Here is a 55,288-nt window from a genome sequence, read left to right as displayed (position 1 = left end):
GGCGACAGCGAAACCTACCCGCGCTGGAACATCGTCGCGCGCCGCTCGGGGCGGCATCCGGGCGACTGCGTGCATTTCAACTCGCACACCGACGTGGTCGAGGTCGGGCGCGGCTGGACCACCGATCCCTTCGGCGGCGAGTTGCGCGACGGGCGCATTTACGGACGCGGCGCCTGCGACATGAAGGGCGGGCTCGCCGCCTCGATCATCGCCGCCGAAGCCTTTGTCGCCACCCACCCCGATTTTGCCGGCCATATCGAGATCTCGTGCACCGCGGACGAGGAATCGGGCGGCTACGGCGGCGTCGCCTACCTCGCCGAAAAAGGCTGGTTCGACCCCGCGCGCGTGCAGCACGTCATCATCCCCGAACCGCTCGACAAGGACCGCATCTGCCTTGGCCACCGCGGCGGCTGGTGGGCCGAGATCGAGACCCGGGGCGAGATTGCGCACGGTTCGATGCCGTTCCTGGGCGACTGTGCCGTGCGCCACATGGGCGCGGTGCTGCGCGAATTCGAGGACAAGCTCTATCCCGCGATGGCCGCGCGCCGCACCGAGATGCCGGTCGTTCCCGAGGGCGCGCGCTCCTCGACGATGAACATCAACTCGATCCACGGCGGCCAGCCCGAGAACGCGCCGGATTTCACCGGCCTGCCCGCCCATTGCGTGCCCGACAGTTGCCGCATCGTCATCGATCGGCGCTTCCTCGTCGAGGAAAGCCTCGAGGAGGTCCGCGCCGAGGTCACAGCCCTGCTCGAAGGTCTGAAAGCCACCCGCCCTGATTTCGACTACGAACTGACCGAGATCAACTCCGTGCTGCCCTCGATGACCGAACGCGACGCGCCGGTGGTGCGCACGGTGGCCCGCGCAATCGAGGATGTGATCGGAAAACCCCCCGAATACGTTGCATCCCCCGGCACTTACGATCAGAAACACATCGACCGCATCGGGCGGCTGAAGAACTGCATCGCCTACGGCCCGGGCATCCTCGAACTGGCGCACAAACCGGATGAATATGTCGGCGTTGATGATATGCTCGACAGCGCCAAGGTCATGGGGGCCGCCTTGCAGACGCTGCTTCTGCCTGCCGCGGACTGAGAAAAACGGAGTTCACGTCATGAAGTACAAGCTAACCCGCCTCGTCGCCGCAAGCGCGCTCGCCTTCGCGGCAACGCTCGGCGCGGCCGCGGCCAAGACCGACATCGTGGTGGCGATGCAGCTCGAACCGCCGCATCTCGATCCCACGTCCGCCGCCGCCGGCGCCATCGATTCCGTGCTCTATTCCAACGTCTTCGAAGGCCTGACCCGCTTCACCTCGGACGGCTCAGTGGTTCCGGGGCTCGCCGAAAGCTGGGAAATCTCAGACGACGGGCTGACCTACACCTTCCGCCTGCGCAGCGGCGTGCTGTTCCATGACGGCACCACCTTCGACGCCGAGGACGTCAAGTTCACCTTCGACCGTATCCTCGCAGAGGACAGCGCCAACGCCCAGAAGGCGCTTTACGAAGGCATCGAAAGCGTCGAGGTGATCGACGGCGCCACCGTCGCCATGACGCTGAAAGAGCCCAACGGCAGCCTGCTCTTCAACCTCGCCTGGGGCGACGCGGTGATCGTGGCGCCCGAGAGCATCGAGAACATCAAGCAGCTGCCCATCGGCACCGGCGCCTTCAAGTTCACCTCCTGGACCCAGGGCGACAACATCAAGATCGAGAAGAACCTCGCCTACTGGGGCACCCCCGCCGCTCTCGACGTGGCGACGTTCAAGTTCATCTCCGATCCGACCGCCGCCTTCGCCGCGATGATGGCCGAGGATGTCGACGTCTTCACCGGCTTCCCCGCCCCCGAGAACCTGCCGCAGTTCGAGGGCGACCCGCGCTTCCAGGTGCTGGTCGGCTCGACCGAGGGCGAGACGATCCTCGCGATGAACAACAAGCGCGAACCCTTCGACGACCCCGCGGTCCGCGCCGCCGTCGCCCATGCCATCGACCGGCAGGCGATCATCGACGGCGCCATGTTCGGCTACGGCACGCCGATCGGCACCCATTTCGCGCCGCACAACCCGGCCTATGTCGACCTCACCGAGCTCAGCGCCTACGATCCCGAGCAGTCGAAAAAGCTGCTGGCCGAGGCCGGGCACGGCGACGGCTTCACCACCACGCTGCACCTGCCGCCGCCCTCCTACGCGCGCCGCGGCGGCGAGATCATCGCCGCCCAGCTCGCCGAGGTCGGCATCACCGCCGAGATCGTCAACGTCGAATGGGCGCAGTGGCTCGAAAGCGTGTTCAAGGGCAAGGACTTCGGCCTGACCATCGTCAGCCATACCGAGCCGATGGACATCGGCATCTATGCCAAGCCGGACTACTACTTCCAGTACGACAACCCGGACTTCCGCACCCTGATGGCGACGCTCGACGGCACCACCGATCCGGACAAGCGCACTGAACTGATGCAGGACGCCGAGCGCATGATCGCCGAGGACCACGTCAACGGCTATCTCTTCCAGCTTGCCAACCTCGTCGTCGCCAAGGCCGGCGTCGAAGGGCTCTGGGCCAACGCCCCGACCCAGGCCACCGACCTCACGGCGGTGTCCTGGTCCGAGTGATCCGGTAACCGACCGGCAACGCCGGGAGGCCCGCCACCGGGCCTCTCGCCGCGTCCGCGCCGATCCCGGGATAGAGCACCTCAGCCACATGATCTTCATTATGCGCGACCCCGACCGAATGGATGAGGGGCTTCAAGAGCGCCTGAAGCGCGACGCCGAAGGGTGACGCCACCCCGGTGACCCGTACAGCGACGCCACCTCTCCCGGCGGTTGCGCGCCCCTAACCTGCCGGATGCACCGCCAAAGCTGTCAATTTCGCATCCCCCGGTTATGGTCGAACCAGCGCGGCCCCGGACAAGAGCCGCCGCGCACAACCTTGGGGGGGACGACATGAACTATTTCCGACGGACTTCGACAGCAGCGGTCTGCGCGCTTTTCACCGGTTCCGCTGCCGCGCAGGACAGCGCCCTTCCCGAGATCGGCCCGGACCTGCTGGCCTTCTCGGTCGAGAACATGGACCCCACCGTCGACCCGGCCCAGGACTTCTACCGCTATGCGTCGGGCGGATGGCTCGACCGGGTCGCGCGGCCCGCGCAATTCGGCAGCTACGGCATCTTCACCATCATGACGGACCGGCTGGCCAAGCAGGTCAGCCTCGTCGCCGCCGAGGCCGGTGAGGCGGCCGCCGAAGCACCGAAAGGCTCGCCCACGCAGCTTGTCGGCGATTTCTACAACGCCTTCATGGATGTCGAGGCGATCGACGCTGCCGGGATCGAACCGATCCGCCCCCTGCTCGACGAGGTCGCGGCGGTCGAGGATTTCGCCGATCTCACCGCCGTCATGGCCCGCCAGCTGTCCGTCGACGGCCCCGCACTCTTTGCCATGTTCGGCCCCTCGCAGGACCCGGCGGACCGGAACAGCCACGCGATGTTCGCGCTCGGCCAGACCTTCGGGCTCGACCGTCATTTCCAGGAGGTGCTGCGCGGTCCGGCCGACAGCGCACCGCTGGTGGCCTACCGAACGTTCATCCGCGACCTTCTCGCCGCCGCCGGCTATCCCGAGGCCGAGGCCGAGCGCGTCGCGGACCTCTCGCTGGCGCTCGAACGCAGGCTCTATGCCGCCTTCCTGACCCCGGCCGAGGCCAAGGACCCGGCCAACCGTTTCGGCCGCGCCTCCTATGACGAGGTCAAGACGCTCGCACCCGAAATCGATCTCGACGCCTATCTCGAGATCTCGGGCTTCGACGCGCCCGACTGGTTCTACCTTTACGAACCGCGCGCCCTGCCGGAGGTTTCCGAGGTCTGGCGCGACACCCCGATGCAGGATCTCAAGGACTACGCCGCCTTCCGCATCATCGAAAACTTCGCGCCCTTCCTCGCCACCGCCCTGCACGAGCCGCGCATGGCCTTCCACGAGGCCCTGCTCGGGGCGCGCCACGATCCGCCACGCTCGGAACGGGTCTACGACCTGCTCAAGAAGAACCTCGGCCATCCCGCCAGCCAGCTTTACGTCGACCGGTTTTATCCCGAGGAAACGCGGGCCGAGGTGCTCGATCTCGTCGAACGCTTCAAGGCGGTGTTCCGCGACCGGATCGAAGACAGCGCCTGGCTCTCCGAGCCGACCCGCGAAGCCGCGCTCGAGAAGGTCGACAGGTTCTATTACAAGGTCGGCTATCCCGACACCTGGATCGACTACAGCGGCGTCGACATCGGCAGCGACCCGGTCGCCAACATGATCGCGCTTGGACGCTTCGACCATGCGCGCGAGCTCGACAAGCTGACGCGCCCGCCCGAACACGACGAGTTCAGCGGCGAATCCACCCTGCCGATCGCGATGAACGCGGCCTATTCTCCGACGATCAACGGATTCGAGATCACCGCCGCGATCACCCAGCCTCCAGCCTTCTCTCCGGACATGGACGCGCCGCTGAAATTCTGCCGGCTCGGCGCGATCATCGGGCACGAGATGACCCACGGCTTCGACTTCACCGGCCGCCAGTACGACGCCGAAGGCAACCTGCGCGACTGGTGGACGCCGGAAGACACCCAGGCCTTCATCGTCGAGGCCAGAAAGCTGGTCGAACAGGCCGACGCCTACGAGGTGCTGCCGGGCATCTACATCAACGGCCAGCTCGGCGTCGGCGAGAACATGGCCGACGTCGGGGGCATCACCTTCGCCCACGAGGCGCTGCTGCGCTATCTCGACGAGCACCCCGAGGAGAATGTCGAGATCGACGGCCTCAACCCGTCCGAACGCTGCTTCATCGCATGGGCGCAACTCTGGACCGCGCAGATCACGGATGCCTTCCTGACCACCATCGTCGTCAACGACGGCCACGCCCCGGACTTCTACCGCGCCGTCGCCGCACTCCAGCATGTCGATGCCTGGTACGAAACCTTCGACATCCGCGAAGGCGACCCGATGTGGCTCGCCCCCGAAAACCGCTCGCGCGCCTGGTGACAGCGGTGGCGGGGTCCGCCCGCCTCTACTCGATCCCCACCGCCAGCGTGTAGCCGTGGGTCTCGCCCGCGTCCTTGGCATTGCCCATCTGGTAGACGCGCAGGGTATAGTCGCCGTCCTCGGGCAACTCGATCGACGCGCTTTCGCCCTCGGTCGAGCCGATGAAGATCGCCTCGCCCTGGCTGCCCGGAGGCAGGATGTTGAAATAGACGGCAAGGCTGCCCGACGGTGTGATCGTCGCGGTCATCGTCTGCCCCGCGCGGGCGCCGAGCGTGTAGTCGACGTAGTCGTTTCCGGTGATCTCGCCCGCGATCTCGGCGCTGCTGGCCCCGGTCTCGAAATGCACCTCGGACACGGTCTGCCCATAAAGCTGCTTGGCGCCAAGCGCCATGGCAGCCATCACGGCGATGCCCAGGAATGAAGATGCGGACATAGGCTCCTCCCCAGATGCACGACAAGGTCTCGCGCGGGTCACGCTACACGCCGAATCACACAGCCCCAAGAACAATTAAGAGTTGAAATCAGTCCTGTTGCGGTAAATCCATCCATTTGGCGATCATGTCGTGCTGGACGCTGGCCTGCGCGGCCACGCGGTAGAAGCTGATGAGTTCGCGCAACGGGTCGGCAAGCCGTTCGAATCCCGAGATAAAAGCGACCAGGACCCCGACCTGCGCCTCGCCCTGCATGACCTGGTAGCCGCCGAAGATCAGCACCGCCAGCGGGCAGAGCGCGCTCATCAGATTCAGCAGCAGCTTCAACGCGAACTTGAGCGCGTAAAAGATCATCCGGTTGCGGAAGATCTTGCCGAGAATCGGCATGTCCTCGCCGTCGCAGGTCGCCCCCATCTCGGCGATCTCGTCGCCCAGCGTGCGCAGGTAGCCGACGCGCTTTTCCATCAGCGCGTTGAGCTTGCGCTGCATGAAGGGCGTCACCACGACCTGCGGCACCAGGAAGGCCAGCGACACCAGCGCGATCGTGGGCTGCACCACCAGCATGTAGCCCATGATGCCCAGCAGCATCGCGACGTTGGCAACCGCCTGCGACAGCTCCTCGCCGACGAACCCGCCCAGCCGCTCGACCTCGGCGTTGACGATCGACACCGCGCGCCCGCTGCCGGTCTCGTCGGTGTCGCCTTCCGCGGCCTCCTCTTCGACCAGGCGCTCGCCGTAAAGCCCCAGCAGGTGCTGGCGCGTGTAGGCGCGCGCGCTTTCGGCGAGCCACGACTGGTAGAGCCGCAGCGTGAACTTCAGCACCTGGTGCAGCATGATCACGCCCAGATAGACCAGTCCGAACTGCACCAGCAGCGGCACGTTCTGGCTCTCCACCACCTCGTTGATGATCCGCCGCTGCAGCTCCAGCGGCACGAGGTTGACCAGCGCCACGACCACCGCCAGCCCGCAGATGCAGACCTGGTGCCACTCGCTCATCCGCCAGACGTAGCTCCAGAGCGAGGCGGCGGGGCTGTCGCTCCCGGTCCGGCGCACTTCGCGCGGGTGTCTCATGAAGGCTGGTCTGTGCACCTTGGTCCGCCGCCTGCTCCGGTTTCCCGCGATCATAGCCCGAACGCCACGCCGCGCCAGAGATCGCGTCACCGCGCGGCGAGGATCTTGACCCGCTCGCGCACGAGATCGCGCACCGGCCCGTCGCGCGGCGCGTCGCGCAGGGTGGTGAACCAATGCTCGGGCGGGGACTTGCCGCGCCGGTCGCCCTCCCACTTCAGCGCCCGCAGCACTGCCTCGGCCGGCGCCGGCAGCCGGTCGGGGATCGCCTGCCCGTTCAGCGTCGCCCAGACCCCGGTCCAGAGCCGCCCCACGGACCACGGGTTGTAGCCGCCCCCGCCCAGCACAAGCAGGCGCGGCGCCAGCCCCATCAGGCCCGCGACCACCGCCCAATGCGCGTTGTTCGACAGCTCCAGATGCGCCAGCGGATCCTCCGTCACCCCGTCGGCGCCACACAGCAGCACGATCGCGTCGGGCGCAAAGCGCGTCACGGCGGGCAGGATCAGCTGCTCGCGGATCAGCGCCATCTCGCTGTCGTTGAGCCCGCGCGGCACCGGCAGGTTCAGCGCCGCCCCGCCCGCGTCATCCTCCAGCGCCCCGGTGCGCGGCCAGAGCCGTTCCTCATGCACCGAGATCATCAGCATGTCGGGATCGCCGTGAAACCCCAGCGCCACCCCGTCGCAGTGATGCGCGTCGATGTCGACATAGGCGATGCGGCGCACGCCCGACCGGCGCAGCGCCAGCATCGCCAGCACCGGGTCGTTGAGATAGCAGAACCCGTTGGCCCGGTCCGGCATCCCGTGATGCGTGCCGCCCGCCGGGTTGTAGACGATCCCGCCCGTTTCCAGCAGTTCGCCCGCCAGCAGCGACCCGCCCGCCGCCGTCGCGGGCCGGCGATAGATCTCGGGGAACACCGGGTTGGTGACGCTGCCGAGGTCGTGCCGGGCGAGATCCTCGGCTGTCGCCACCTGCGTCTCCTCGACCCGCTGCAGGGCCGCAAGGTAGTCCGGCGTGTGCCAGATCTGCAGCGCCTTGGGCTTGGCGCGCGGCGAGGTCAGGAACTGCTCGGGCCCCAGCCAGCCCATCGCCCGCGCAAGGTCCATGACCGTGCTGACCCGCGGCACGCGCAGCGGATGCCAGCGGCCATAGCTGGAATGCCGGAAGATCTCCGACCCGATGAAAAGCGGCCGCGCGGACATGGGCCGGAACCTAGGGGCGCGAACCCGGTTCGGCCAGTGCCGTCAGTCCGCCCGGACGGCACGGATCCCGAGACTGGTGCGCGACGGCGGCCCGGACGGAAAGCGGTAGAAGTTCAGATCGGCGAATCCCGCCTGCCCCAGCAGCTCCGCGATCTCGTCACGCGCGAAGGTGCGATGCCGCCAGCGCAGCCAGACGATCGCGTTGCACCAGTGCGGGCGCGACACCACCAGCCGCAGCACCCCGCCCGGCGCCAGCAGGTCGCGCAACTGCCGCAGCGCCCGCAGCGGATCCGGGCAATGCTCGATCATATGCGCCGCCAGCGCCTCGTCGTATCCCGTCCCGTCGAACTCGCCCAGATGCGCCGCGACACCTTGCGCCGTCACCCCGCGCCTGCGCAGCGCATCCTGCGCCCGCCCCAGCATCGCGGCACTCGGGTCGAGCAGGGTCAGCCTGTCCGGATGGCCGTTGATCGCAACCCAGGCCTCGCAGAACGCCCCCGTGCCGGCACCCACGTCGATGATGCGCCGCCCCGGCTCGGCTTCGAACCCAGGTGCCGACAGGAATCCCAGGTAGCCGTCGTAGTAGCCCAGCGTGCGCATCTTGTCGCCCCAGCGCACCGAGGCCCGGTCATAGTCGCTGCGCCGCCTGATCTCCGCATCGGTCATGGCGGAGAGACTAGCACCGCTTCGCCCCTTACCGGAACCGCGTTGGACCGAAGAGCCGCTCACATCTCGCGGCGTCGAGGAGGCAGCGCGACGCGGGCCGCTCCACCCCCAGCCCCCGCGCCAGCGCGTGCAGCATCCGGTGCGCCGTGACCGGATCGCCGAGAACCGGCGCTCCGCGCATCTCGCCCTTCTGCACGTTGTCCTCCGCCGCGTAGACCACCGCATCCTCCTTGATCGTCGCCATCACCCGCAGGCTGTCGAGCGTTTCGGGGTCGACCGCCGTCGGATCATCCGACAGCAGCACGAAATCCGCCAGCTTGCCCACGGCGATCGAGCCCTTGCGGTCTTCCTCGAAATGCTGCCAGGCCGGCCAGACCGTCATCGCCTTCAGTGCCGTCATCACGTCGACCCGCTGGTCCGGCCCGAGAATATCGCCCGAGCGCGAGCGCCGCGTGACCGTCGCGTCGAGAATCCGCATGCTGTCGGGAAAGGCCACCGGCGCGTCGTGGTGCGAGCCGAACATCATGCCGCGCTCGCGCACCCATCCGGTGGGCGAGATGTTGTCGGCATTCACCGGCCCCACCGTGTGATCGCGGTGCCAGTCGCCCCAGTAGAAGGTGTGCATCGGGAACAGCGACGGAAAGACGCCGAGGTCGTGGTAGCTCTGGACCTGGTCCTCGCGCAGGAACTGCCCGTGCACGATCACCGGGCGATTGCCCGGATCGCCGTATTGCTCCCGCGCCGCCCCGATCGCCGCAATCAGCATGTCCGAAGCGCCCTCGCCGTTGGCATGTGTGATGATCTGCAACCCGTTCCCGAAACACCAGTTCACCGCATCCTGCGTCTGCGCCATGGTGATCGCCGCATAGCCGGCATATCCCGCCGGGTAATCGCCCACCGGGTCGTAGTAAGGCCGGTCGCGCAGCGCCGTGAAGCCTTGCGGCGAGCCGTCGATGGTCAGCTTGCAGCCCCCGACCCGGACCCGGCCCTCATAGTCCTTCGACGCGTTGGCCGCGATGAAATCGCGCGCTTCCAGCACGTCCGGAAAGGACACCACGTCGATCGGCAGCTTTCCCGCCGCATCCACCGCCCGCAGCGTCTCGACAAGGCCTTCGGACGACCGCCCGTCCTGCGCGGTGGTGTACCCGAAGCTCGCCCAGAGCTCGGCCCCCGCCTCGGCAAAGGCCGCGAACCCCTCCGGCCCCAGCTGGCCCAGTAGCGGGACCAGCACGTTGAAAAACGCGTATTCCTCCAGCACCCCGTTCGGCGCCCCGTCCGCTCCGCGCCGGATCACCCCGCCGGCCGGATCTTCGGTTTCGGCGGTGATCCCGGCCAGGTCCAGCGCCTTCGAATTGGCGACCCCGAGATGCCCGGACTGGTGCACGATGATCACCGGCAGATCGCCCGTCACCGCGTCGAGTTCGTCCCGCGTCGGGTGCCGCAGCTCGGCCAGCTGCGCGTTGTCGTAGCCGAAGCCGACGACCATCTGCACCTGGTCGACCACGTCGGCATTCTCCGCCAGCCAGTCGCGCAAGGTCTGCTGCAGGCTCGCGATGTCCGTCACCTCTCCGTCCGGCGGCGCCAGAAGGTTCGCCGACAGCGCCTGCAACCCGCCAAAGACCATGTGTCCGTGGCTGTCCACGAACCCCGGCAGCATCGCCCGCCCGTCGAGGTCGAACATCTCCGTCGCCTCGCCCTGGTGCGCCAGCATCGCCGAAAGATCCCCGACGCCGAGGATGCGCCCGTCCTTCACCGCCACCGCCTCGGCCGTCGGGGCGGACTCCTCGATGGTCAGGATCGGCCCGCCGGAATAAATCGTGTCGGCCACCTCCTGCGCGGTCGCACCCGTGGCGACACAGGTCGAAGCGGCAAGCAGGGCGCGGAAGGCGAAAGGGTTCATGCGATCAATCTCCGGTGTCAGGTCGGGCGTCACCTACAAACCTAACCCGAATCCATCGCAGTCCAATGACACAATCGAAGGGCGCTGGACGCGCTACCCAACCCTGCTAACCTGCGGCAAATGCTGCGCTACACGATCAAACGCCTCCTGTCGCTGGCGATCAGCCTCGCGGTCGCCTCGCTGGTGATCTTCGCGGTGATCGAGGTCGCGCCCGGCGATCCGGCCTCCTTCATGCTGGGCCTCAATGCGCAGCCCGAAACACTGGCCGCCCTGCGCGCCGAGCTGGGCCTCGATGCCCCGCGCGTCGAACGCTATCTCGCCTGGGTCGGCGGCATGCTCTCGGGCGATCTCGGCACCTCCTACACCTACCGCACGCCGGTTTCCGACATGGTGGCGCAACGGCTCTGGGTCTCGGTGCCGCTGGCGCTCTACGCGCTGGTGCTTTCCACCCTCATCGGCTTTCTCGCCGGCGTCTTCGCCGCCGTCCGGCGCGGGGCCGTGGGCGACACGCTGGTCATGGGCGCGACCCAGCTTGGCGTCGCCATTCCGCCCTTCTGGTTCGCGATGATGCTGGTGCTGGTCTTCGCCATCAACCTGCGCTGGTTCGCCGCCGGCGGTTTCGCCGGGTGGGAGGACGGGTTCTGGCCCGCCATGCGCTCGCTCACTCTGCCCGCAATCGCGCTTGCGATCTCTCAGGCCGCCATCCTCGCCCGCGTCATGCGCTCCTCGCTGCTCGACGTGCTTGGGCAGGATTACATGCGCACCGCCCGCGCCAAGGGGCTGTCGCCGCGCCAGGCGCTCTGGCGGCACGGGCTGCGCAATGCGCTGATCCCGGTGCTGACCATCGTCGGCCTGCAATTCTCATTCCTGATCGCCGGCACCATCATCATCGAACAGGTGTTCTACCTGCCCGGCCTCGGACGGCTGATCTTCCAGTCGATCTCGGCCCGCGACCTGATCGTCGTGGAATCCGTCGTCATGCTGATCGTCTTCGCGGTGATCGTGATCAACTTTCTCGTCGACATCGCCTATGCCGCCGTCGACCCGCGCCTGAGGACGCGCACGTGAACCGCAACCTCGTCATCGGCGCGGCCCTCAGCCTCTTCATGGTGGGCCTCGCGCTGGTGTCGCTGGTCTGGACGCCTTACGACACCGCCGCGCTCGACATTCCCAACAAGCTGCAACCGCCCGGCGGCGCGCATCTGCTCGGCACCGATCACCTCGGGCGCGACATCCTGTCGATGGTCATGGTCGGCACCCGCACCTCGCTCGCCGTGGCGCTTGTCGCCGTCATCATCGGCATGGCCTTCGGCATCCCGCTGGGCCTTTCCGCCGCAGCGGCGCGCGGCGGCTGGCTCGACGAGACCATCATGCGCGGCAACGACATCGTCTTCGCCTTCCCCTTCCTGCTGCTGGCGATCCTGATCACCGCCGTTTTCGGCCCCTCCGCCGTCAACGCCATCATCGCCTTCGGCATCTTCAACATCCCCGTCTTCGCCCGGGTCACCCGCGGCGCGGCGCTCAGTCTCTGGCAAAGGGAATTCATCCTCGCCGCCCGCGTCGCCGGCAAGTCGGTCCCCCGCATCTCGGCCGAGCACATCCTGCCCAACGTCAGCGACCTGCTGATCGTGCAGGGGACCATCCAGTTCGCCCTCGGCATCCAGGTCGAGGCGGCGCTCTCTTTCGTCGGCCTCGGCGTGCAGCCGCCCACCCCCTCGCTGGGCCGGATGCTGGCCGACGCCCAGACGCTTGTCGCGCTGGCCCCGCACATGGCGCTGATCCCGGGGCTTGCCGTGGTGCTCGCCGTGCTCGGCCTCAACCTTTTCGGGGACGGCTTGCGCGACTGGCTCGACCCCCGCCTGCGCGTGGTGCGCGCATGAGCCTGCTGTCGGTCCGCGATCTCGGGGTTTCGATCCACAAGCTGCCGATCCTGCGCGACGTCTCGCTCGACGTGGGTCCGGGCGAGATCGTCGCCATCACCGGCGAAAGCGGCTCGGGCAAGTCAATGACCGCACTGGCCGTCATGGGCCTTCTGCCGCGCGGCGCCAGCGCCGCCGGCACGATCGCGCTCGACGGGCGCGACCTTCTGGATCTCGACGAACCCGCCCTCTGCACCCTGCGCGGCAACCAGATCGGCATGGTCTTCCAGGAACCCATGACCGCCCTCAACCCGGTCCGCACCATCGGCGACCAGGTGGCCGAAACCATCCTGATCCACGAGCGCGTCCCGCGTCGAACAACCCTTGCCCGCGCCGCCGAGGTGCTCGAACGTGTCGGCCTGCCACCCGACCGCTTCCCGCTCTCGCGCTACCCGCACGAGCTGTCCGGCGGTCAGCGCCAGCGCGTCGTGATCGCAATGGCCATCGCCCTGCGCCCGCGCTTGCTGATCGCCGACGAACCCACCACGGCGCTCGACGTCACCACCCAGGCGCAGATCCTCGACCTGCTCAAGGGCCTCGCCCGCGAGTTCGAGATGGGCCTTCTGATGATCACCCACGACCTCGCCGTGGTGTCGGACATGGCCCACCGCATCGTCGTCATGCGCAATGGCGAAGTGGTCGAACAAGGACCCACGCAGGAGCTCTTGCGCGAGATGCGCCACCCCTACACGCGCATGCTTTTCGAAGCCTCTGCGCATCGCGTCGACCTGCCCCCTGCCCCGCCACCCGCGCCGCTGCTCGAGGTCGAGAATGTCTCCCGCGACTACCGCCTCCCGCGCCGCCGCCTCTTTGCCGACCCCGGCCATTTCCGCGCCGTGAATGACGTGAGCTTCACCATCCGGCGCGGCGAACGGTTGGGCCTCGTGGGCGAATCCGGTTGCGGAAAGTCGACCCTGACACGGGCAATTCTGGGGCTCGAGCCGATCCAGGCCGGGCAGATCCGGCTCGACGGGATGCCGGTCTTCGACCACGGACGCCCCAACCTTGCCGTGCGGCGCCGGATGCAGGTGGTGTTCCAGGACCCCTACGGCAGCTTCAACCCGCGCCACCGGGTCGAACGCCTCATCACCGAGCCCTTCCACCTGATGCCCGACCCGCCGCGCGGCCCAAAACGCGCCGAGGCGGTGGCCGAGGCGCTGACCGCCGTCGGCCTCTCGCCGCGCGACGCGACACGCTACATCCACGAGTTCTCCGGCGGACAGCGCCAGCGCATCGCCATCGCCCGCGCGCTCATCATCCGCCCGGAACTGATCCTGCTCGACGAGGCGGTCTCGGCCCTCGACGTCTCGGTCCGCGCCCAGATCCTCGACCTTCTGGCAGATCTCTGCCGCGCCTATGACCTCACCTACCTCTTCATCAGCCACGACCTGTCGGTCGTGCGCTCGGTCACCGACCGGGTGCTGGTGATGCAGTCGGGCGAGATCGTGGAGCACGGCGAGACCGAGCGTGTCTTCACCGACCCGCAGCACCCCTACACCCGCAAGCTGATCGCCGCCGCCCCGCGCCTGCCCGATCTTTCCGGTTCGAGGACCCCCGCCCATGCCTGACACCATCCGCCCCGACCCGCTCTGGTTCGACGCGTCCCTCTGCCTCATCGGGTCCGACTGGCGCCCCGCCGCCTCGGGCGAGACAATGGACCTGCTGAACCCCTCTGACGGCAGCCTGCTGGCCCGCATCGCCGCCGGCGACGCCGAGGACATCGACCGCGCCGTCATGGCCGCGCAACAGGCGCGCGACGGCGACTGGGGCCGCATGACCGCGACCGAGCGCGGGCGCATCCTGACCCGCATCGGCCAGGCGGTCGAGGCCCGCGCCGAGGACCTCGCCCTGCTCGAGGCGCTCGACGTCGGCAAGCCGCTGACCCAAGCCCGCGCGGATGTCACGGCCCTGGCCCGCTACATGGAATTCTACGGCGGTGCCGCCGACAAGATCACCGGCGAGACCCTGCCGTATCTCGACGGTTACACCGTCTACACCCTGCGCGAACCGCACGGCGTCGCCGGGCACATCGTGCCCTGGAACTACCCGATGCAGATCATCGGCCGCTCGGTCGGTGCCGCGCTTGCGATGGGCAACGCCTGCGTGTTGAAACCCGCCGAGGAAGCCTGTCTGACGGCTCTCGCCTTCGCCCATCTCTGCCGCGACGCCGGCCTGCCTGCCGGCGCGCTCAACGTCGTGCCCGGACGCGGCGCGCAGGCCGGCGCGGCGCTTGCGGGGCATGGCGGCGTGCAGCACGTTTCGTTCACCGGTTCCGTCGCCACCGGCGCGCTGGTCCAGCAGGCCGCCGGGCGCAACGTCGTCCCCGTCACGCTGGAACTGGGCGGCAAGTCGCCCCAGGTCGTTTTCAACGACGCCGATCTCGACGCCGCCCTGCCGTTCCTCGTCAACGCCGGTATCCAGAACGCCGGTCAGACCTGCTCGGCCTCCTCGCGGATCCTGGTGCAGAACAGTCTCTACGATGCGGTTTTGGCCCGCATGTCCGCCGCCTACGAAGCGCTTTCCGTCGGCCCGGCCCTCGACGACCGCCGCGTCGGCCCGCTGATCTCGGCCCGACAGAAAACCATCGTCGAGGGCTTCCTCGACCGTGCCTCCGATCTTGCCGTCGCCGCGCGGGGTCACCTCGTCGACGCGCCCGAGACCGGCGCCTACGTTCTGCCCACCCTGCTGCGCGACGTGCCGCCCGAACACCCGCTCGCCCGCGACGAGATCTTCGGCCCGGTGCAGGTGCTTATCCCCTTCACGGACGAGGCCGAGGCGATCCGAATCGCGAACGGCACCGACTACGGGCTTGTCGCCTCGGTCTGGACCGAGAACGGCGCGCGCCAGATGCGCATGGCCAAGGCCTTGCGCGCGGGCCAGGTCTTCGTGAACAACTACGGTGCCGGCGGCGGCGTCGAACTGCCTTTCGGCGGCGTCGGCAAGTCCGGCCACGGTCGCGAAAAGGGCTTCGAGGCGCTTTACGGGTTCTCGCAACTCAAGACCGTGGCGGCCCGGCATGGATGACTGGCAGCTCGAAACGCTCGACGCGGCCCGCGACCACGACCGCGCGCTGGCCCTCGCCCGCCGCGCCGCAGACTACGTGCGCCTCGACACCGGGCGCGATCCCGACGCCGCCTACATCACCGAGTTCTTCGAGGACCTGCCGCCCGGTGGGAATGCCTCGGACCTGATGACGCTCGGCATCGTCACCGACGACACGCTCGCCGGTCTGCTCGGCATGGCGCGCGGCTACGAGACCGAATCCGATTGGTGGATCGGCCTGCTGCTGCTAGACCCGAAGTATCGCGGGCGCCGTCTCGGCGCGGCCGTATTGGCCGAGATCCGGCGCCGCGCCCGGGCCGAGGGCATCGCCGCGCTCAAGCTCGCGGTCCTGCGCACGAACCCGCGCGGCCTCGCCTTCTGGCAGGCCCACGGGTTCGTCCACCACCGGGACGCACCCGACCACGACGACCCGAGCCAGGACCGCGTGGTGCTGAAACACGAGCTGAAGGGAGGCTGACATGCGACTGACGGGAAAGACGGCCATCGTCACCGGGGGCGCCTCGGGCTTCGGCGCCGGGATCGTGCGCAAGTTCACCGCCGAAGGCGCGCGGGTGATGATCGCCGACCTCAACATCGAAGGCGCCAAGGACCTGCGCGCGCAGATGGGCGACCACGCTATCGCGCAGAAGGTCGATGTCTCCGACGGCGCCTCGGTGATGAAGATGGAGCAGGCCGCGCTCGACGCCTGGGGCCATGTCGACATCCTCGTCAACAACGCCGGCGTGACCCACCTGCCGACCCCGATGGAGCGCGTGTCGGAAGAGGAATTCGACCGCGTCGTCGCCGTCAACATGAAGTCGGTCTACCTCACCGCGCGTACCTTCGTGCCGCTGATGAAGGACCGCAAGTCCGGCGTGATCCTCAACATCGCCTCGACCGCCGGCCTCTCGCCCCGGCCCCGCCTCAACTGGTACAACGCCTCGAAGGGCTGGATGATCACCGCGACCAAGACCATGGCGGTCGAGCTTGCGCCCGAGGGCATCCGCGTCAACGCGCTCTGCCCCGTCGCGGGGGAAACGCCGCTCCTGAAATCCTTCCTCGGCGAGGACACGCCCGAGATGCGCGCCAAGTTCCTCTCCACCATTCCGCTCGGCCGCTTCTCGACCCCGCAGGACATGGGCAACGCGGCCTGTTTCTTGTGCTCGGACGAGGCCAGCATGGTCACCGGGGTTGCAATGGAAGTCGACGGAGGTCGTTGCATTTGAAATCAATTAACCTCGCCGAGAAGCTGGCGCAATTCGACAGCCACTGGGATCCGCACGTCATCGCGGACTACAACGGCAACGACGTGATGGTTGTGAAGTTCCAGGGTGAGTTTCCCTTCCATCTTCATGAAAACACGGACGATTTCTTCCTCGTTCTCGAGGGAGAGATGGTCATGGACCTCGAAGATGCCGCGCATCCGGTGAAGGCCGGCGAGCTGTTCGTGGTGCCGAAGGGCGTCACTCATCGCCCGAGGGCCGAGGCCGAGTGCAAGGTGCTGCTGATCGAGCCCAAGGGTGAGCCGAACACCGGCGATCCGGCCACCGCCGCGCCGAAACCGCGGATCTGACATGGGCCACGGCCAGACCGCCCTGCCCCGCCCCGGGCCGCGCAACCTGATCACCGATGTCGCGGGGTTCCGCGTCGGGAACGCCACCGATCCCGCGCTCGGGTCCGGAGTCACTGTTTTCTGCGCCGACGCCCCCTTCACCGCCTCGGTCGCCGTCATGGGCGGCGCGCCGGGCACGCGCGAGACCGACCTGCTGCAGCCCGACAAGTCGGTGGCGCAGGTCGACGCGCTTGTGCTGTCGGGCGGCTCGGCCTACGGGCTCGACGCCTGCTCGGGCGTCTCGGACGCGCTACGCGCCGCCGGGCGCGGCTACCGCGTCGGCCCCGCCGTGGTGCCGATCGTGCCGGGCGCCATCCTCTTCGACCTGCTGTCGGGCGGCAACAAGGACTGGGCCGAGAACCCGTACCGCGCGCTTGGGCGGCAGGCCTTCGAGACGGCGACGCCGGAGTTCGACCTCGGCAGCACCGGCGCGGGCACAGGGGCGATGACGGCAATGCTCAAGGGCGGGCTGGGCTCCGCCTCTCTGGTCCTGCCCTCGGGCCACACGGTCGGTGCGCTGGTAGCGGCCAACCCGGTCGGCTGCGCGACGACGCCGGGCGAGCGGCACTTCTGGGCGGCTCCCTTCGAGATCGAGGGCGAGTTCGGCGGGCTTGGCCCCGACCCCCGCGCCGGGTTGGGACGGACGCTGGAAAGCCGCAAGGCGACAGTCGTGCGGGAGTATGCGAACACAACCATCGCCGTCGTTGCCACGGATGCGGCGCTTACCAAGGCGGAATGCCAGCGCGTCGCCTGGGCGGCCCATGACGGCATCGCCCGCGCCGTTGTCCCGGCGCACAGCCCCGCTGACGGAGACCTGGTGTTCGCCGCCGCTACTGGCGCGCGTCCCCGCGGGGACAGTGATGTCGCGCTGATCGGCCATGCGGCGGCGCTGTGCCTGTCGCGCGCAATCGCAAGGGCGGTCTATCACGCCCGCCCGACGCCCGGAGACCCCCTGCCCTGCTGGTGTGAAACCAATCACTAGGTCGGCCTGTCCCCGCGGGGACAACAGCATCAAATCAGGCTCCAACGCGCTAGTTAGAGACCATTTCGCTCACTTCAAGGCGTCGAGAAACGCCCGCGCCGCGACTTCCAGGCGGCGCGGGTCGACCGCTCCGAAATCCCGGTCAAGCTGCACCTCGAACCGGCCCGAGGACGCCGTGCATTTCGCCACGCCTTCCGGCCGGTTGAGCCGGATCGTCGTGCGCGCGCCGGACTTCTGCGCGGGGCGCGCCCCGGCCTTCTTCGCGGCCTTCCCGGCCCCGGACACCGCCTCGCGCAGGATCCCGACCTCGTCGGCGGCATTGCGCTGCGGACGGCTTTCCAGCACCGCCACGATGCGCCCGGCGAGCCGCGCATCGCCCTCCATCGCCTTGACCAGCGCCAGACCCGTCGCGCGCGGGATCGCCTCGGGATGGTTCAGCGCCGCGCCGAGCCGCTCGATCAGCGTCATGAAATGCCGGATATAGCTGCGCTTCTGCCGCCCGGCGGAGGCGAAGAGCACGTCGACCGCGTCACGCGTGCCCTTCGACAGATCGGTGACCGCCCCGTAGGAAATCGCCAGTTGCGCCATCTCGGCAAAAGAGATGTCGCGCCGCACGAGGTTCTCGTCGACCATGCGCCGGTAAAGGTTGTCAAGCTGCACCCCCCGCGCCACCAGCACCGCCGGGATCTTGGCATAGCGCGCATCCTTGGTTTCGGCAAAAAGCTCGCGGAACGCCGTCAGCCGCCGGAAGCCCTGGATCAGCTCGTAGCCGGCTTCCGTCTCTTCGACGTGGATCGGGTTCGACAGCCCCACGACCCGGATGGACTCCTTCAGCTCATGCAACTCGGGATCGGGGGCCGCGCTGCGATCGCGGATCAGCTTTTCGGCCCTGATCGCTGCCACATCCACCAGCCCGACGATCTGCCCGTTCTTTTTCAGCGCCACGTATTCATGCGCCAGCCGGTCGTTCTCGGCCCGGATCGCGGCCTCGGCGCTCTGCCGGTCGGCCAGCGCTTCGGCGTTCTCCGAAATCGCCGCGGCCATCGGACCGCGCCGGCGTTCGGCCTCTGTCCCCGCGGGGACATCGGGTTCGCTGTCTTCGAAATCGATGTCGAAAACGCGCCGCTTGCTCATGCCTCATCCTCCAGCTTGTCCCAGGCCGCCAGCAGGTTCTCGCGGAACTCGCCATAGGCCTGGTCGAACGACGCCCGCGCCCGGCGCCAGGTTTCCCGCGTCATGTCGCGGTAGTCGATCTCGTAGATCGAGGACAAGAAGCGCCCCGACTGCTCGACCGCCCGCGTCATCTCGATCGGGTGCTGCGCCACCCTATCGCCCCAGACCTTGACGAAGGCCTGCTGCATCGCGCGGTGCAGGTCGTTGTTCGGCTCGAACCGCGTGAGCAGAAAGCGCAGGTCGAGAAAGCTCTTGGGCAGGCGCATCGTCCCCGCGGGGACAAGCCCGGAAAACCGGCCGAGATCCTCCAGCGCCTCGGCCAGCTGGCCGATGAACGAGGTGGTGGAATCGTATTCCCAGTAGCCGGGCCCCGAGGGGACATAGAGCACGTCGGCGGCGAACACCGCGTTCATCGACTGGTAGCCGATGGCCGGCGGGCAATCGAAGATCACGAGGTCATAGGCGTCGGGGCCGAGCTGGTCGAGAAACCGCGACACGGCGGCGAAGAACGACCATTCGGGATTGAGGTGGCGATACTGGGCCGAGGCGAATTCGACGAAGGCGGCATTGGCGCAGGACGGCACGATGTCGATGGTGGGCCAGTTCGTCGGCTTGATGAAATCGGCGACCCGCAGATCGGCAAGCCCCATGTCGGTGATCGAGGCGGGCAGGCGGCGCTGGGGCAGGGCGGCGCCGCTTTCGGCACCGCGCGAGGCCGCGTTCATGCGCTGGGTCTCGGCGGCGAGGTCGCGCGCCATGATGCCCCAGACGGTGTATTCCTCGGCCACGTCCGACAGGCCCATCGAATGGCTCAGCGTCGCCTGCGGGTCGAAATCGACGCAGAGCACCCGATAGCCGTCGAGCGCGGCGGCATGGGCGAAATGCAGGGCGACGGTGGACTTGCCGGCGCCGCCCTTGAAGTTGGCGATGGCAGCGCGGACCGCGCGCTTGCCCGCGGGCCGGGGCGGCATCAGCGAACGCCGGTTGACCTTGATGCGGCGGCGCATCTCGTTGATCTCGTCGAGCGTGTACCAGTGCTGGCGTCCGTCGGTCTCGACCGTGCCCTGGGGCAGGGTGGGGTCGGCGGCGAGGCGGCCGCGAAAGGTCGACTGGTTGACCCGGAAGATCAGCTCGGCCACCTCCCAGCTCGAGAACCGGCGCAGGGTCTTCTCGCTTTCGGGCGAATAGGTCTGCTGGCGGATGAACCCCTGCATTTTCAGGGACTGCGCCTGAAGCCGGGAAAGGTCGTCGTGTGTGAACATGGCTGCCTGTCGTTACCTGTCCCCGCGGGGACGCTAATCTTGGTTTTTCTCCGATTTACGCTGAAACGCACGAAAAAGCAAAATGGAATGTTCGCCGATCCTTAGATTTTGCGGCGCGCAACCGACCTCAAACGCCTGATTCCAATGCCTTGGCGGACGAGCCGCGACATTCAATTTGATTCGGGACGCGGCCTGCGAAATATTGGGGACACGAAACTCCGCGCCACATCCCATTGGGGGACATTTCGAAAGGAATACGGGACATTCAGGCTGTCCCCCAATACCTGAATACCGGATTTTTCTTTTGATTTGTCGCGGTTCCAGGCCCGATGACAGCCTGCGACTTGACAGAATCGTAAAACCGGACGCTAATTGCCTCACGACAACGAAAAGCGGCTGGAACCCGGCAAAGGGGCAGACCGCAGGCGACCGGTCAACGGATCGTCACAGAGGCAGTGAGACCCCGCAGGGGCATTCTCCACAAGGCATCGAGGGCAGGGCATGCTTTCCACGAAACCCGTTGGCCGTGGTGCGGCCGCGCGCAAGTACGATCTTCTGACGGCCATGGGGGCGTTTGCCCTGTCGCAGGACAAGCACGCGCAGCGCCGGGTGCTGCGGCTGATGACGCTGATCACCGCGCGCTACAACTGGGGGCGCGACGAACTTGCCGTGGGCCAGCGCGAGATCGCGCGGCTCTGGTCGGTGGACGAACGCACCGTCAAACGCGAAATGGCGCAGCTTCGCGCCTGCGGCTGGCTGGTGGTCCGGCGGCAGGGCGCGCGGGGGCGGGTGACGGAGTATTCCATCGACGTGGCGCGTATCCTGACCGACACGCAGGACCAATGGGCCAATGTCGGCAGCGATTTCGAGATTCGGATGGGGCAGGGGGACGCGGCGGAGGGCGCTCAGGTGGTGCCGATGCCGGTGCGCGGGACGGTCGCCGCGCCCGATCTCTCCGAGGGCACCGAATGGGCTCTGGCGCAGGCGCTGCTGCATGCCGAGGATGCGGGCACCTACGGCGCCTGGGTCGCGGCACTGGCACGGGTCGAGCGGGCCGGGGGGCGGCTCACCTTGCGCGCGCCGAGCCGCTTCCATGCGGCCTACGTGCAGACGCACCTCGGCGCGCGGCTGCTGGCGGCGTGCCGGGACGTCGATGCGGATGTCTCCGAAGTGCGGGTCACCGCCTGAACGCAACACTGCCGCCCCCGGACAGGGACGGCAGCGCGTTGCGGAATGGTTCGGCAGTCAGCTTTGCGGGCCGACCGAGGCGAGGTAGGCGGCCACGTCCTCGCCGCCGCTCTTGAGGCGGAAGACCATCTTGCTCTTCGCCTTGGGGTTGTCGAGCGCGGTTTTCAGATACTCGCGCGGGTCGGCCATGTATTCGGCGAGGCTCGCCTCGTCCCAGACGGCGCCGGTTTCACCCAGGGCCGCGAGATCCGCGCCATAGCTGAAATCCTCGACGCTGGCCACGGCCCGGCCGACGACGCCGTAGAGGTTCGGGCCGACCTTGCCGCCCTTGACGATGTCGGTGCCGTCATCCGCGGTGATCGCATGGCAGGCCTTGCACTTGTTGAAGTCCTTCTCGCCCGCCGCGGCGTCGCCCTCGGCGAAAGCTGGGGCCGCGGTCAGCAGCAGCGCGGGAAGCAGGGTCAGTAGTCGGGTCATATGGGATCTCCTCCGGTTTTGTCACAGAACGCCCGAGCGCGGGAAAACTGTCAATCATACTTCCGTGTCATGCGATAACAGGTCGCGCCGAACGGTCCCGGCCGTCCCGGCAACGATTTTTTCGCGCAACCGCGTTAGGTTGAGCCCAATGACCCGTCATGCGATCTCTCCTACGTCCCGCACCCCTCCGGCACGACCGCCCGGAACCGGCGCACGATGACGCTGGGCTGGATCGCCATCCTGCGGCTGGGCCTCGTGCAGATGTGCATCGGGTCGATCGTGGTGCTGACCACCTCGACGCTGAACCGGCTGATGGTGGTCGAACTGGCGCTGCCCGCGGTGCTGCCGGGGCTGCTGGTGGGGCTCCATTACGCGATCCAGATCACCCGGCCGAACTGGGGGTTTCTGTCGGACACGACCGGCAACCGCAGCTTCTGGATCGTGGCGGGCCTTGGCGTGCTGGGGCTTGGCGCGTTCCTCGCTGCCTGCGCCGTTCTGGTGATGGCGCAGGCATTCTGGCCGGGCATGGCCCTGTCGATGCTGGCCTACGCGATGATCGGGGTCGGGGCCGGGGCTTCGGGCACCTCGCTGCTGGCGCTGCTGGCAAGCGCGGTGGCGCCGGAGCGGCGCGCGGCGGCGGCGACGATCACGTGGCTCACGATGATCGGGGGCATTGCGCTGACCGCGACGCTGGCGGGGCTGGCGCTCGATCCCTATTCGCCGACGCGGCTGCTGCAGGTGGTGGGCCTTGTCGCAAGCGGCGCCGTGGCGCTGGCCTGCCTGGCGCTGCGCAGCATCGAACGTCCCGGCATGACGCCGTCACCGGTCGAGCGCACCTCGTTCCGCGAAGGTCTGGCCGAGGTCTGGCAGGAGCCGAAGGCGCGGCGCTTTACGGTCTTCGTGTTCCTGTCGATGGGTGCCTATTTCGTGCAGGAATTGATCCTGGAACCCTACGCCGGCCTCGTCTTCGCCTATACGCCGGGCCAGTCGACGACGCTCGCCGGGGCGCAGAACGCCGGTGTGTTCTGCGGCATGGCGCTGGTCGGGATGCTGTTTTCGGGCTTCCGCGTCGGGGGCCTGCGGCTCTGGGTGGTGCTGGGCTGCACCGGTTCGGCGCTGATGCTCATACTCATCGCGGCGCTCGGGTCGCTGGGTCCGGGCGCGCCGCTGCCGGCGGCGGTCTTCGGCCTCGGGCTCTGCAACGGCGTCTTCGCAGTGGCGGCGATCGGCTGCATGATGGCGCTGGCCGGGCAAGGGCGGGCCGGGCGCGAGGGCACGCGCATGGGCCTCTGGGGGGCGGCGCAGGCGATCTCGGCCGGGTTCGGCGGGCTGATCGGGGCGGCGCTGGTCGACGTGATGCGCGCGGCCTTCGCCTCGGATGCGGCGGCCTTCGGCCTTGTCTTCTGCCTCGAGGCGGCGCTGTTTCTGGCCGCGGCGGCGATGGCGATGCGCATTCTCGACGCGCCCCTCCCGGTGCCCAAGCGCCTGACCCCGCGCGCCTGAGTGCGCGAGAGCCTTGCGCCGGGAGGCGCGCCCGTGGCAACGAACACGGATGGAGATCCTGATTCCGGCCTGGGTCGACGGCGCGCTGACGCCGGTCGAAAAGCTTGACGCCCACCTGCGCGGGCTGCGGCACAAGGCCGTGTCGGTCTTTGTGCTGCGCGGCGACGCGGTGCTGATGCAGCGCCGGGCGATGGGCAAGTACCACACGCCGGGGCTGTGGACGAACACCTGCTGCACGCATCCAGGCTGGGACGAGACCGCGGCGGATTGCGCCACGCGACGCCTGCGCGAAGAGCTGGGCGTGACCGGGCTGGAGCTGCGCCACGCGCACCAGCTCGAGTACCGCGCCGAGGTGGGCGGCGGGATGGTCGAGCACGAGCTGGTCGATGTCTTTTTGGCCGAGGCCGGAGACACCCTCGCCGTGACGCCGAACCCGGACGAGGTGATGGACACGGCGTGGATGGCGATGGACGATCTGCGCGCGGCGGTGGCGGCCCGGCCCGAAGAGTTCACGCCCTGGCTGCGGATCTACCTTGACGACCATGCCGAGCGGATCTTCGGGCGCGCCTAGACCGCGTCGGGCTGGTTGGCAGGCGCCGCGGCGGCGATTTCCGGCACCGCGAGACAGGCCTCGTGGATGCGCGCGATGGTGGGGGTGGCGTCGAGGCCGAGATCGAACCGCGCGTTGTTGAGCACCTGCGCGAACAGGCAGAGATCGGCGAGGCCGGGCGTATCGCCGTGGCAGAAGCGCCCGGTTTCCGGCTCGGACGACAGCCGCTGTTCCAGCGCGGCCATGCCGGGCGCGGCCCAGGTGCGGAACCACGCCGCCTTGCCGTTGGCATCGACGCCATATTCGGATTCGAGATGCTGCAAAATCCGCAGGTTGTTCACCGGGTGGATGTCGAGCGCCACGATATGCGCGAGACTGCGCACCCGCGCGCGGCCCCAGGGATCGGCGGGTAGGAGCGGCGGGTCCGGAAAAGTCTCGTCGAGCCATTCGATGATCGCCAGCGACTGGGGCAGGGGGCCGTGTTCGGTCACCAGCGTCGGCACCAACCCCTGCGGGTTCAGCGCGAGGTGATCGGGTGCGGCGTGCTCGCCCTTCAGCAATGAGCGCGGGACGTAGTCGAAGGCAAGCCCCTTGAGGTTCAGGGCCGCGCGCACCCGCGTCGAGGTCGACGAGCGGAAATAGTTGTGCAGGGTCAGAGGGTTCACGCGTTGCCCCGGTGTTCGCGGAACAGCCCGAGCTTTTCCTGGATCGGCCGGTCGGAGTAGGAGAAGAGCACCGCGTCCTCGTCGACCTCGTGGGTGATCGCGTGCCAGCTTGGCACCACGAAGACGTCGCGCGGGCCCCAGTCGATCACCGTGTCGCGTACGCGGGTGCGGCCGCGGCCCTCGACCCCGACATAGACCGTGGCGTCGGTAGACTTGTAGGGCGACCCGGAGAAGCCTTTTGGCATCAGTTGCAGGCAGGTGCCGATTGTGGGCATGGCCCAGCCGCCGTCCACGGGGTTCGCGTAGCGCATCTTGAGCCCGTGGCACCGGTCCCATTCCTCGGACCTGCGCATCTGTTCCAGCGCCGCGCGGGAGCGGTCGTAGGGGTAGTTGAAGATCGGCGAGGAGGGCACGGCGCGTTCGTAGCCCAGGGGCAGCATGTTGGCGCCATAGCGCGCCGGGCTGTCGTTCGTGGGGCGGGTGATCGGCTGGCTGTCCTCGCCGTAGCCTTCGGCGAAGCTCGCGTCGAGAAACTGCACCACGGGAATGTCGAGCCCGTCGAGCCAGAAGATCGGCTCGGCACTGTCGTTGCCGTGGTCGTGCCATTCCCAGTTCGGGGTGATGACGAAATCGCCAAAGCGCATTTCGGTCTTTTCGCCCCCCACCGCGGTGAAGCCGCCGTGGCTTTCCAACACGAAACGCAGGGCGCTTTGCGTGTGCCGGTGGGCGGGGGCCACCTCGCCCGGCATCACGCATTGCACCCCGCAATAGAGACTGGTCGTGACCTTCGAGGTGCCTTTCAGGCCGGGGTTTTCGAGGATCAGCACGCGGCGTTCGGCCTCCTTTGCGGTGATCAGCCCGGCGGCCTCGATCAGCCGCGCGCGGACGGAATCGTAGGACCACTTAAAGGGGATGCAGTCGGATTTCGGCTCGGGCGTGATGATACCTTTCATCACCGACCAGAGCGCGCGCATGCTCTCGGGTTCGATGGCCTCGTAGAAGGCGCGGCGTTCGGGGGTTTCGGTGGGGGCGGATTGCGATGTCATCTGACGTCTCCCTTGGTCGCGTCGAGCGCTCTTAGCGCCTGGCGGTCGATCTTGTCGGTGCCGGTCTTGGGCAGCGGGTCGAGAAAGGCGATCTCGCGCGGGTACTTGTGCGGCAAGAGCACCGTCTTGGCGTGGCGCACCAGTTCGGCCCGCAGGGCGTCGGTGCCGCCCGCCGGGTCGCGCGGGGTGACCCAGGCCTTGATCGTGGCGCGGCCATCGCGCAGCGTCATCGCCAGCACGCAGGCCTCGCGGACCTGCGGGTGGTCGTTGAGCGCCCATTCGATCTCCATCGGGTAGACCCACTGGCCGGAGACCTTCACGAGGTCGTCGGCTCGGCCACGGAAAAAATGGAACCCGTCCGCGTCACGGACGAAGCGATCGCCGGTGTCGAGCCAGCCGTCGCGCATGGTCTCGGCGGTCTTGTCGGGGCGGTTCCAGTAGTATTCCGCGCCCGACAGTCCCATGACCTGCATGACGCCTTCCTCGCCGTCGCCCGCCTCGGTCCCGTCGGGCGTGATCAGCCGCAGGGCATAGCCCGGCACCACGCGCCCGGCCGAGCCGGGGCGCTGCGCGGCCGCGTCGTTCGACAGGTAGATGTGCAGCATCTCGGTCGAGCCGAGCCCCTCGACGATGGGCAGGCCGAAGCGCGCGCGCCAGGTCTCGGCAAGCTCGTTCGACAGCACTTCGGCGGCGGAAATGCAAAGCCGCAGAGACGACAGGTCCGCGGTCTCGATGCCGGGGTCGTTGACCAGCGCGGTGTAGAGCGTGGGCAGGCCGAAGAGGATCGTGGGGCGGTGCCGGGCGATCTGCTGAAAACAGCGCGGGGGCGTGGGCCGGTCCGACAGCAGCACCGAGGCCGCGCCGACCGAAAAGGGGAAGGTGATCGCGTTGCCGAAGCCATAGGCGAAGAAGATCTTGGGGATCGAAAAGCAGATGTCGTCGGGGCCGATCTTCAGGATCTCGCGGGCGTAGGTCACGGCGGTGTAGGCCGCGTCCTCGTGCTTGTGCACGACGCCCTTGGGCTTGCCGGTGGAGCCCGAGGAATACATCCAGAACGCCATGTCGCGGCGCGTCGTAGGGTGCTCGGGCAGGGCGGGAGAGGCCTCGGCCCAGGGCCGGGTTTCGGCGATCAGCGCGGTGCGGCAGGGCGTGCCGTCGCGGGCGGCGGCATCGACAAGCGGCGAGAAAGCTTGCGAGACGATGACGGCGGAGGCGGCGCTGTCACGCAGGAAATAGGCGATCTGTTCGGGCGTCGATAGCGTGTTGAGCAGCACCGGAACCAGCCCGGCCCGCATCGCTCCCATGAGGGCCGCGGGATAGGCGGGGTGATCCTCGAGCAGCATCAGGATGCGATCGCCGGGGGTGCTGCCCGCGTCCAGCAGCGCGTTGCCGATGCGTGCGGCCTCTTCGGCGAGGGCGGCATAGGTCCAGGCACCGTCGTCATGATAAACCGCGATCCGCTCGGCACGGTCGGGCAGGTTGTCCCAGAGCAGGCGGGCGCAGTTGTAGCGCTTGGGCAGGTCGAAGCCGATGTCGCGGGCGAGGGCGGCAGGCGACGTCATGCCGCCTCGAGGTCGATGCCCTGCCGGCGCAAGTCGGCGGCAAAGCGCGGGGCGAGGCGCTGGAGCCGGTCGGCATCGAGCCGCCCGGCGCGGCGGATGTAGCTGAGCGCGAAGGGCCAGGGCGCAAGGTCCATATGCGCGGCGAATTCTTCGTACCAGTCGGCCGAGGCGCGCGCGGCGCGGGTAATCTTTTCCAGCACCGGCTGCCGCTCGGCCTGGTAGGCGGGCAGGGCGGTCGGAACGTCCCAGTCGGCGGCTTTCAGGGCCGCGACGAGCGCGATCACATCCTCGAGCGCCAACCGGGTGCCCGAGCCGATGGAGAAATGCGCCGTGTGCAGCGCGTCGCCCACCAGCACACGGTTTTGGTGATGCCATCTTTCGCAGGTCAGGACCGGGAACTGCCGCCAGGTCGAGTTGTTCGGGATAAGCGGCGCGCCGTCGAGCTGGTCGGCGAAGAAGCTTTCGCAGGCGGCGCGGTAATCGGGCTCGGCCATGCCGTCAAAGCCGGTGCGGGCGAAGGTGTCGGGACCCATCTCGACGATAAAGGTCGCGCGGCCCGGGGCGTAGGAATAGTGGTGCGCGTTCATGCGCCCGTGCGGCGTCTCGACGAAGCTTTGGGTCAGCGCCGGGAAGTCGCGTGGGGTGCCGTACCAGACAAAGCGGTTTTCCAGCCGCTCGATGCGCGCGCCGAAGGCCTCGGGTGTCGCGCCCCGAACGACGGAGTTGAGCCCGTCCGCGCCGATCACAAGGTCGGCGGGGGGCAGCGTGTCCGGGTCGTCGATGCGGTGGCCGTAGTCCGGCACGACCCCGAGACCGGCAGCGCGATCCTGCAGGAGCCGCAAAAGCTCCAGCCGGCCGATCCCGGCAAAGCCAATGCCGTCGATGGCGATACGCGTGCCGCTATGGTTGACGACGATATCGGACCAGCGCTGCATGTGCGGTTCGATCAGGTCGGCGGTTTCGGGATCATCTGCGCGCAGGAAGTCGAGCGCCTGGTCCGAGAATACCACGCCGAAGCCGAAGGTGGCGTCTTTCGGGTTCTGCTCGATCACGCGGACGTCGAGATCGGGCCGCGCGCGCCTGAGCAGGATCGCGGCATAGAGCCCGGCGGGGCCGGCACCCATCACGAGAATCCGCATTGACCTCCTCCTGTCTTTTCCGACGTAAGCATTTACGTTATGCGTAAGTCAAGCAGGCGAAAGGGTATCGCATGAGCGTGGAAATGCCGGTCCGGGGGCGCGGTGTACAGTCGGTGGACGTGTCGGTGACGGTGCTGGTGGCGCTGGCGCGGAATCGCGGACCGATGGGTCTGACCGAACTGGCGCAGGCGATCGGCATGGCGCCGGCCAAGGCGCACCGCTACCTCGCGAGCTTCGTCGCGGCAGGCATGGTCACGCAGCGCGGCAGCAGCGGGGCCTACGATCTCGGGCCGCTGGCCGCCGAGATCGGCATTGCTGCCATCGCGCGGGTCGATCCGGTCAACAGCGCTGCCGACCGGCTTGCCGGGCTGGTCGAGGAGACGGGGCTGAGCGCCACGCTTTCGGTCTGGGGTTCGCACGGGCCGACGGTCATCCGCTGGGAGAAGGCGGCGCGCCCGCTGGTCACGACGCTGGGGTTGGGAACGGTGCTGCCGCTGACGCGCTCGGCCACGGGTCGAGTGTTCCTTGCGCATCTTCCTGACCGGCTGGTGGCCCCGGTGCTGGCGGCGGAGAACCCGGATGCGCGGCCGGACGAATTCGCCGCGGAGCGCCGCGAGATCCGCCGTACCGGGCTGGCGCGGGCGGATGCGGAGTTCATACCGGGCCTCTACGCGCTCGCCGCGCCGATTTTTGACGCCCAGGCCAGCCCGGTGGCCGTGGCCACCCTGGTCGCGACTGACCGGTCGGTCCTGGCATCCGAATCACCGCATGCGGCGGCGCTGCGCACCTTCGCCTCGCACGGGTAGTCCTCGCGCAAATGGCGGGTTTCTGCAGACGATCAACACGCCGTACGGGTGACCCTCTACCATGCCGGGATATATCCCGACTTTTATGGCAAATCGCTTGACCGCATACGGGCGACAGGGCGAAATGGCATCAATCCGTTGATTTGACGGATGATTGGACACGGTGTGCTGACACCGCCCCGGATTTCAGAAAGCAAGATTTCGGTATCAAAATTCAACTATGAAGGGTGGACAAGTTCTTAACGAAAGACCAGACTAGTTTCAGTTGATAAAAAAGTGAGTTTTACCATGAATAGCTATATCAAGACACTTGCCGCTGGCGCGCTGTTCGCGCTGTGCGGGCAGGGCGCGTCCGCCGCCATCGTCGACCAGGAATTGCTTGATGTCTTCGACGATGCGAACGAGCGTACGCTGTCCTACAACTTCACCGGCCTCGCCCCGGCACAGGGCAATGTCGCGCTTCTGACGATCCGCAGCGGTGGATCGGCGACCGGTCTCGACGGTCTCGACATCGCCGATGCCGGAGATTACTTCGATCTGATTCTCGACGGAACGCCGGCCGGCGGATATTCCTGCGACGGCAACTCGGGGACGACCCAAATTCCGAACACGACCGGTTCGAACGCCGATTGCGTCTTCACGCTTCTGCTCGATACGCTGGCGCTTGGCATCGATTTCAACGCCGCCGTGGCCGACGGCGAGTTCCTGGTCGAGATCGAGCTGAGCAGCTCGGTCGACTTCCCCGAAGACAAGGACGAGGTCTTTGTGCGCCTGTTCTATTCGGACGGCCCGGTGGGCGTGATCCCGCTGCCGGCGGCCGGATGGCTGCTGATCGGCGCGCTTGGCGGGCTGGTTGCCGCAGGACGTCGCAAGCAGCGGTCCTGACGACCCCGCCGGGGAACGGCCTGTGCCGAGGCTTTTGGCGCCCGATCGGCTGGAGAGGCGGAACAGGGTCGGTTCTTCGGCAGGTCGTGACCTGAGGGGGTGTTTCCAGGCTACACTCTATAGCCCTGCCGCCTTCGTCAGGTTCACCCGGAACCGGTCGCGACGGCGCTGGTAGCGGCGGGTCATCTCGGCCGAGGCGTGGCCGAGGTGTTTCTGGACGTAGCGCTCGTCCACCTCGGCCGAACTGGCGAGACCGGCGCGCAAGCTGTGGCCGGAGAAGAGGGCGAGGCGGTCCTTTTCGGGCAGCTCGGCCCGGATGCCGCTTTTCAGCACCGTGGCCTTGATCAGGCGCGCGACATGCTTGTCGGACAGACGGCTGTCGAGGGCGCGGGTGCCGTCCCGCGAGGTGCGCACGAAGACCGGCCCGAAATCGATGCGGGCGTAGTGCAGCCATTGCTCGAGCGCATGGACGGGGCAGGTCTGTTCAGAAGAGCCGCGACCGATCTCGACCTCGCGCCAGCCGGTCTTGGCGTCGAGGGTCAGGACAGCGCCGTCCGCAAGGATCTCGACCCAGCCGCCCGGGTCGGGCGTGTCGTCCTTGCCAACGTCCAGCTTCACGATTTCGGAGCGCCTCAGCCCGCCGGCGAAGCCCAACAGAAGCATCGCCCGGTCGCGCAGCCCCCGCAGGTCGTGGGGCAGGGTGGCGACCATGGCGAGGATGTCCTCGGGGAGAATGGCCTCTTTCTGCACCGGCGGACGGGCGTGCCGGCGCCTGATCCCGGCGAGCACCGTGGCGATGTGTCGATCCGTGCGATCGAGTGCGCAACCGCGCTGCGTGTAGTTCCAGGCAAGTCCGGAGAGACGGCGCGCGATGGTCGACACCGAAAGGGCCGGGGCCTGACCGCGAGGTGCGGCCAGGTCGGCGAGGTAAAGTCCGACGAGCTCCGGCGACGGGGGCAACGGATCGGCGCCTTTCAGCCGGCACCAGCGGGCGAAGTGCTTCCAGTCGGCGGCATAGGCCTTGCGCGTGTTCCCGGCGGTCGCGGCTTCGGCGTAGCCGCGGGCCGTATCGACCAGGCGGTCGAGCGTGCCGGATCCGGCGACATGGTCGGGCAGGGCGATCGCGTCGCTGTCTGTGCTGGCTCTCTCGGCGCGCTCATCGTCCCGCGTCGCATCAAGAGAGGCTGCGCGTGAAATCCCCGCTTCCGGGGGTGGATTTTTGGGTTTTTCGACCATGCTTCGCAGCCTATCCCGACAATGTCTGATAAGGCAAACTTATTGGACATAATGCTGCACCGGAGAGTGGGGCGGTTTGCACATCCTACTGTAGACGAAAGCGCCGCGAGGGACTAGCGTTGCGGCATGACATATGCCCGTCAGAGCTTCAGCGACGACGTCGAGACCTTACCCCGGATGCCGTCCTGGGTCACCTCGGCGCGGCCCGAAACCCCTGAGGATGTGGCGTTTTTGTCCGGCGCGGCGCTCAGTCATCTGCATCTGGTGCTGAGCCGCAACGACGTGCCCCAGAACTTGTTCCGGGCACGGTTGGCGCTGCGCGCCGCAGAGGCCTGCGTAACGCACCTGGGACGACCGGAACGAGCTTCAGAGTTGCGCGATGTCGTGGCGTTCCTGCAGCCCGGCGACGGCGCTGGTCCGGCGGGCGACGTCTACTTGAAGTGGGGGCGAGCAGTGGAGCGACCTCTGTCAGTCAAAACGCTTCATCGAGCCTTGCCCGAGATAGACGCCGACCAGATCGCATTGTGGCTCGACGCTGGGCAGGGGGCGCCGGTCTGGCGGGCCGCAACCGTGCTGCAGGCGGTTCTCGAAGAACGACCGCGCGATCTGTCAGCGGCGCTACTACTCGCCGAGGCGGCGCTGGCGCAGGCGCTCGGATGGAAGCATGTCTTGCCGCTGCTGGCGCACGGTCTCCGGCGCGGCGATCTCCGGAAGACTGGGGAGGACCTGCGGCTGGCGTGTCACCGGGGAACCTCGACGGCGGCTGCGGAGGTGACACGTGAGGCTGCCGACCTGACCCGCCGGGTCGAGCGGCTGCAGGCCGTGGCGCCGAAGTTGCGGGCCAAGGGTGCGGATCAGGCGGTTGCGCTGTTCCTGAACCGGGACGCGGTCGCGCCGACGGCGCTGACCTCGCTTCGGTCCCCGCGGGCGGCACGCCGGTTCTGCGACCGGCTGGTGGAACTCGGCGCCGTGCGCGAGATGACCGGGCGCGACACCTTCCGGCTCTACGGGGTCTAAGCGATGGCGAAGGACCATGCCGAGACCGACCTCGACCGGGAGCTGGAGGATCTTCCGCCAGATCTGCGCTGGCTTGAATGGATGCGCCGGATCGAGGCCGTCCTCTTCGCCTCTGCCTCGCCGGTGCCGCGCGAAGATCTCGCGCGCGTGGTGGGGCAGGGGTCTTCGGTCGATCTGTTGATCGACGATCTGATTTCTGATCTTGAGGGACGCTCGTTTGAAGTAATGAAGGTCGCCGGCGGCTGGGTATTGCGGACGCGGCCTGCTTATGCGGCGGCGATCCGGGCGGCCGCGGATATCGGCGACCAGGATCTCGATCTGCGCGAGTACGATATCGCGGTCCTAGCCGCCATCGCCTATCACCAGCCGATCACGCGCGACGGGCTCAAGGACATCTTCGGCAAGGAGGTCAGCCGCGACCTGATTGGCCGGCTGCATGCGCGCGGGCTGATCGGGACGGGGCCACGCTCGCCCAGGCGTGGGGCACCCTACACCTATGTGACGACCGAGCAGTTCCTCGTGGCTTTCGATCTGAAAACGCTGCAGGACCTGCCGGATCGGGAGCAGCTGGAGGATGCGGGGGTTGTGGGCAAAGCACCACAAGTCGATTTCGGCTAGCCTGTTGCCGATGTTTATGGAAAGGCTCTGTGAAGGCGGGCCAGCACGTATCCGACACAATACAACGCCGAACTGGCCATCACGAAGACCCCCATACTGCGGTTAAAGGCGCCGCCGGCCCCGGACGCGCGACGGTTCTGTCAGCATATCCTGTCGACGATCGGAGCGCCGATGTGGGGACGTTTTACCGTGTCTGAACTAGAGGTCCGGGCATTCAGCCATCTTCGGGACATGAACCTCAAAATGCTGATGAGCGACGAAGTAGATTTTTGACGCACGGCCTCAAGGCCGTCTTACTGGCGGGCGTCGAGCGCGGAGGTCAGTCAGTCCATCAGCGCCACCCAGTTGGGCGCAACGCGAGTGCGGTGGACACACCCTGCCGCGACACGCGCAAGCGACGCCTATCGGTAAATGGTCTGTAGATTTAGTCCTGGAACCGGGATCGCGCCGCTGATGCCCACCGCTCCAGAACCTCGGCGGCAGCGGAACTTTCATGCTGTGCGCAGGGCATCGCACGCTTCGGCGCCGGCAGCACGCACTGGGCCCGCATGTCGTCGACGTCGATGGGAAACCGGGCCTGTTCGGGCAGATCTCCGAGGGCGGCACCCGCCTGGGCCATGTCGGCGGCGTAATAGAGCCGGGAAATTCCCGCGATGAGCATGGCCGAAACGCAGAGCGGGCAGGGTTCGCAGCTGCTGTAAAGCTCGGTGCCGCGCAGATCGACGGTGCGAAGGTTGCGCGCTGCGTCGCGGATCGCCTCGGTCTCGCCATGCGAGGTCGGGTCGTGGTTCATCACCGAACGGTTGATGCCGGTGCCGACGATCTTGCCGTCCTTGACCACGACTGCGCCAAAGGGTTCGGTCCCGGGGGTGGTCAGTGCCTCGGCCGAGATCTCGATGGCCCGGCGCATGAAGCGTGCTTCATACACTGGCGCTGGCCTCGGCGGCGAAACAGGCGACGCGGCGGTCGTGGACATGCTTTTCGCGCTTGGGGCGTTCGCGCTTGCAGCGGTCGAAGGCCAGCGGGCAGCGCGGATGGAAGGTGCAGCCCGGCGGCGGCGAAACAGGCGAGGGCACTTCGCCACCCATCGGGGCGCGGTCGCGCTTGGGTGCTTCGAGGTCGGGGATCGTGTCGAGCAGCATACGCGTATAGGGGTGCAGCGGATTGGCGAAGAGGTCGTGCTTGGGCTGGATCTCGACGATCCGGCCCAGGTACATCACCGCAATAACGTCGGCCATGTGCCGCACCACGCTGAGGTCGTGGGAGATGAAGAGATAGGTCAGCCCCATCTCGCGCTGCAGCCGCTTCATCAGGTTCAGCACCTGCGCCTGCACCGAAACGTCGAGCGCCGAGGTCGGCTCGTCACAGACCAGGAACTCGGGCTCACCGGCCAGTGCGCGGGCAATCGAGATGCGCTGGCGCTGGCCGCCGGAGAATTCGTGCGGGTATTTGGTGGCGTCACCTGCGGCAAGGCCGACGGTGGTCAGCAGGTCCTCGACCCGTCGCGCGACCTCGGGCTCGGGTGTTTCGGGGTGCAGCGTGCGCAGCGGTTCGGCCACGATGCGCCCGACGCGCCAGCGCGGGTTGAGCGAGGCATAGGGGTCCTGGAAGATCATCTGCATCTTGTCGGGATCGCCGTTGAAGCGGATGTTGCCCGCCGACGGCGCGTGCAGGCCGGTGACAAGCTTGGCGATGGTCGACTTGCCGCATCCCGACTCGCCCACCAGCGCCAGCGTCTGGCCGGGCAGGATGTCGAAATCGACGCCGTCCACGGCGCGCAGCACGCGGCGCGGCTTGCGTTCGATCAATCGGTTGAGCCAGGGCGCGGAAACGTCGAAACGACGTTCCAGCGCGTCGACCTCGAGAATGGGCGTGGTCATGCGGTTTCTCCTTCCAGGGCAAGCCAGCAGGCGGCGCCGGTGCCGGATGTTCGGGGGATCTCGCGCCGGCAGCGCGGTCCGGCATGGGCGCAGCGCGGGTTGAAGGCGCAGCCGGGCGGGATCGCCCCGAGCCGCGGCATCGCGCCGGGGATCATCTGCAGTTCTTCGTCGTCGCGGCGCAGGCTGGGGATCGAGCCCATCAGCCCGGTTGTGTAGGGGTGCTGTGGGCGACGTACCACGTCTTCGACGCTGCCCAGCTCGGCCAGGCGTCCGGCATACATCACCGCCACACGGTCGGCGGTTTCGGCAATCACGCCCATGTCGTGCGTGACCAGCATCACCGCAGTGCCGCGCTCGCGGCAGAGCCGCTTGAGCAGGGCGGTGATCTGGGCCTGGATCGAGACGTCGAGCGCCGTCGTGGGCTCGTCGGCGATGATCAGCTCGGGTTCGGCGCACAGCGCCAAGGCGATGACGATGCGCTGGCGCATGCCGCCGGAGAACTGGTGCGGGTAGTTGTCGATGCGTTCCTCCACCGCCGGGATCCCAACCTCGCGCATCAGGTCGATGGCGCGGGCGCGCGCGGCCTGCTTGCCAAGCCCGGTGTGCAGGCGGATGGTTTCGACGAGCTGGTCACCGACGCGGAACAGCGGGTTGAGCGAGGTGAGCGGGTCCTGGAAGATCGCCCCGATGCGGCGCCCGCGCACCTTCTGCATCTCGTCCTCGGACAGGTTGTCGATGCGGTTGCCGGAAAGCCGGATCTCGCCCGAGGCGATGCGGCCCGGCGGTTCCAGCAGGCCGAGAATGGCCATTCCGGTCATCGACTTGCCGGCGCCGGATTCCCCCACCACGCCGAGAATCTCGCCCTTGCCGATGCTCAGCGTGATGTCGTCGACGGCGGTGAGCGTGCCGTGCCGGCTTGGAAACTCGACCCTAAGGCCGCGGACGTCCAGAACGCTGTCGGTCATTGCGCCCTCCTGTAGCTGGGTGTGAAGATGTGTTCGACCGGCGGGTGGCCCGCCGTCCGGTCCGGGTACTTGGCGATCAATCCGTCGAATTGGGCCTGCGTGCGGGTGGTCTCGGCCTCGACGTCGAAGCCGGGAATGACGCGATCCTCCATGACGCAGCGCCCGGCGATCCAGACGTCGCGCACGTCGCGGCCCGAGGTGGAGGTCATCAGCGTCTGGATCGGGTCGGGGGTCTGAAGGGTCCTGCGCAGGTCCACCACGGCGATGTCGGCGCAGGCTCCGGGGGCGAGACGGCCGAGATCGTCACGACCGAGCGCCCGCGCCCCGCCGAGCGTGGCGGCGTCGAACACGTCCTCGCTGCGGATCGCCTCCATGCTTTCGGCGATGCGCGCCGTCATCATGCCGAGGCTCATGTTCAGGATCATGTCGGGCGGCCAGGTGTCGGTGCCGAGGCCGATGTTGATGCCCATGTCGCGGCAGTTCGGGAAGGACGTCAGCAGCCCGCCGTGTCGCGCCGAGACCAGCGGGCAATGCACCAGCGTCGCCCCGTGTTCGGCCATGAGTGCGAAGTCGCGCGGGCTGGCGTGGGTGCCGTGCGGCAAGAGCCAGTTGGACCCGAGCGCGCCGATGCGCGCCAACCAGTCGATCGGCGTGGTGCCGTGCTGGTCCTCGATTAGCCGCAGCTCGGTCGGCGACTGGCAGGAATGCTGGCGCACCGGCGCGCCCATCTCGGCGGCAAGCGCCGCGGTGCGTTGCAGCAACGCCTCGGTGCAGGTCTCGATCCGGTCCGGGGCGAACATGGCGCGCACGAGGCCGCCGCCGGTGCCGTCGATGCGCCGGGCGAAGGCGGCGGCATCTTCCAGTCCTTGCATCCCGCGCGCCTCGTCATAGACGGCGCGGATGTTTCCGGCATCATCCGTGACCTGCCCGCCGGTGCGGTAGGCCGGGCCGAGATAGACGCGCAGGCCGAGGTCTGTCGCGGCCTGCGCGGCGGCGTCGAATTCCGCGACCGTCTCGCCCCAGGCGCGGTAGAAGAGCGACGCGATGGGCAGGGCGGTGGTGATCCCGTTGCGGATCAGCTGTGCGAAGGCAAAACGCTTCTGAAAGGCCAGCTCTTCGGGGCCGTACATCTCGTACGGCCCGCGGTCGATGTAGCTTTGCGGCCAGACCCGGCCCTTTTTCCACGCCGGGCCGTTGTCGTAGCCGAGGATGGTGGTGTCGAGGTCCGACAGCGCGTCGAGATCGACGAAACCCGGGCAGATCACCGCCGCGCCGTAGTCCCGGCTTGCGCTGACCTCGCCGTCGAAGCTGCGTCCGACATGCAGGATGCGCGCGCCTTCGATGACCACGACCCCGTTTTCATGCACGACATGCCTGCCGTCTTCGTGGCCCACGACCCAGCGGGCGGAGAGGAGCGTGCGTCCGGTCACGGGGCCTCCCGGATGCACCGGCCATCGCGGGCGGTGATCTCGCCACCTTTCAGCACCAGCTTGCGCGGGGCGCGAGCCGCGACCGCCTCGGCCAGCGTTTCTCCTTCGACCAGCACGCAGTCGGCGCGGTCGCCGGGCGCGAGCCCGTAGCCGTCGAGCTCCATGATCGCGGCTCCGCCGAAGGTGCAGATGTCGAGCGCCAGCTCGACCTCGTCGTCGCGGCGCAGGTTGTTGCGCTGGCCCACGAACATCGCGCGTTCCAGCATGTCGGCGTTACCGTAGGGCCCCCAGGTGTCGCGGATGCCGTCCGACCCCGAGCCGGTGAGAATGCCGGCCGCCTTCAACTCCTTCACTGCCGGGACCGGCGCGGAGGCGGGGGCCGTGGTGATGATGTGGATGCGGTTCTCGGCCAGCTGCGCCTGGAGGTCCGCGACATAGGCGCGGTCGTTCATGCCGAGACAGAAGGCGTGGCTGATCGTGACCTTGCCCTGCATACCGTGGGCACGGGTGCGGGCGATGATCTCTTCCATCGAGAAGCCGCCAAGCGCGTCGCGTTCGTGCAGGTGGATGTCGATCGGCTTGCCGTGCTTCTCGGCAAGCCGGAACACCGCGTCGAGCTGGCCTTTGGGGTCGCGGTCGATGCCGCAGGGGTCGATCCCGCCGACGACGTCCGCGCCGAGGCTCAGGGATTCGTCCATCATCTCGACCGTGCCGGGGCGGGCCATCATCGAGGATTGCGGAAACGCCACGATCTCGATCTCTACGAGGTCCCTGAGTTTTTCGCGCGTCTCGAGCACGCCTTCGACGCCGCGCAGCCCGTGGTGGGTGTCAACGTCGACGTGGCTGCGGATATGCGTGGTCCCGTGCGAGACCGACAGGATCGCCTGCCGCTCGGACTGCACCTGCGGGTCGAGGCCGAGCGAGACCTTCACCTCGCGCTCGTTGGTGATCTTGTCGATCAGGCGCGGGCCGACCTCGTTGCGGTACCAGGGCATGCCGAGAAGCGACTTGTCGAGGTGGGTATGAGCCTCGACCAGCCCCGGGATCAGGATGCGGCCGCCGCAGTCGACGGTTTCGGCGCCGTCCGGGGCCGTGGCGACGAAACGGCCTTCGGCGATATGCAGGTCGGTGGGGGCGGCGCCCATCGGGCGAACGTTCTTCAGGGTCTTCATGTCTTATCTCAGTTTGGGGTTGAGGGCATCGCGCAGCCAGTCGCCGATCATGTTGACCGACAGGACGATCAGGCAGAGCTGAACGGCGGGAAAGACGACGATCCACCAGAGGCCGGAAAAGAGGTACTGGTTGCCGATCCGGATCAGCGTTCCGAGGCTCGGCTGGTCGGGCGGCATGCCGACGCCGAGAAAGCTGAGCGTCGCCTCGGACAGGATCGCCAGGCCGAAGTTCAGCGTGGCGGCCACGAGGATCGGCGTCAGGCAGTTGGGCAGGATGTGGTGCAGCATGATGCGCCAGGGCTTCACGCGGATCAGCCGGGCGGCCTGCACGTATTCCTTCTTGCGCTCGACCATGGCCGAGGCGCGCACGGTGCGGGCGTATTGCACCCAGCTTGGCACGGCGATGGCGAAGATCAGGATCGGCGCGGCCAGTACGTCCTTGAGCCCCGGCGGCAAGGAGGCGGTCGCGACGGCGGTGATCAGGATCGCGATCAGGATGAAGGGCATCGACAGAAGCACGTCGCCGAGGCGCATGATCACGTTGTCGATCCAGCCGCCGAAGTAGCCCGCGACCAGGCCGAGCGTCAGACCGACGGCGAGGGCGACCATGACCGAGGCGAAGCCGATGACCAGAGAGATGCGCGAGCCGTAGAGGATCGCCGAAAGGATGTCGCGGCCCTGCGTATCCGTGCCCAGAAGGTAGGGCCACTGGCCGTTGGCGTTCCAGATCGGCGGGATCTCGGCGTTCCAGAGCTCCAGCGCGGCGAGGTCGTAGGGGTCCTGCGGTGTGATCAGCGGCGCAAGGAAAGCCGTCAGGGCCACGAAAGCCAGCAGGCAGGCGGCGAAGATCGCGCTGGGATGAAACTTGAACGAATGCCACAGGTCGCTGTCGCGGATCGCGGCGAGACGCGCACGCCGGACCGGCAGGATCGTGGCGTCGGTGGCGGTGGGTTGCGGTTCGGTGGACATGGACAGCTCAGCCATTGGCCCCTCCGGCTTTGGCGGCGTCGTCGCGCAGGCGCGGGTCGACCCAGGCGTAGGTGACGTCGACGACGGTGTTGAGGGCGACGAAGATGAAGGAGACGAGCATCAGGTAGGCGGCCATCACCGGGATGTCGACGAAGGTCACGGCCTGGATGAAGAGCATGCCCATGCCCGGCCACTGGAACACGGTCTCGGTGACGAGCGCGAAGGCGATAAGGTTGCCGATCTGCATGCCGGTCAGGGTGATCACGGGCATCAGGCAGTTGCGCAGGGCGTGTACCCAGCTCACTCGCGCGGCGGGAACGCCGCGGGCGCGGGCGAACTTGACGTAGTCGGTGCGCAGCGTCTCGAGCATCTCGGCGCGCACGAGGCGCATGACCAGCGTGATCTGGAAGGTCGAAAGCGAGATCGCCGGAAGCACGAGTGCGGCGCGCCCCGAGGGCGTGAGCAGCCCGGTCGACCACCAGCCGAGATCGACCGTGTCGCCGCGACCGAAGGCGGGCAGCCAGCCCAGAGAGACCGAAAAGGCGAGGATCAGCATGATCCCGACCACGAAGGAGGGCAGGGAGACGCCGACGATCGAGCCCAGTTGCAGGGCGTTGGCGAGCCGCGAGTTGCGATGCACCGCGGTGATCACGCCGAGCGGGATGCCGACGACCAGAGAGATGATTGTCGCTACGAGAACCAGCTCGAAGGTGGCCGGGAAGCGTTCGCCGATCAGCACCATCACGTCCTGCTGGTTGCGGTAGGAGATCCCGAAATCGCCTTGCACGGCGTTGGTCACGAAGCGCGTGTACTGGGTCACGAACCCGTCGTTCAGGCCGAGGCGTTCGCGCAGTTCGGCGCGGTCGGCCTGGGTGGCCTGTTCGTTGACCATCATCTCGACCGGATCGCCGAAGAACCGGAAGATCGTGAAGGCCAAGAAAGCGACCGCCAGCATGACGAAGGCCGCGTTGGCGGTGCGCTTGATGAGAAAGGCGAGCATCGAAGGATCCTCTTGATGAGAGAGGGGATGCAAAACGCAGGGCGGCGCGCGCCCCGCGTCCTGCGTTGGAAAGGGTCAGCTGCCTTCGCTGACCTGTGCGAACCACAGCCGTGGCTTGTTGTCCGGGAAGAGCGGCATCTCCTTCACCTCGTCTGTGACCGCCCAGGCCATCGGCTGCTGGTGCAACGGCAGCATGATCATCTCTTCCTTGACGATGCCAAGGGCCTCGGTTTCGAGCGCGAGGCGCTTGCCTTCGTCGAGTTCCATGCCGGCCTGCTGCACCAGCGTGTCGAGCTCGGGGTAGGACCAGCCGCCCCAGTTGAAGACGCCGGAATTGCCTTCCTTGGTGTGGAAGATCTGCAAAAGCGGCGAATAGGCGTCGAGCATCGGCAGCGTGGCCCAGCCGAGCGTGTAGATGTCGGTCTGCCCGTTGGTCCGCTTGGGCGTCTGGACCGCGCGCGGGGCGACGTCGAGCTTCGGGGCGAGTCCGATGCGCGACCACATCGAGGCGATGGCCTGGCAGAACTGCTCTTCGTTCACCAGCCCGTCGGACAGGCAGTTGAATTCGAACTCGAGACCTTCCGGAACGCCCGCCTCGGTGAGCAGGGTCTTGGCGGCATCGGGATCGTGTTCGGGCAGCGCGTCGAGTTCCTCGGCATATCCCGGGATCGGCGGGGCGACTGTCGCGCCGGCGATGCGGGACTTGCCGCGCATCACCTTCTGGTGGATCAGGTCGAGGTCGATGGCCTTGTAAAGCGCCTCGCGGACGGATTTTTCCTTGAAGGGATTGGGTTCGCCAGAGACCAGCGTGTCGCGGAACGGAAAGCCGATCATCACGGTGCGCAGGTCGACGCCTTCAAGCACCTTCACGTTCGGCGCCGCCTCGAGGCGCGGAAGATCCTGCACCGGAGCGTCATTGGTGAAGTTGATCTCGCCCGAGAGCAGCGCGGCCACGCGCGTGGCGGCCGACGTGACCGGCGACAGCTCGATGCGGTCGAGGTTGTGGCGCGGCTCGTCCCACCACTCGGGGTTCACCACGAAGACGGTCTTGGCGTCCGGCTGCCGGCTTTCGACCACGAAGGGGCCGGTGCCGTTGGCGTTGTAGGTCGCGAAGCCTTCGGTGCCTGCGCCGATGTCGGTGGGCAGGAGCGAATCGTTCTCGGTCATCCACTCTTTGTCGAAGATGTGGATGTTGGTGAGGTCGTTCAGCAGGAGCGGGTAGGTCCCGTTCAGCGTCACGTCGACGGTCAGCTCGTCCACGACCTCGGACGAGACATAGGCCGGCAGGTTGCCCTTGAGCGGCGAGGTCTCGTGGCTGACGCGTTGCAGCGAGGCGACGACATCCTCCGCGGTGAACGGGTTGCCGTTGTGAAAGGTCACGCCCTCGCGCAGCTTGAAGCGCCAGGTCACCTGGTCCTCGAGAATTTCCCAGGATTCCGCGAGCGCCGGTTCGATCTTGAGCTCCTCATTGTAGCGCACCAGCCCTTCGTAGACATGGTTGAGCACATTGATGGTGAAGCTGTCGCCGTAAGAATACGGATCGAGCGATCCGATGTCGCGGTTGGCTCCCCACTTGAGCACGTTCTCCGCCTGAACTGCGCCGGAAAAGGCTGCAAGTGCCGCGGAAGTAAGCATCAACGTTCTTATCGTCATGCGGTCTGATCCCTGTTGCTGGTTTGTATTCGAGAATCGCACAGATTGGATACGATGCAATACCAGTGACTCATTGTGCCGCATAAAGCAAGAAGATCGTATCCGATTGACGCATTGATCCGGATACGGTATTGCGGATTGCATAAAGAACAGACAAGAACGCGACCATGACCGAACAGACGACACTGACGGATGCGGTGCACACCCTGTTGTTGCGCGCGATCATCGAACAGGCGCTCAAGCCTGGCATGCGACTTCCCGAGGACACCGTGGGCGAGCAGTTCGGCGTTTCCCGGACCATCGTCCGGCACGCGCTGGTGCGGCTCGAGAACGAGGGGCTGGTCGTGACGCGTCGCAATCGCGGGGCCTTCGTGGCCGAACCGTCGCTCGACGAAGCCGAGCAGATCTTCGAGGTCCGCCGGGCGCTCGAATCGGAAGTGATCCGGATTCTCGCGGAACGCATGCCGGAGGGCGGCTTTGAACGGCTCGAAGCCCACGTGCGCAGCGAACAGGGCGTGAAAGGCAAGGACGGGCCGGTGTCGATCCGGCTGTCAGGGGAATTCCACATCCTGCTGGCCGAGCTGACCGGCAACGCGGTGCTGCTGCGCTACGTGTCCGAAACCGTGATGCGCTGCTCGCTGATCATGGCGATGTACGCCAAGAGCCATTCGTCCGATTGCGCCGTGGACGAGCATTCGCAGATCATCGAGGCGATACGGTCGGGGGATGTCGCCCGGGCCAAAGCCATCATGCACCATCACCTCGTCGCGGTCGCGGACCGGGCAGAATTCGACAAGAAGCCCGACAGCGTCTCGTCGATCCTGTCGCGCTACGGAAAGGAACTCGCGACGTGACCCACCACGCGCTGAACTTCGCCGAGCTGACGCCGCGCGACGCCTACAAGGTCATGATCGGGACCATCGTGCCGCGCCCGATCGCCTGGGTCACGACCGTGTCGCCCGAGGGTGTCTACAACGCCGCGCCCTATTCCTTTTTCAACTGCCTGTCCGCCGACCCGCCGATCCTTGCGCTCGGGGTCGAGAACAAACCCGACCGCAGCTTCAAGGACACCGCCTGGAACATTCGGATGACCGAGTGCTTTACCGTCAACATCGTGGACCGCGCCAATGTCGAGGCGATGGCGGTCACGGCGGCCAATTTCGCCTCGGGGATCGACGAGCTGAAGATGGCGGGGCTGACGGCCGTTGCCGGCGAGAACATCGCGGCCCCGCGCATTGCAGAGGCGCCTGTTTCGTTCGAGTGCCGACGGTATCTCAACATCGCGGTGAGTTCGGCGCGCGAGATCATCCTCGGCCAGATCGTCACCGCTCATGTCCGCGATGACGTGATCGACCTCGACACCTTCTACTCGGACCACGAACGGCTCGACGCCATCGGTCGGATGGGCGGCAACGGCTATGCCGGAACGCTGGACTACTTCGATCATCCCACGCCTTCAGCAGGCGACGTGCTGGCGCGGACGCAGCCCGTCAGGGCGGCGGCGAAGTGAGCGCGCCGGGTGTGGCCGGGCCGAGCGGTCGCCGAGACCGCTGACGGAATGTCGATCGTCCTCATCAATCCCAACAGCACCGAAAGCATGACCGAGGCCATGCTCGAAACCGCCCGGCAAGCGGCCCCGTCAACGGCGTTCGAAGGCTGGACGTCGCACGAAGGCCCCCCGGCGATACAGGGGGCAGAGGACGGCGAGGCCGCGACGCCGCCGCTTCTGAAGCTGGTCGCCGCGGCGTCCGGGCAGGGGGCGAAGGGCATCATCATCGGATGTTTCGATGACACCGGACTGGCCGAGGCCGCGCGGGTCGCGTCCTGCCCGGTGGTCGGCATCGGCCAGGCGGCCTATCACTTCTGCGTCCTGCGCCAATGGCGCTTTGGCGTGGTGACGACGCTTCCGGTTTCGGTGCCGGTGCTGGAACGCAACATCGCATCCTACGGCCTGCCGTCACGCACCGGCATCGTCCGCGCCTCCGGGGTTCCTGTGCTGGCGCTCGAAGAGGATCCCGGCACCGCGATCGACCGGGTGATCGAGGTCTCCCGGGCGATGGTTCGGGAAGATCGGGTCGATGCCGTGATCCTCGGCTGCGGCGGCATGGTGGCGGTTGCCGAGGCCGCACGACAAGCGCTGGACGTTCCGGTCATCGACCCGCTCGAAACCGCGGCGCGTTTGATGACCTGGCTTGCCGCGGCCTCCGCCTGACGCCAGTCGCGCCTTGGCAGGGTTGGTTTTCCGACAGATGCGCGTCCCACAGATAAACGCGCAACCTGGGCGGTGGGGACTGCCAAGGTGATCCCGATGACCTTGTCGGAGAGCGGCCTGCGGCACGCGGTTCACCGCAATCGGATACCTTGAAGTGCTCGCGTGCAGGCTGGTCGAAAGCGGCGACGAGCACGGTGATTTGCGCTTCGGGGTAATCGTTATGAAAGAAACAGATTAAGATTTGCGAAGAAACCGCGCTATTCAGCCTGCCGAATTTGATCGGTGCCGCGCGCTCCCCATACTCCTCTCCATCAAGCCCGACGTGGCTTGTGGAAGCAATAAGGAGCAACAGCGCTTCGCGCAACAACAGCCGCAGCAACAGCCGCGGCGGCAGCCACAGCTGAAACCGCTATCCGATGTACATGCAGACCCCGGGGCGCGCCCCCGGGGTTCCAGTCTTGTGAGTGCCAATGCCGTTCGAACATTCAGACCAGGACGCCGCGGAGCGCGATGACACCCGCGCCGGGACAGAACTTCGCCTGATCGGACAACCGCCGCTGCAGGATCATCTCGATTTCGTCACGCGCCATGTCGTCGGCGGGGACAGCATATCTCGGGCCGAGATCATCGACGCCTGGCGGGTTGCGAACGATCACTATGCCGAACTCGAAGAGACAGAGGCCGGGCTGGCCGACGGCGCGGACTGTCTCGAATTGCCGGAAACCATGAAAGGCGAGGCCGACGCGCTGACGCGCCAACCCTATTTCCGGAAGACATTCGACAAGGTGCCGACGCATCTGGCCATGGTGGAGCTTAATCGGCTTGTCGCCAGCCAGCGCCACGTCACGCTGCCGTTCGTGAAGGACCTCGCAACGCAACTATCGCCACGCCCGGACGATGCGGCGCTGTTCCGGTTCTGTCAGCCGGTCGAACGCAAGGATGCGGAGGTCTCGGTGCGCAGGCTGGGCCGGGATCGGTTCGCCTTTTTCTCGGACTCGAACGATCTGCGGTTTCACGACGGCACGCTGCTGTCTCCGGACCAGGTGTCCGGGCATCAGAGCTTCGGGCCGGTTGCGGGCAACCTGGGCCTTTTCGTCGGACATGGCTCGAACTTCCTGACGGTTGTGCGATCCGACGAACGCATGGTGCTGCACAACGGCTATCATCGGGCCTGTGCGCTGCGCATGGCCGGCTTCACGCACGCGCCCGCCATCGTCCAGACGGTGACCCGGCGCGATGAGCTGGAAGTCGTTGCCGCATCGGCGGTGGTCGACGATCCCGCGTTCTATTTTCGAACCTGGCGCCCCCCGCTTCTCAAGGATTTCTTCGACCCTTCGACCACGGCCGTGTTTCCCGTACGGCGCAAGCGGCGCGTGGTCGAGGTGACCTATACGGTGACCGAGACAGACATGGAGGACATCTGAGGTGAACCGGGGCGACGAAACCCCGCTGTTTCGAAAGGAGGCGATGGACGAGCAGCAGGACAGGTGGCTAGGCACCGTGCTGCTCGTGCCGGCCGTTTCGCACCGGATCATCACCGCCGTCATTGCCCTTGTCACCGCCGGACTGGTCGGACTGATCGTCTTTGGGGAATACACGCGCGAGGTCCGTCTTCAGGGCTGGCTGACGCCGGAACAGGGGCTTTTGCAGGTCGTTTCTCCGCAATCCGGTGTCCTGTCGCAGGTTCTGGCCGAAGAAGGGATGGAGGTTCCGCAAGGCGGGACTCTGGCGGTTCTGTCGACCGAGCGGCGCAGCGAGGTCATGGGCGATACCCAGCAGGAGGTCGTGCGGGCACTCCGGGCACGGCACGAAAGCCTGGTGCGCGAGCGCGACAGCCATCTCGATCTATTTGCGCAACAGGCGGAATCCCAGGCGGCACGGCTCGAGCTGGTTTCGGCCGAAGCGAGCGATCTGGAAGGCGAGATCGATATTCAGAGCCAACGCACCGAGATGGCCGAAGCCGCGTTCGTGCGACTTCGCGAGCTGCGGGACCGCGGACTGACCACCGAGGATGACCTGCGGCGCGCCGAAGAGACGGCGTTCGAGCAGGCGCTTGCGCTTCAGTCCATGCAACGCAGCCGTGCGGCGATGGCGCGGACCCGTCTGGATCTCGAAACCGAAATCTCGGAGCGTCCTTTGCGTCAGGAGTTGCAGTTGGCCGAAATCGATCGTGCCTTGTCCGCGATTGCGCAGGAAATCGCGGAAGCCGAAGCCGCGCGCGAGGCCGTGATCTCGGCGCCGCAGTCGGGCATGGTGACCGCGATGCGGGCCACCACCGGCGACTCGGTCGCGGCCGGAGCGCCCTTGATGACGCTCATTCCATCCGGCGCGGTGCTCGAGGCGCGCCTTTATGGCCCGAGCCGCGACATCGGCTTTCTCAGACCGGGCCAGCAGGTGATGATCCGATACGACGCCTTTCCGCATCAGCGTTTCGGACAGTACGGAGGAACGGTGCGAACCGTCTCGCGCGCGACGGTCGGACCGGGCGAACTGGCCGAGGCCGCGACCGGGCAACTGTCCGAATTGGCCACGGCGGGCGAGCCGGTCTACCGCGTCACCGTCGAGCTCGGGTCGCAAACGGCGACCGCATACGGAAACGCGGCATCGCTTCACCCGGGCATGACACTTACGGCGGACGTCCAGATCGAGACGCTGCGCCTGTGGCAGTGGATCCTTGCGCCGCTCAATTCGCTCCGCGGGAGCGCGGCCTGATGAAATCCGTCGAAAGACTGCAATTCGGTTGGGGCCGGAAGCTGCCCGTCATCCTGCAATCGGAAGCCAGCGAGTGCGGCCTCGCCTGTCTCGCCATGATCGCGAGCCACCACGGCCGGATCACAGGTCCAGGAGAACTTCGCCGACGTTTCGGGTTCACGTCGCGAAAACTCCTCGGGCTCTGCAAAACAACCTGACCACGTACGGTGACCAGCTTCGCCCGATTTTCCGGCGATCCTTTTGACCGCGCGGTATTTGACAGCTTGATGGGCTGCGTGATCCCGCAGAAAACCCGCAAGCTATGCGCGCCCGTCGATCGCAGCCGCGACCGATCGTTACGGGGAAACCGCGATTCAGGCGGGGCCTGTCTGGACAGCCTCCCAGTGCTCACCTATGGCTACGATGCAGGACGTGCCGTTTGCGTAGGTCTGCACGATCATCCAGTCGCCGTTTCCCTGGGCGACCCAAACCTCCAGCATGGTGTCCGGATCGCGCAGGCCCGTGCCCTGACGCTCGGCATTCAGAACCTCGGTCAACATCGAGGCCATGCGGGCACTGTCATCGCAGCTGACGTCCGACATCTGGGCGTCGGCAAGGGTCGGCAGTGCAATGCAGGCCGTGAGTAAGGCAACCAGTCGCGTGATCATGGCAAAAGCTTAGGACAGACGGGACCGGAACTTAACAGTTTTATGACGTCCTGTGGAAAAGATCTGTCGAACCGCGTTCCTGGGGCTGCTGTCGCCGCACCCCGGAAAAGCCGCTGTCACAGAGACGCGGCAAAAACGCCAAGAAACTGAAACAGAACTGTCACGCAGATGTAGCGTGCCGTGAGTATCCGCCCCCTGAACACTGGGGGCGATATGCTGAAAATCGATGCGCTGACGAAGCGGTTCGGGGACAAGACGGCTGTAGATGCCGCCGACATCTCCATAGACAGACCAACGATGATCGGGATTATCGGCCGCTCTGGTGCGGGCAAATCCACGCTTCTGAGGATGGTCAATCGCCTGAGCGACGCCACCAGCGGGACGATCACGTTCGAAGACGAAGAGATCACCGCCCTCCGCGGTTCGGCAAAGCGGGACTGGCAGTCGCGCTGCGCGATGATCTTCCAGCAGTTCAACCTTGTCCCGCGCATGGACGTGGTCTCGAACGTTCTGCACGGAACACTGAACAAGCGCTCGACCCTTGCGACGTTGTTCAATCTTTACCCGCAAGCCGACATTCACAAGGCCATCGAGATCCTCGATCGGCTTGGCATTGCCGAGCAGGCCCCCAAGCGTGCCGAGGCTCTGTCCGGAGGTCAGCAGCAGCGCGTGGCCATCGCGCGGGCGTTGATGCAGGACCCCAAGATCATTCTCGCCGACGAACCCATTGCCTCGCTGGATCCGATGAATGCGCAGGTGGTGATGCAGTCGCTGCGCGACATTCACGAACAGGACGGCCGCATGGTCATTGCCAACCTCCACACGCTGGACACGGCACGACGATATTGCGACCGCGTCATCGGCATGCGCGACGGCCGGATCGTCTTTGACGGAACCCCCGAGCAGCTGACCACGGGTGTCGCACGGGACATCTACGGGGCCGGCGCGGATTTCTCGGAAGCCGCCACATCCACCGAAATCGAAACACTGGGCAGGTCCGAGGCTGAAAGAGCCTTTGCCTGAGCCAGCCGACACCCGCGCCTTTCGCGGACCACCTTCATCAACCCAACGGAGAAAAAGATGAAAAAGACCCTCGCACTGGCACTTGCCACGACGACAGTCCTCGGCGGAGCCGCCTTCGCCGAAGAGATTACCGAATTTCGTATCGGCATCCTCGGCGGCGAAAACGCCCAGGACCGCATGAACTCGTACCAATGCCTGGCGGATTACACGACCGAGGCACTTGGCGTTGAAACCAAGCTCTTTGCACCTGCCGATTACAACGGCGTGATCCAGGGCCTGCTTGGCGGTACCATCGACATGGCCTGGCTGGGCGCCTCCGCCTATGCCGCGACCTATCTGCAGGATCCCGAAGCGGTCGAGCCGGTTCTGATCAAGGTGAACCTGGACGGCTCCGTCGGTTATCACTCCATCGGTTTCGCCCGCAAGGACAGCGGCATCACGTCGCTGGACGACATGGAAGGCAAGGTCTTCGGCTTTGGCGACCCGAACTCCACCTCCGGCTACCTTATCCCGTCCATCGAGATTCCGCAGTACAAAGATGGCGTGACGATGGAAAGCGGTGAATACTTCGGTGAGGTCAGGTTCACGGGCGGTCACGAGCAGACCATCGTCGCGGTCAACAACGGCGATATCGACGGCGGCGTGACCTGGGCGGACGGTCAGGGCAACTGGGAAGACGGCTACAACTCGGGCGCGCTGCGCAAGGCCGTGGACGCGGGGCTCGTCGACATGAACGACATGGTCGAAATCTGGAAATCCAACGTGATCCCGGAAGGCCCCATTGTTCTGCGCAAGGCCCTGCCGGCCGACGTGCGCGCAACCATGACCGACCTGGTCGATGGTCTCTACGAGGCGGACCCGGACTGCGCCTATGGTGTGGCCGCTGGCGATACCAAGGGCTTCCAGCCGGTGACCCACGACACCTACATTTCGATCGTCGAAGCGCGCAAAGCGAAAATCGGCAGCTAAGTCATTTCCATGACGCATCCGGCAGGCCCTTGGGCCTGTCGGTTTTTTTTGGGGGCAAGATGGCTGGCATTTCGCTGAGTGACGCGCCGCAAACCGTGCAGAGCATTCAGTCCACCTACATGGCGCAGGTGCAACGACGCAGACTCTATGGCGGGCTGACGCTGTTGATCTTCGTTGTCCTCATGGTGTCGGGGTTCACCGTGGCGGACGACCGGAACGCGGGCGGGTTCTGGGAGGGGCTGCACCAGATCGGAGACTATCCCGCCGACGTGCTGAGCGAGGCGTGGGAGAAACGCGCCGATCTGCCCGGCCTTATCGCCAAGTATTTCCCGGCTCTCATCGAAACGATCAACATCGCCGCCGTATCGACCCTGATCGGGGCCTTGGGCGGTTTGTTCCTGTCCTTGCTGGGCACCCGCGGTCTGGCCAAATGGCCGCGGCTCATCCCGCTGTTTCGCCGCACGTCCGACCTCATGCGGGCTGTGCCCGAGATCGTCATTGCGCTTGTCCTGATTTTCGTTCTTGGCGGCGGGCCGGTGCCTGCCATGATCGCGATTGCCATTCACACGGCGGGTGCGCTTGGCAAGATGTTCTCTGAGGTGGCGGAAAACGCCGACCTGAAACCGGTCGAGGGCCTGGCCTCGACGGGGGCCACCTGGTTGCAGCGCATGCTGCTGGGGGTTCTGCCACAGGTCGCGCCGAACTACCTGAGCTACACCCTGCTGCGGTTCGAGATCAACATCCGCGCCTCGGCCATCCTCGGGTTCGTCGGGGCAAGCGGGCTGGGGTACGAATTGCGCAATGCCATGGCCTGGGGGCCGGGCCGGTTTGACGAGGCTGCCGCCATCTTCATCCTGCTCTTCGGCACGATCGTCTTCTTCGATCAGGTCTCCAGCCGGTACCGCAATCGACTGACGGAGGGGCAGGGTCAATGACTGCTGTGGATCTGGACCTCACCAAGCATGCGGCGGACAGGCTTTTTCGGCGCAAGCGGCTCATGGGGTTTGCCATACCGACGGTGATCTTCGTCTATCTCACCTACATCTTCTTCGCCTTCGACATTCCCGGACTGGCCGGGCGGGCAAACCTGGACAACGCGGTCACGCTGGCGTCGGACAGTTGGTCGCACAAGGTGCACGTCACGCGCGACAACCGGTCGGGCGAGATCACCTACGCCGTCGAGGGCGAGCGCAAAGGCACCTATCCCGAAGGTCGTCGCCCGGACTGGGTCAGCGGGGAGGAGATCGTGACCATCGATCTGGGTGGCGATCATATCGTGCGCTACCTTCCGGAAAACCGGACTGAAATAGAGATCCCGGGTTTCCGGACGATCGAAGTGCAGGCTGAAGGGCGCAGCCTGACAAGCAACCTGCCGGACGATCTGCCCGACTGGATTTCGGCCTCGAACCGCCGCATCGGCATCACCACGCCCGAAGGCCGGATCACCATGACCGGCGCGCGCACGGAAGTGTTCAACTACTTTCCCGGATGGGAGCTGTTCTGGTTCACGCTCGACAGCCCCTATCACGGGCAGGGGATCGGCAAGATCCTGTTCGGAGACCGACTGGACCCGGACCGGAGAAATATCGCCGGAGCCGTATCGGACTGGTGGAACAACAAGATGTGGCGGCACAAGGACGTCGCCTGGGCCATTGGTGAGACGATCCTGATGGCCTTCCTCGGCACCATGGGCGCGGCAATCATCGCACTGCCGCTGGCCTTTCTGGCCGCCAAGCGGTTCTCGCCCTTCATGCTGTTGCGCGCCGCAACCCGGCGTGTCTTCGATTTCGTGCGCGGCGTGGATGCCCTGATCTGGACGGTCGTTCTGGCGCGCGCCTTCGGACCGGGGCCGCTTACGGGCACCCTTGCCATCCTGATCACCGACACAGGCACCTTCGGCAAGATCTTCTCCGAAGCACTGGAAAACGTGGACAACAGGCAGATCGAGGGCGTCGCTTCGACCGGGGCCAAACCCCTGCAGCGCTATCGTTTTGGCGTGATCCCGCAGGTGGTGCCGGTGCTTCTGGCCCAGATCCTGTACTTCCTGGAATCCAACACGCGTTCCGCCACCATCATCGGGGCGATCACGGGCGGCGGTATCGGCCTGATGCTGACCCAGGCGATCCAGACGCAGAAAGACTGGGAAGAGGTGGCCTATTACATCGTCCTCATCGTCGTGATGGTGATGATCATGGATTGGTTCTCTGGCTGGCTGCGTGGCAAGTTGATCGGGCGCAAGGACTGATGGCGCGGCTTTCGGCGGACATGCCGTTCGTCCATCCCGAGTGCGAGATCACGGACTGTGCCTTCGGGGCCTACGTCGAGATCGGCAAAGGCAGTCGAGTCAGCAATACGCATTTCGGCGATTACTCCTATTGCGACCGCTATGCCGATATCGCCAACGCAAGGATTGGCAAGTTTGCCAATATAGCGGCCTTTTCGCGGATCGGGGCGACGGATCACCCGCTGCACACGGCGGCCTGCCATCATTTCCTCTACCGGTCGGATGACTACTGGGATGATGCCGGACGGGACGAGGCCTTCTTTGACCATCGCAGGTCCCGCACTGCCCAGATCGGTCACGACACGTGGATCGGGGCCGGGGCGATGATCAAACCCGACGTGTCCCTGGGCCATGGCGCGGTCGTGGCTGCCGGCGCTGTCGTGACGAAGGATGTCGATCCCTACACCATCGTCGCAGGCACGCCCGCGCAACCGTTGCGTCTGCGTCAGCCTCGCGAGATTGCGGACCGGTTGATCGCATTGGCCTGGTGGGATTGGTCGCACACGGAAATTCGAGCGGCTCTGGACGACTTCCGTCGCCTGAATGCCGAGGCGTTCCTCGACAAGTACGAGTGATTTTCCGCGGCGCGGACGACGTACCGCGCAGGTTGCTTACGGTTTTCGTCCGTTGGGCATCAATCACCATTGGGGCAATCTCGTTCTTCGCACGTTCAACCTCCGCTCTGACAGCCGGGCGAGCTTCCCCGCGGACCGTGGACCGACCGGCAGCTCCGATGCGCAAAAGCCTTTCGGCCTACAACGTCAGGGTCACGCGGTCCCCTGCAAACCATGTGCGCCCATACTCAACGGGATTGCCGCTCTCGTCGACGTTCACGCTCGTGGACTTGAGCAAGGGGTCACCTTCCGCGACCTGAAGGTGCAAAGCTTGCGTGGCGGACGCGCGCACCGCCGTCAGACGCGTCGAGGCGCGGGTATAGTCGGCAACGCCGGCGGTCTGCAGGGCCTGCGTAATTCGCGTGTGGACCCTCAAGGCCTCCGCGACACCGGGAAGGCGCGCCGCGGGAAAGACGCTTTCGACCACGGCGATGGGCTGCCCATCCGCCAAAGACAGACCATGATAGGCGCAAACCGGATCTCCTGGGGCAATGCGCAAAGCCTGCGCCTCGCCATCGGTTGCCACACGTTCCTCGATGTTCAGGACCCGCTTTTCCGGACGGCGCCCGGCGGCAATAAGGTTTTCATGGAACCGCACCCTTTTGCCGATCGCATAGTCCGTGGGTGTTGCGGCGACGAAGGCTCCGGAGCCTCGTCGCGTCCGGATCAAGCCTTCTTCGACCAATGCGGAGAGGCCATGTCGTACCGTATGACGGTTGACGCCGAACCGTTCGGCCAATGCCGCCTCGGTCGGCAGGCGGTCCCCGGGCGTGTATCTGCCCTCCGCCACGTCACTGCGCAGCGCCTCGGCAATGGCCTGCCAAATGGGTGTCTTAGCTGACGCGTTACTCAAGTTTCACAAATCTCTTCTGTTCTTCGGACGCCCACATGATAGAATATGTATAGTTGTATAGGAATTGGAAAAGTTGTCGAGATGAAAGACGCTTTTGACGAAACCGCCAGGCGGAAGGCCTGGATGAGCCTGTTGGCCAAGGCGCCCGAAGGGCGGGTCGCCGCCCTTCTGGATGCCGCGATCACGCGGCCGGAATTTGCCTGGCTCAGAGCGCCCGAGATCGGAAGCGCGATGGTGCGTGGCCGGGCAGGGGGAACCGGTGCGCCGTTCAACTTGGGCGAAATGACCGTGACGCGGTGTGCTTTGACGCTTGTCAGCGGTGAGGTGGGCCACGCCTATATCCAGGGCCGTCGCAAGGGCGATGCCGAAGCGGCCGCTCTGGTCGATGCACTTATGCAGGGGGGCGACGCGGAAAAGATCCGTGCGGCCGTTCTCGCGCCGCTCGAGGCCGAACGGATCGCGGCCAAAACGGCGCGCGCGGCCAAGGCTGCAGCAACGAAGGTCGAGTTCTTTACCATGGTGCGCGGAGAGGATTGATGCGGGCACAAACCCTCTCGGGCGGCTTCGACAACCCCGCCATTCAATCCGCCCAGGCGTTTCGAAGTGTGATGGAAGCGATGGCACGTCCCGGACAGATCCGGGAAATCGCCGGCGCAGAACCGCCAGCCCCGCTGTCCATCGCGGCGGGCAGCGTTCTGTTGACGCTGTGTGACGCCGACACGCCCGTCCACCTTGCAGGCAGCGCGGATAATGACGATGTGCGCGCCTGGTTGGCCTTTCACACCGGAGTCCCGCTGGCAGGTCCGTCGCAGGCGACTTTTGCCGTCGGAGACTGGGACGCCCTGATGCCGCTCGATGCCTACCGGATCGGAACGCCGGAATACCCGGATCGGTCCGCGACCCTGATCGTGGACCGCGCAGAGATTTCCGCATCGGGGGCCACGCTGAGCGGTCCGGGGATCAAGTCGCAGGCCGCGCTGTCATTGCCCGAGGTCGCGGCCTTTCAAAGCAACCGGGCCCTGTTCCCGCTCGGTCTCGATTTCATATTCACCAGTGGCACGCGCCTTGCCGCGCTGCCCAGAAGCACCAGGGTCGCGTAATGTACGTTGCTGTCAAAGGCGGAGAGCGCGCCATCGAATGCGCCCATGCCTGGCTTGCCGAAGAGCGCCGGGGCGACACGCGCATTGCCGAATTGAGCATCGCGCAAATCCGGGAGCAGATGAAACTTGCCGTGGATCGCGTGATGGCCGAAGGCTCGCTCTACGATCCCGATCTCGCCGCGCTGGCGATCAAGCAGTCCCGCGGCGACCTGATCGAAGCGATTTTCTTGATCCGGGCCTATCGCACCACCATACCCCGGTTTGGAGCGTCCGCGCCCGTGGAAACGGGCAAGATGGCCTGCGACCGGCGCATCTCGGCCACGTTCAAGGACCTGCCGGGCGGTCAGGTCCTGGGACCGACGTTCGACTATTCCCACCGCCTTCTGGATTTTAAACTGGCCGCCGACGGCGAGGTGCCCGAAGCGCCGACGCGCGAGGCTGCTCTTGACGACGTGCCGCATGTGACCGGGTTCCTGAACCGTGAGGGGCTGATCGAGCAAGCCCAGCGTGACGACACACCGCCTCCGGACCTGACCCGCGAACCGCTCGAACTGCCGGCGGAACGTGCGTTGCGCCTGCAGGCGCTGACGCGCGCCGACGAAGGCTTTACGCTCGGCCTCGCTTACTCCACGCAGCGTGGCTATGCGCGCAACCATGCCTTCGTGGGCGAATTGCGCATTGGCGTAGTCGCGGTCGAATTGGAGATCCCCGAACTGGGCTTTGCCGTCGATATCGGCGAAGTCACGTTGACGGAATGCGAGACCGTGAACCAGTTCACCGGCTCGAAGACGGAACCGCCGCAATTTACGCGCGGTTATGGGCTGGTGTTCGGCCAGTCAGAGCGCAAGGCGATCTCGATG

The 55,288-nt window shown here is 66.6% G+C and carries 55 protein-coding genes and 1 pseudogene (2 of these 56 only partly in view); 33 read left to right on the top strand and 23 right to left on the bottom strand.

Translation table 11 applies throughout. The features are described from left to right. The 3 genes from R5H30_RS14850 to R5H30_RS14840 all read left to right on the top strand — a co-directional run. On the top strand, positions 1-1,095 hold the 3' portion of the coding sequence (locus R5H30_RS14850; RefSeq protein WP_318329273.1) for an acetylornithine deacetylase/succinyl-diaminopimelate desuccinylase family protein. The gene continues 195 nt to the left of window position 1, outside the view; the window shows 1,095 of its 1,290 coding nt (coding positions 196-1,290); the start codon falls outside the window, past its left edge; its stop codon occupies positions 1,093-1,095. Positions 1,096-1,114: 19 nt separating this feature from the next. Next, positions 1,115-2,599, top strand: coding sequence for an ABC transporter substrate-binding protein (locus tag R5H30_RS14845; RefSeq protein ID WP_318329272.1), 1,485 nt, complete (start codon positions 1,115-1,117; stop codon positions 2,597-2,599). A 330-nt stretch (positions 2,600-2,929) separates the two neighbouring features. After that, positions 2,930-4,999 carry a M13 family metallopeptidase gene (locus R5H30_RS14840; RefSeq protein ID WP_318329270.1) on the top strand — a complete coding sequence of 690 codons (2,070 nt, stop codon included), beginning with the start codon at positions 2,930-2,932 and terminating at the stop codon, positions 4,997-4,999. Between the two features lie 25 nt (positions 5,000-5,024). Here the strand turns inward: R5H30_RS14840 and R5H30_RS14835 are convergent, their stop codons facing one another. From R5H30_RS14835 to R5H30_RS14815, 5 genes are all read right to left on the bottom strand, one after another. Next, entirely contained in the window at positions 5,025-5,432 is a 408-nt protein-coding gene (locus R5H30_RS14835) for a hypothetical protein (protein WP_318329269.1), read from the bottom strand. A gap of 88 nt (positions 5,433-5,520) precedes the next feature. Then, positions 5,521-6,501 (bottom strand): ABC transporter transmembrane domain-containing protein, encoded by a 981-nt coding sequence (locus R5H30_RS14830; RefSeq protein ID WP_318329267.1) that lies wholly within the window; start codon positions 6,499-6,501, stop codon positions 5,521-5,523. Between the two features lie 86 nt (positions 6,502-6,587). Continuing rightward, positions 6,588-7,697 (bottom strand): acetoin utilization protein AcuC, encoded by a 1,110-nt coding sequence (locus R5H30_RS14825; protein ID WP_318329266.1) that lies wholly within the window; start codon positions 7,695-7,697, stop codon positions 6,588-6,590. A 42-nt stretch (positions 7,698-7,739) separates the two neighbouring features. Further along, complete coding sequence (locus tag R5H30_RS14820; RefSeq protein ID WP_318329264.1) at positions 7,740-8,363, bottom strand: class I SAM-dependent methyltransferase; 624 nt, start codon at positions 8,361-8,363, stop codon at positions 7,740-7,742. Between the two features lie 28 nt (positions 8,364-8,391). Continuing rightward, positions 8,392-10,263 carry an amidohydrolase gene (locus tag R5H30_RS14815; RefSeq protein WP_318329263.1) on the bottom strand — a complete coding sequence of 624 codons (1,872 nt, stop codon included), beginning with the start codon at positions 10,261-10,263 and terminating at the stop codon, positions 8,392-8,394. A gap of 120 nt (positions 10,264-10,383) precedes the next feature. On the opposite strand from R5H30_RS14815, the gene R5H30_RS14810 reads away from it, so the two are divergent. The 8 genes from R5H30_RS14810 to R5H30_RS14775 are packed head-to-tail and all read left to right on the top strand — an operon-like array spanning position 10,384 to position 17,818. After that, positions 10,384-11,331: an ABC transporter permease gene (locus tag R5H30_RS14810; RefSeq protein WP_318329262.1), complete on the top strand. Its 948-nt coding sequence runs from the start codon at positions 10,384-10,386 to the stop codon at positions 11,329-11,331. Next, positions 11,328-12,143 carry an ABC transporter permease gene (locus R5H30_RS14805; protein WP_318329261.1) on the top strand — a complete coding sequence of 272 codons (816 nt, stop codon included), beginning with the start codon at positions 11,328-11,330 and terminating at the stop codon, positions 12,141-12,143. The genes R5H30_RS14810 and R5H30_RS14805 overlap by 4 nt, the downstream gene beginning before the upstream one ends. Further along, positions 12,140-13,750 (top strand): ABC transporter ATP-binding protein, encoded by a 1,611-nt coding sequence (locus R5H30_RS14800; RefSeq protein WP_318329260.1) that lies wholly within the window; start codon positions 12,140-12,142, stop codon positions 13,748-13,750. The genes R5H30_RS14805 and R5H30_RS14800 overlap by 4 nt, the downstream gene beginning before the upstream one ends. Next, the gene (locus R5H30_RS14795; protein ID WP_318329259.1) at positions 13,743-15,206 is read left to right on the top strand and encodes an aldehyde dehydrogenase family protein; all 1,464 of its coding nucleotides are present in this window, start codon (positions 13,743-13,745) and stop codon (positions 15,204-15,206) included. The genes R5H30_RS14800 and R5H30_RS14795 overlap by 8 nt, the downstream gene beginning before the upstream one ends. Then, positions 15,199-15,702, top strand: coding sequence for a GNAT family N-acetyltransferase (locus R5H30_RS14790; RefSeq protein ID WP_318329258.1), 504 nt, complete (start codon positions 15,199-15,201; stop codon positions 15,700-15,702). The genes R5H30_RS14795 and R5H30_RS14790 overlap by 8 nt, the downstream gene beginning before the upstream one ends. Position 15,703: 1 nt before the next feature. Beyond that, positions 15,704-16,450 (top strand): SDR family oxidoreductase, encoded by a 747-nt coding sequence (locus R5H30_RS14785; protein WP_318329257.1) that lies wholly within the window; start codon positions 15,704-15,706, stop codon positions 16,448-16,450. Next, complete coding sequence (locus tag R5H30_RS14780; RefSeq protein ID WP_318329256.1) at positions 16,447-16,797, top strand: cupin domain-containing protein; 351 nt, start codon at positions 16,447-16,449, stop codon at positions 16,795-16,797. Before R5H30_RS14785 ends, R5H30_RS14780 begins: the two co-directional genes overlap by 4 nt. A 1-nt stretch (position 16,798) precedes the next feature. Further along, the gene (locus R5H30_RS14775) at positions 16,799-17,818 is read left to right on the top strand and encodes a P1 family peptidase (protein WP_318329255.1); all 1,020 of its coding nucleotides are present in this window, start codon (positions 16,799-16,801) and stop codon (positions 17,816-17,818) included. A 69-nt stretch (positions 17,819-17,887) separates the two neighbouring features. On the opposite strand, the gene R5H30_RS14770 is transcribed toward R5H30_RS14775, so the two are convergent. Together R5H30_RS14770 and R5H30_RS14765 are read right to left on the bottom strand one after the other, a co-directional pair. Next, entirely contained in the window at positions 17,888-18,952 is a 1,065-nt protein-coding gene (locus R5H30_RS14770; protein WP_318329254.1) for a ParB/RepB/Spo0J family partition protein, read from the bottom strand. After that, complete coding sequence (locus R5H30_RS14765; protein ID WP_318329253.1) at positions 18,949-20,253, bottom strand: AAA family ATPase; 1,305 nt, start codon at positions 20,251-20,253, stop codon at positions 18,949-18,951. The genes R5H30_RS14770 and R5H30_RS14765 overlap by 4 nt, the downstream gene beginning before the upstream one ends. 501 nt (positions 20,254-20,754) lie before the next feature. Here R5H30_RS14765 and R5H30_RS14760 point away from each other — a divergent pair. Then, positions 20,755-21,441 (top strand): hypothetical protein, encoded by a 687-nt coding sequence (locus tag R5H30_RS14760; RefSeq protein WP_318329252.1) that lies wholly within the window; start codon positions 20,755-20,757, stop codon positions 21,439-21,441. A 57-nt stretch (positions 21,442-21,498) separates the two neighbouring features. Here the strand turns inward: R5H30_RS14760 and R5H30_RS14755 are convergent, their stop codons facing one another. Then, complete coding sequence (locus R5H30_RS14755) at positions 21,499-21,918, bottom strand: c-type cytochrome (protein WP_318329251.1); 420 nt, start codon at positions 21,916-21,918, stop codon at positions 21,499-21,501. 216 nt (positions 21,919-22,134) lie between these two features. On the opposite strand from R5H30_RS14755, the gene R5H30_RS14750 reads away from it, so the two are divergent. Together R5H30_RS14750 and idi are read left to right on the top strand one after the other, a co-directional pair. Then, positions 22,135-23,421, top strand: coding sequence for a BCD family MFS transporter (locus tag R5H30_RS14750; RefSeq protein ID WP_318329250.1), 1,287 nt, complete (start codon positions 22,135-22,137; stop codon positions 23,419-23,421). 49 nt (positions 23,422-23,470) lie between these two features. Continuing rightward, positions 23,471-23,992 carry an isopentenyl-diphosphate Delta-isomerase gene (idi, locus tag R5H30_RS14745; RefSeq protein WP_318329249.1) on the top strand — a complete coding sequence of 174 codons (522 nt, stop codon included), beginning with the start codon at positions 23,471-23,473 and terminating at the stop codon, positions 23,990-23,992. On the opposite strand, the gene maiA is transcribed toward idi, so the two are convergent. Genes maiA through R5H30_RS14725 form a run of 4 tightly spaced genes read right to left on the bottom strand, consistent with a single transcriptional unit; the run spans position 23,989 to position 28,383 of the window. Beyond that, positions 23,989-24,636: a maleylacetoacetate isomerase gene (gene maiA / locus R5H30_RS14740; RefSeq protein ID WP_318329248.1), complete on the bottom strand. Its 648-nt coding sequence runs from the start codon at positions 24,634-24,636 to the stop codon at positions 23,989-23,991. The two genes, idi and maiA, sit on opposite strands and share 4 nt — an antisense overlap. Further along, entirely contained in the window at positions 24,633-25,682 is a 1,050-nt protein-coding gene (gene gtdA / locus R5H30_RS14735; RefSeq protein WP_318329247.1) for a gentisate 1,2-dioxygenase, read from the bottom strand. Before gtdA ends, maiA begins: the two co-directional genes overlap by 4 nt. Next, the gene (locus R5H30_RS14730; protein WP_318329244.1) at positions 25,679-27,244 is read right to left on the bottom strand and encodes a benzoate-CoA ligase family protein; all 1,566 of its coding nucleotides are present in this window, start codon (positions 27,242-27,244) and stop codon (positions 25,679-25,681) included. The genes gtdA and R5H30_RS14730 overlap by 4 nt, the downstream gene beginning before the upstream one ends. Beyond that, a complete protein-coding gene (locus tag R5H30_RS14725; protein ID WP_318329243.1) occupies positions 27,241-28,383 on the bottom strand; it encodes an FAD-dependent monooxygenase in 1,143 nt (380 codons plus the stop codon). The genes R5H30_RS14730 and R5H30_RS14725 overlap by 4 nt, the downstream gene beginning before the upstream one ends. Positions 28,384-28,454: 71 nt before the next feature. On the opposite strand from R5H30_RS14725, the gene R5H30_RS14720 reads away from it, so the two are divergent. Together R5H30_RS14720 and R5H30_RS14715 are read left to right on the top strand one after the other, a co-directional pair. Continuing rightward, on the top strand, positions 28,455-29,189 hold the full coding sequence (locus R5H30_RS14720) for an IclR family transcriptional regulator (RefSeq protein WP_318329241.1): 735 nt from the start codon (positions 28,455-28,457) through the stop codon (positions 29,187-29,189). Positions 29,190-29,477: 288 nt separating this feature from the next. Next, positions 29,478-30,074: a VPLPA-CTERM sorting domain-containing protein gene (locus R5H30_RS14715; RefSeq protein ID WP_318329240.1), complete on the top strand. Its 597-nt coding sequence runs from the start codon at positions 29,478-29,480 to the stop codon at positions 30,072-30,074. A gap of 117 nt (positions 30,075-30,191) precedes the next feature. Here R5H30_RS14715 and R5H30_RS14710 read toward each other — a convergent pair whose 3' ends face one another. Continuing rightward, the gene (locus R5H30_RS14710) at positions 30,192-31,310 is read right to left on the bottom strand and encodes a tyrosine-type recombinase/integrase (protein ID WP_318329239.1); all 1,119 of its coding nucleotides are present in this window, start codon (positions 31,308-31,310) and stop codon (positions 30,192-30,194) included. A 126-nt stretch (positions 31,311-31,436) separates the two neighbouring features. On the opposite strand from R5H30_RS14710, the gene R5H30_RS14705 reads away from it, so the two are divergent. The 3 genes and pseudogenes from R5H30_RS14705 to R5H30_RS21800 form a co-directional block, all read left to right on the top strand. Beyond that, positions 31,437-32,327: a DUF1403 family protein gene (locus R5H30_RS14705; RefSeq protein ID WP_318329237.1), complete on the top strand. Its 891-nt coding sequence runs from the start codon at positions 31,437-31,439 to the stop codon at positions 32,325-32,327. Between the two features lie 3 nt (positions 32,328-32,330). Continuing rightward, on the top strand, positions 32,331-32,945 hold the full coding sequence (gene scpB / locus R5H30_RS14700) for an SMC-Scp complex subunit ScpB (RefSeq protein WP_318329236.1): 615 nt from the start codon (positions 32,331-32,333) through the stop codon (positions 32,943-32,945). A gap of 57 nt (positions 32,946-33,002) precedes the next feature. Next, a pseudogene (locus tag R5H30_RS21800) lies at positions 33,003-33,218 on the top strand (TniB family NTP-binding protein); the annotation flags it as partial. 151 nt (positions 33,219-33,369) lie between these two features. Here R5H30_RS21800 and R5H30_RS14695 read toward each other — a convergent pair. The 8 genes from R5H30_RS14695 to R5H30_RS14660 all read right to left on the bottom strand — a co-directional run bounded on the left by R5H30_RS14695 (position 33,370) and on the right by R5H30_RS14660 (position 42,014). Next, the gene (locus tag R5H30_RS14695) at positions 33,370-33,873 is read right to left on the bottom strand and encodes a nucleoside deaminase (RefSeq protein WP_318329234.1); all 504 of its coding nucleotides are present in this window, start codon (positions 33,871-33,873) and stop codon (positions 33,370-33,372) included. Then, positions 33,866-34,825, bottom strand: coding sequence for an ABC transporter ATP-binding protein (locus R5H30_RS14690; RefSeq protein WP_318329233.1), 960 nt, complete (start codon positions 34,823-34,825; stop codon positions 33,866-33,868). Before R5H30_RS14690 ends, R5H30_RS14695 begins: the two co-directional genes overlap by 8 nt. Further along, positions 34,822-35,790, bottom strand: coding sequence for an ABC transporter ATP-binding protein (locus R5H30_RS14685; protein ID WP_318329232.1), 969 nt, complete (start codon positions 35,788-35,790; stop codon positions 34,822-34,824). Before R5H30_RS14685 ends, R5H30_RS14690 begins: the two co-directional genes overlap by 4 nt. Then, positions 35,787-37,220 (bottom strand): amidohydrolase family protein, encoded by a 1,434-nt coding sequence (locus tag R5H30_RS14680; protein ID WP_318329231.1) that lies wholly within the window; start codon positions 37,218-37,220, stop codon positions 35,787-35,789. Before R5H30_RS14680 ends, R5H30_RS14685 begins: the two co-directional genes overlap by 4 nt. Then, on the bottom strand, positions 37,217-38,392 hold the full coding sequence (locus tag R5H30_RS14675; RefSeq protein ID WP_318329230.1) for an amidohydrolase family protein: 1,176 nt from the start codon (positions 38,390-38,392) through the stop codon (positions 37,217-37,219). The genes R5H30_RS14680 and R5H30_RS14675 overlap by 4 nt, the downstream gene beginning before the upstream one ends. Before the next feature lie 3 nt (positions 38,393-38,395). Next, positions 38,396-39,376, bottom strand: a complete 981-nt coding sequence (locus R5H30_RS14670) for an ABC transporter permease (protein WP_318329229.1) — start codon at positions 39,374-39,376, stop codon at positions 38,396-38,398. Further along, positions 39,369-40,361: an ABC transporter permease gene (locus R5H30_RS14665; RefSeq protein ID WP_318329228.1), complete on the bottom strand. Its 993-nt coding sequence runs from the start codon at positions 40,359-40,361 to the stop codon at positions 39,369-39,371. The genes R5H30_RS14670 and R5H30_RS14665 overlap by 8 nt, the downstream gene beginning before the upstream one ends. Before the next feature lie 75 nt (positions 40,362-40,436). Continuing rightward, positions 40,437-42,014 (bottom strand): ABC transporter substrate-binding protein, encoded by a 1,578-nt coding sequence (locus R5H30_RS14660; RefSeq protein WP_318329227.1) that lies wholly within the window; start codon positions 42,012-42,014, stop codon positions 40,437-40,439. Positions 42,015-42,181: 167 nt separating this feature from the next. On the opposite strand from R5H30_RS14660, the gene R5H30_RS14655 reads away from it, so the two are divergent. The 6 genes from R5H30_RS14655 to R5H30_RS14630 all read left to right on the top strand — a co-directional run bounded on the left by R5H30_RS14655 (position 42,182) and on the right by R5H30_RS14630 (position 47,135). Further along, a complete protein-coding gene (locus R5H30_RS14655; RefSeq protein WP_318329226.1) occupies positions 42,182-42,868 on the top strand; it encodes a GntR family transcriptional regulator in 687 nt (228 codons plus the stop codon). Next, the gene (locus tag R5H30_RS14650) at positions 42,865-43,524 is read left to right on the top strand and encodes a flavin reductase family protein (RefSeq protein ID WP_318329225.1); all 660 of its coding nucleotides are present in this window, start codon (positions 42,865-42,867) and stop codon (positions 43,522-43,524) included. Before R5H30_RS14655 ends, R5H30_RS14650 begins: the two co-directional genes overlap by 4 nt. Positions 43,525-43,572: 48 nt before the next feature. Then, the gene (locus R5H30_RS14645; RefSeq protein WP_318329224.1) at positions 43,573-44,226 is read left to right on the top strand and encodes an aspartate/glutamate racemase family protein; all 654 of its coding nucleotides are present in this window, start codon (positions 43,573-43,575) and stop codon (positions 44,224-44,226) included. A 470-nt stretch (positions 44,227-44,696) separates the two neighbouring features. Beyond that, a complete protein-coding gene (locus tag R5H30_RS14640) occupies positions 44,697-45,650 on the top strand; it encodes a hypothetical protein (protein WP_318329223.1) in 954 nt (317 codons plus the stop codon). Between the two features lies 1 nt (position 45,651). Next, on the top strand, positions 45,652-46,938 hold the full coding sequence (locus R5H30_RS14635; RefSeq protein WP_318329222.1) for an HlyD family secretion protein: 1,287 nt from the start codon (positions 45,652-45,654) through the stop codon (positions 46,936-46,938). Next, positions 46,938-47,135, top strand: a complete 198-nt coding sequence (locus R5H30_RS14630; RefSeq protein ID WP_318329221.1) for a cysteine peptidase family C39 domain-containing protein — start codon at positions 46,938-46,940, stop codon at positions 47,133-47,135. The genes R5H30_RS14635 and R5H30_RS14630 overlap by 1 nt, the downstream gene beginning before the upstream one ends. 156 nt (positions 47,136-47,291) lie before the next feature. Here the strand turns inward: R5H30_RS14630 and R5H30_RS14625 are convergent, their stop codons facing one another. Continuing rightward, positions 47,292-47,585: a hypothetical protein gene (locus R5H30_RS14625; protein ID WP_318329219.1), complete on the bottom strand. Its 294-nt coding sequence runs from the start codon at positions 47,583-47,585 to the stop codon at positions 47,292-47,294. 213 nt (positions 47,586-47,798) lie between these two features. Here R5H30_RS14625 and phnC point away from each other — a divergent pair, with 213 nt between their 5' ends. Genes phnC through R5H30_RS14600 form a run of 5 tightly spaced genes read left to right on the top strand, consistent with a single transcriptional unit; the run spans position 47,799 to position 52,436 of the window. Next, positions 47,799-48,608, top strand: a complete 810-nt coding sequence (gene phnC, locus R5H30_RS14620; RefSeq protein WP_318329455.1) for a phosphonate ABC transporter ATP-binding protein — start codon at positions 47,799-47,801, stop codon at positions 48,606-48,608. A gap of 57 nt (positions 48,609-48,665) precedes the next feature. Beyond that, the gene (gene phnD, locus R5H30_RS14615) at positions 48,666-49,577 is read left to right on the top strand and encodes a phosphonate ABC transporter substrate-binding protein (RefSeq protein ID WP_318329218.1); all 912 of its coding nucleotides are present in this window, start codon (positions 48,666-48,668) and stop codon (positions 49,575-49,577) included. Between the two features lie 59 nt (positions 49,578-49,636). Further along, positions 49,637-50,512, top strand: coding sequence for a phosphonate ABC transporter, permease protein PhnE (gene phnE, locus R5H30_RS14610; protein ID WP_318329217.1), 876 nt, complete (start codon positions 49,637-49,639; stop codon positions 50,510-50,512). Further along, positions 50,509-51,822 (top strand): phosphonate ABC transporter, permease protein PhnE, encoded by a 1,314-nt coding sequence (gene phnE / locus R5H30_RS14605; protein ID WP_318329215.1) that lies wholly within the window; start codon positions 50,509-50,511, stop codon positions 51,820-51,822. Before phnE (R5H30_RS14610) ends, phnE (R5H30_RS14605) begins: the two co-directional genes overlap by 4 nt. Then, a complete protein-coding gene (locus R5H30_RS14600) occupies positions 51,822-52,436 on the top strand; it encodes a DapH/DapD/GlmU-related protein (RefSeq protein ID WP_318329214.1) in 615 nt (204 codons plus the stop codon). Before phnE (R5H30_RS14605) ends, R5H30_RS14600 begins: the two co-directional genes overlap by 1 nt. A gap of 178 nt (positions 52,437-52,614) precedes the next feature. Here the strand turns inward: R5H30_RS14600 and phnF are convergent, their stop codons facing one another. After that, a complete protein-coding gene (gene phnF / locus R5H30_RS14595; RefSeq protein ID WP_318329213.1) occupies positions 52,615-53,328 on the bottom strand; it encodes a phosphonate metabolism transcriptional regulator PhnF in 714 nt (237 codons plus the stop codon). Positions 53,329-53,409: 81 nt separating this feature from the next. Here phnF and phnG point away from each other — a divergent pair, with 81 nt between their 5' ends. The 3 genes in view from phnG to R5H30_RS14580 are tightly spaced (each overlapping or abutting the next) and all read left to right on the top strand, a layout consistent with a single transcriptional unit that may run on beyond the window. Then, on the top strand, positions 53,410-53,865 hold the full coding sequence (gene phnG / locus R5H30_RS14590; RefSeq protein ID WP_318329212.1) for a phosphonate C-P lyase system protein PhnG: 456 nt from the start codon (positions 53,410-53,412) through the stop codon (positions 53,863-53,865). Then, a complete protein-coding gene (phnH, locus tag R5H30_RS14585; RefSeq protein ID WP_318329211.1) occupies positions 53,865-54,428 on the top strand; it encodes a phosphonate C-P lyase system protein PhnH in 564 nt (187 codons plus the stop codon). Before phnG ends, phnH begins: the two co-directional genes overlap by 1 nt. Further along, positions 54,428-55,288: the 5' portion of a carbon-phosphorus lyase complex subunit gene (locus R5H30_RS14580; RefSeq protein ID WP_318329209.1), read on the top strand. Its footprint extends 228 nt past the window's final position; the window shows 861 of its 1,089 coding nt (coding positions 1-861); its start codon is at positions 54,428-54,430; the stop codon falls past the right edge of the window. The genes phnH and R5H30_RS14580 overlap by 1 nt, the downstream gene beginning before the upstream one ends.

The organism is Roseobacter sp. FCG-D35, assembly GCF_033436665.1.
Classification (GTDB): domain Bacteria; phylum Pseudomonadota; class Alphaproteobacteria; order Rhodobacterales; family Rhodobacteraceae; genus JAWQFO01.
Note: the sequence above shows the minus strand (reverse complement) of the source record. Positions and strands in the feature narration are given on the sequence as shown.

Bases quoted from the DNA above. Each gene is read 5' to 3' on its own strand.
- R5H30_RS14750 (WP_318329250.1), top strand. From the start codon at position 22,135: ATGACGCTGGGCTGGATCGCCATCCTGCGGCTGGGCCTCGTGCAGATG.
- R5H30_RS14845 (WP_318329272.1), top strand. From the start codon at position 1,115: ATGAAGTACAAGCTAACCCGCCTCGTCGCCGCAAGCGCGCTCGCCTTC.
- phnG (WP_318329212.1), top strand. From the start codon at position 53,410: ATGAAAGACGCTTTTGACGAAACCGCCAGGCGGAAGGCCTGGATGAGC.
- R5H30_RS14770 (WP_318329254.1), bottom strand. From the start codon at position 18,952: ATGAGCAAGCGGCGCGTTTTCGACATCGATTTCGAAGACAGCGAACCC.
- R5H30_RS14645 (WP_318329224.1), top strand. From the start codon at position 43,573: ATGTCGATCGTCCTCATCAATCCCAACAGCACCGAAAGCATGACCGAG.
- R5H30_RS14795 (WP_318329259.1), top strand. From the start codon at position 13,743: ATGCCTGACACCATCCGCCCCGACCCGCTCTGGTTCGACGCGTCCCTC.
- R5H30_RS14630 (WP_318329221.1), top strand. From the start codon at position 46,938: ATGAAATCCGTCGAAAGACTGCAATTCGGTTGGGGCCGGAAGCTGCCC.
- phnE (WP_318329215.1), top strand. From the start codon at position 50,509: ATGACTGCTGTGGATCTGGACCTCACCAAGCATGCGGCGGACAGGCTT.
- R5H30_RS14710 (WP_318329239.1), bottom strand. From the start codon at position 31,310: ATGGTCGAAAAACCCAAAAATCCACCCCCGGAAGCGGGGATTTCACGC.
- R5H30_RS14685 (WP_318329232.1), bottom strand. From the start codon at position 35,790: ATGACCGACAGCGTTCTGGACGTCCGCGGCCTTAGGGTCGAGTTTCCA.
- R5H30_RS14660 (WP_318329227.1), bottom strand. From the start codon at position 42,014: ATGACGATAAGAACGTTGATGCTTACTTCCGCGGCACTTGCAGCCTTT.
- phnC (WP_318329455.1), top strand. From the start codon at position 47,799: ATGCTGAAAATCGATGCGCTGACGAAGCGGTTCGGGGACAAGACGGCT.
- phnD (WP_318329218.1), top strand. From the start codon at position 48,666: ATGAAAAAGACCCTCGCACTGGCACTTGCCACGACGACAGTCCTCGGC.
- R5H30_RS14625 (WP_318329219.1), bottom strand. From the start codon at position 47,585: ATGATCACGCGACTGGTTGCCTTACTCACGGCCTGCATTGCACTGCCG.
- R5H30_RS14820 (WP_318329264.1), bottom strand. From the start codon at position 8,363: ATGACCGATGCGGAGATCAGGCGGCGCAGCGACTATGACCGGGCCTCG.
- R5H30_RS14705 (WP_318329237.1), top strand. From the start codon at position 31,437: ATGACATATGCCCGTCAGAGCTTCAGCGACGACGTCGAGACCTTACCC.
- R5H30_RS14835 (WP_318329269.1), bottom strand. From the start codon at position 5,432: ATGTCCGCATCTTCATTCCTGGGCATCGCCGTGATGGCTGCCATGGCG.
- R5H30_RS14715 (WP_318329240.1), top strand. From the start codon at position 29,478: ATGAATAGCTATATCAAGACACTTGCCGCTGGCGCGCTGTTCGCGCTG.
- R5H30_RS14775 (WP_318329255.1), top strand. From the start codon at position 16,799: ATGGGCCACGGCCAGACCGCCCTGCCCCGCCCCGGGCCGCGCAACCTG.
- R5H30_RS14720 (WP_318329241.1), top strand. From the start codon at position 28,455: ATGAGCGTGGAAATGCCGGTCCGGGGGCGCGGTGTACAGTCGGTGGAC.
- gtdA (WP_318329247.1), bottom strand. From the start codon at position 25,682: ATGACATCGCAATCCGCCCCCACCGAAACCCCCGAACGCCGCGCCTTC.
- R5H30_RS14670 (WP_318329229.1), bottom strand. From the start codon at position 39,376: ATGGCTGAGCTGTCCATGTCCACCGAACCGCAACCCACCGCCACCGAC.
- R5H30_RS14600 (WP_318329214.1), top strand. From the start codon at position 51,822: ATGGCGCGGCTTTCGGCGGACATGCCGTTCGTCCATCCCGAGTGCGAG.
- R5H30_RS14830 (WP_318329267.1), bottom strand. From the start codon at position 6,501: ATGAGACACCCGCGCGAAGTGCGCCGGACCGGGAGCGACAGCCCCGCC.
- R5H30_RS14755 (WP_318329251.1), bottom strand. From the start codon at position 21,918: ATGACCCGACTACTGACCCTGCTTCCCGCGCTGCTGCTGACCGCGGCC.
- R5H30_RS14840 (WP_318329270.1), top strand. From the start codon at position 2,930: ATGAACTATTTCCGACGGACTTCGACAGCAGCGGTCTGCGCGCTTTTC.
- R5H30_RS14825 (WP_318329266.1), bottom strand. From the start codon at position 7,697: ATGTCCGCGCGGCCGCTTTTCATCGGGTCGGAGATCTTCCGGCATTCC.
- R5H30_RS14675 (WP_318329230.1), bottom strand. From the start codon at position 38,392: ATGAAGACCCTGAAGAACGTTCGCCCGATGGGCGCCGCCCCCACCGAC.
- phnH (WP_318329211.1), top strand. From the start codon at position 53,865: ATGCGGGCACAAACCCTCTCGGGCGGCTTCGACAACCCCGCCATTCAA.
- R5H30_RS14725 (WP_318329243.1), bottom strand. From the start codon at position 28,383: ATGCGGATTCTCGTGATGGGTGCCGGCCCCGCCGGGCTCTATGCCGCG.
- R5H30_RS14800 (WP_318329260.1), top strand. From the start codon at position 12,140: ATGAGCCTGCTGTCGGTCCGCGATCTCGGGGTTTCGATCCACAAGCTG.
- R5H30_RS14810 (WP_318329262.1), top strand. From the start codon at position 10,384: ATGCTGCGCTACACGATCAAACGCCTCCTGTCGCTGGCGATCAGCCTC.
- R5H30_RS14815 (WP_318329263.1), bottom strand. From the start codon at position 10,263: ATGAACCCTTTCGCCTTCCGCGCCCTGCTTGCCGCTTCGACCTGTGTC.
- R5H30_RS14765 (WP_318329253.1), bottom strand. From the start codon at position 20,253: ATGTTCACACACGACGACCTTTCCCGGCTTCAGGCGCAGTCCCTGAAA.
- phnE (WP_318329217.1), top strand. From the start codon at position 49,637: ATGGCTGGCATTTCGCTGAGTGACGCGCCGCAAACCGTGCAGAGCATT.
- R5H30_RS14785 (WP_318329257.1), top strand. From the start codon at position 15,704: ATGCGACTGACGGGAAAGACGGCCATCGTCACCGGGGGCGCCTCGGGC.
- R5H30_RS14730 (WP_318329244.1), bottom strand. From the start codon at position 27,244: ATGACGTCGCCTGCCGCCCTCGCCCGCGACATCGGCTTCGACCTGCCC.
- R5H30_RS14665 (WP_318329228.1), bottom strand. From the start codon at position 40,361: ATGCTCGCCTTTCTCATCAAGCGCACCGCCAACGCGGCCTTCGTCATG.
- R5H30_RS14760 (WP_318329252.1), top strand. From the start codon at position 20,755: ATGCTTTCCACGAAACCCGTTGGCCGTGGTGCGGCCGCGCGCAAGTAC.
- R5H30_RS14655 (WP_318329226.1), top strand. From the start codon at position 42,182: ATGACCGAACAGACGACACTGACGGATGCGGTGCACACCCTGTTGTTG.
- idi (WP_318329249.1), top strand. From the start codon at position 23,471: ATGGAGATCCTGATTCCGGCCTGGGTCGACGGCGCGCTGACGCCGGTC.
- R5H30_RS14790 (WP_318329258.1), top strand. From the start codon at position 15,199: ATGGATGACTGGCAGCTCGAAACGCTCGACGCGGCCCGCGACCACGAC.
- R5H30_RS14690 (WP_318329233.1), bottom strand. From the start codon at position 34,825: ATGACCACGCCCATTCTCGAGGTCGACGCGCTGGAACGTCGTTTCGAC.
- R5H30_RS14640 (WP_318329223.1), top strand. From the start codon at position 44,697: ATGCCGTTCGAACATTCAGACCAGGACGCCGCGGAGCGCGATGACACC.
- scpB (WP_318329236.1), top strand. From the start codon at position 32,331: ATGGCGAAGGACCATGCCGAGACCGACCTCGACCGGGAGCTGGAGGAT.